The 57,671-nt window shown below is 64.1% G+C and carries 43 protein-coding genes, 1 tRNA gene, 1 other RNA gene and 3 pseudogenes (1 of these 48 cut by a window edge); 36 read left to right on the top strand and 12 right to left on the bottom strand.

Annotated features, from left to right (window positions below):
* Both EFAMC2_RS01015 and EFAMC2_RS01010 read left to right on the top strand, forming a co-directional pair.
* Positions 1–1,725 carry the 3' portion of an ABC transporter ATP-binding protein gene (locus EFAMC2_RS01015; RefSeq protein ID WP_261979962.1) on the top strand. 126 nt of this gene lie to the left of the window's left edge, so the window shows 1,725 of its 1,851 coding nt (coding positions 127–1,851); the start codon falls outside the window, past its left edge; it ends in the stop codon at positions 1,723–1,725.
* Positions 1,718–2,464 carry an energy-coupling factor transporter transmembrane component T family protein gene (locus tag EFAMC2_RS01010; RefSeq protein WP_154026115.1) on the top strand — a complete coding sequence of 249 codons (747 nt, stop codon included), beginning with the start codon at positions 1,718–1,720 and terminating at the stop codon, positions 2,462–2,464. Before EFAMC2_RS01015 ends, EFAMC2_RS01010 begins: the two co-directional genes overlap by 8 nt.
* Positions 2,465–4,390: 1,926 nt before the next feature.
* Here EFAMC2_RS01010 and EFAMC2_RS01005 read toward each other — a convergent pair.
* Complete coding sequence (locus EFAMC2_RS01005) at positions 4,391–5,113, bottom strand: DedA family protein (RefSeq protein ID WP_154026113.1); 723 nt, start codon at positions 5,111–5,113, stop codon at positions 4,391–4,393.
* Between the two features lie 195 nt (positions 5,114–5,308).
* Positions 5,309–5,402: signal recognition particle sRNA small type (gene ffs, locus EFAMC2_RS01000), an RNA gene on the bottom strand.
* Positions 5,403–6,647: 1,245 nt separating this feature from the next.
* On the opposite strand from ffs, the gene EFAMC2_RS00995 reads away from it, so the two are divergent.
* The 14 genes from EFAMC2_RS00995 (at position 6,648) to EFAMC2_RS00930 (ending at position 22,900) form a co-directional block, all read left to right on the top strand.
* Positions 6,648–9,059, top strand: coding sequence for a glycoside hydrolase family 3 C-terminal domain-containing protein (locus tag EFAMC2_RS00995; RefSeq protein WP_261979961.1), 2,412 nt, complete (start codon positions 6,648–6,650; stop codon positions 9,057–9,059).
* Between the two features lie 150 nt (positions 9,060–9,209).
* Complete coding sequence (locus EFAMC2_RS00990; protein WP_154026109.1) at positions 9,210–9,713, top strand: GtrA family protein; 504 nt, start codon at positions 9,210–9,212, stop codon at positions 9,711–9,713.
* A 433-nt stretch (positions 9,714–10,146) separates the two neighbouring features.
* The gene (locus EFAMC2_RS00985) at positions 10,147–13,329 is read left to right on the top strand and encodes a glycoside hydrolase family 3 N-terminal domain-containing protein (protein ID WP_187325065.1); all 3,183 of its coding nucleotides are present in this window, start codon (positions 10,147–10,149) and stop codon (positions 13,327–13,329) included.
* A 230-nt stretch (positions 13,330–13,559) separates the two neighbouring features.
* Positions 13,560–15,965, top strand: a complete 2,406-nt coding sequence (gene dnaX, locus EFAMC2_RS00980) for a DNA polymerase III subunit gamma/tau (RefSeq protein ID WP_154026105.1) — start codon at positions 13,560–13,562, stop codon at positions 15,963–15,965.
* A 237-nt stretch (positions 15,966–16,202) separates the two neighbouring features.
* Complete coding sequence (locus tag EFAMC2_RS00975; protein WP_154026103.1) at positions 16,203–16,526, top strand: YbaB/EbfC family nucleoid-associated protein; 324 nt, start codon at positions 16,203–16,205, stop codon at positions 16,524–16,526.
* 81 nt (positions 16,527–16,607) lie between these two features.
* Positions 16,608–17,186, top strand: a complete 579-nt coding sequence (gene recR / locus EFAMC2_RS00970; protein ID WP_261979968.1) for a recombination mediator RecR — start codon at positions 16,608–16,610, stop codon at positions 17,184–17,186.
* 114 nt (positions 17,187–17,300) lie between these two features.
* Positions 17,301–18,335: a hypothetical protein gene (locus tag EFAMC2_RS00965; protein ID WP_154026099.1), complete on the top strand. Its 1,035-nt coding sequence runs from the start codon at positions 17,301–17,303 to the stop codon at positions 18,333–18,335.
* Between the two features lie 184 nt (positions 18,336–18,519).
* A tRNA-Asp gene (locus EFAMC2_RS00960) sits at positions 18,520–18,596 on the top strand.
* 197 nt (positions 18,597–18,793) lie between these two features.
* Positions 18,794–19,495, top strand: coding sequence for an HAD family hydrolase (locus EFAMC2_RS00955; RefSeq protein WP_187325064.1), 702 nt, complete (start codon positions 18,794–18,796; stop codon positions 19,493–19,495).
* Positions 19,496–19,498: 3 nt separating this feature from the next.
* Entirely contained in the window at positions 19,499–20,047 is a 549-nt protein-coding gene (locus EFAMC2_RS00950) for an RrF2 family transcriptional regulator (RefSeq protein ID WP_154026097.1), read from the top strand.
* Positions 20,031–20,915 carry an adenine glycosylase gene (locus tag EFAMC2_RS00945; RefSeq protein WP_154026095.1) on the top strand — a complete coding sequence of 295 codons (885 nt, stop codon included), beginning with the start codon at positions 20,031–20,033 and terminating at the stop codon, positions 20,913–20,915. Before EFAMC2_RS00950 ends, EFAMC2_RS00945 begins: the two co-directional genes overlap by 17 nt.
* Before the next feature lie 233 nt (positions 20,916–21,148).
* Positions 21,149–21,694, top strand: a complete 546-nt coding sequence (rbr, locus tag EFAMC2_RS00940; RefSeq protein WP_154026093.1) for a rubrerythrin — start codon at positions 21,149–21,151, stop codon at positions 21,692–21,694.
* A 328-nt stretch (positions 21,695–22,022) separates the two neighbouring features.
* A complete protein-coding gene (locus EFAMC2_RS00935) occupies positions 22,023–22,562 on the top strand; it encodes a hypothetical protein (RefSeq protein ID WP_154026091.1) in 540 nt (179 codons plus the stop codon).
* Positions 22,563–22,570: 8 nt separating this feature from the next.
* Positions 22,571–22,900 carry a helix-turn-helix domain-containing protein gene (locus EFAMC2_RS00930; RefSeq protein WP_154026089.1) on the top strand — a complete coding sequence of 110 codons (330 nt, stop codon included), beginning with the start codon at positions 22,571–22,573 and terminating at the stop codon, positions 22,898–22,900.
* A 74-nt stretch (positions 22,901–22,974) separates the two neighbouring features.
* Here EFAMC2_RS00930 and EFAMC2_RS00925 read toward each other — a convergent pair whose 3' ends face one another.
* Both EFAMC2_RS00925 and EFAMC2_RS10490 read right to left on the bottom strand, forming a co-directional pair.
* Complete coding sequence (locus EFAMC2_RS00925; protein ID WP_187325063.1) at positions 22,975–23,799, bottom strand: hypothetical protein; 825 nt, start codon at positions 23,797–23,799, stop codon at positions 22,975–22,977.
* Between the two features lie 565 nt (positions 23,800–24,364).
* Positions 24,365–24,505 (bottom strand): annotated as a pseudogene (locus EFAMC2_RS10490) (hypothetical protein); the annotation flags it as partial.
* Here EFAMC2_RS10490 and istA point away from each other — a divergent pair.
* The 17 genes and pseudogenes from istA to EFAMC2_RS00840 all read left to right on the top strand — a co-directional run.
* Positions 24,504–25,292 (top strand): annotated as a pseudogene (gene istA, locus EFAMC2_RS10485) (IS21 family transposase); the annotation flags it as partial. The pseudogenes EFAMC2_RS10490 and istA overlap by 2 nt on opposite strands.
* A gap of 31 nt (positions 25,293–25,323) precedes the next feature.
* Complete coding sequence (locus EFAMC2_RS00915) at positions 25,324–26,046, top strand: Mu transposase domain-containing protein (RefSeq protein ID WP_154026087.1); 723 nt, start codon at positions 25,324–25,326, stop codon at positions 26,044–26,046.
* The gene (gene istB / locus EFAMC2_RS00910) at positions 26,047–26,787 is read left to right on the top strand and encodes an IS21-like element helper ATPase IstB (protein WP_187325062.1); all 741 of its coding nucleotides are present in this window, start codon (positions 26,047–26,049) and stop codon (positions 26,785–26,787) included.
* A 789-nt stretch (positions 26,788–27,576) separates the two neighbouring features.
* Positions 27,577–28,491 (top strand): ABC transporter ATP-binding protein, encoded by a 915-nt coding sequence (locus EFAMC2_RS00905; protein WP_154026084.1) that lies wholly within the window; start codon positions 27,577–27,579, stop codon positions 28,489–28,491.
* Positions 28,491–29,324 carry a hypothetical protein gene (locus EFAMC2_RS00900; RefSeq protein ID WP_261979960.1) on the top strand — a complete coding sequence of 278 codons (834 nt, stop codon included), beginning with the start codon at positions 28,491–28,493 and terminating at the stop codon, positions 29,322–29,324. The genes EFAMC2_RS00905 and EFAMC2_RS00900 overlap by 1 nt, the downstream gene beginning before the upstream one ends.
* Complete coding sequence (locus tag EFAMC2_RS00895; RefSeq protein WP_154026080.1) at positions 29,324–30,106, top strand: hypothetical protein; 783 nt, start codon at positions 29,324–29,326, stop codon at positions 30,104–30,106. The genes EFAMC2_RS00900 and EFAMC2_RS00895 overlap by 1 nt, the downstream gene beginning before the upstream one ends.
* A 49-nt stretch (positions 30,107–30,155) precedes the next feature.
* Positions 30,156–30,659 carry a hypothetical protein gene (locus EFAMC2_RS00890; RefSeq protein WP_187325060.1) on the top strand — a complete coding sequence of 168 codons (504 nt, stop codon included), beginning with the start codon at positions 30,156–30,158 and terminating at the stop codon, positions 30,657–30,659.
* Positions 30,660–30,764: 105 nt separating this feature from the next.
* Positions 30,765–31,484, top strand: coding sequence for a radical SAM protein (locus tag EFAMC2_RS00885; RefSeq protein WP_154026076.1), 720 nt, complete (start codon positions 30,765–30,767; stop codon positions 31,482–31,484).
* Positions 31,444–33,114, top strand: a complete 1,671-nt coding sequence (locus EFAMC2_RS00880; protein ID WP_154026074.1) for an ATP-binding cassette domain-containing protein — start codon at positions 31,444–31,446, stop codon at positions 33,112–33,114. Before EFAMC2_RS00885 ends, EFAMC2_RS00880 begins: the two co-directional genes overlap by 41 nt.
* 51 nt (positions 33,115–33,165) lie before the next feature.
* Positions 33,166–33,288, top strand: a pseudogene (locus EFAMC2_RS00875) (rubredoxin-like domain-containing protein); the annotation flags it as partial.
* A gap of 342 nt (positions 33,289–33,630) precedes the next feature.
* Positions 33,631–33,945 (top strand): hypothetical protein, encoded by a 315-nt coding sequence (locus EFAMC2_RS00870; RefSeq protein ID WP_154026072.1) that lies wholly within the window; start codon positions 33,631–33,633, stop codon positions 33,943–33,945.
* 510 nt (positions 33,946–34,455) lie between these two features.
* Positions 34,456–36,873, top strand: coding sequence for a 1,4-alpha-glucan branching protein GlgB (glgB, locus tag EFAMC2_RS00865; protein ID WP_154026070.1), 2,418 nt, complete (start codon positions 34,456–34,458; stop codon positions 36,871–36,873).
* A 63-nt stretch (positions 36,874–36,936) separates the two neighbouring features.
* A complete protein-coding gene (locus EFAMC2_RS00860) occupies positions 36,937–39,381 on the top strand; it encodes a glycogen/starch/alpha-glucan phosphorylase (protein ID WP_187325059.1) in 2,445 nt (814 codons plus the stop codon).
* 33 nt (positions 39,382–39,414) lie between these two features.
* Positions 39,415–40,563, top strand: coding sequence for a glucose-1-phosphate adenylyltransferase (locus tag EFAMC2_RS00855; RefSeq protein WP_154026068.1), 1,149 nt, complete (start codon positions 39,415–39,417; stop codon positions 40,561–40,563).
* A 3-nt stretch (positions 40,564–40,566) separates the two neighbouring features.
* On the top strand, positions 40,567–41,667 hold the full coding sequence (glgD, locus tag EFAMC2_RS00850; protein ID WP_154026066.1) for a glucose-1-phosphate adenylyltransferase subunit GlgD: 1,101 nt from the start codon (positions 40,567–40,569) through the stop codon (positions 41,665–41,667).
* The gene (glgA, locus tag EFAMC2_RS00845; RefSeq protein WP_154026064.1) at positions 41,664–43,160 is read left to right on the top strand and encodes a glycogen synthase GlgA; all 1,497 of its coding nucleotides are present in this window, start codon (positions 41,664–41,666) and stop codon (positions 43,158–43,160) included. Before glgD ends, glgA begins: the two co-directional genes overlap by 4 nt.
* Positions 43,161–43,224: 64 nt before the next feature.
* Complete coding sequence (locus EFAMC2_RS00840) at positions 43,225–46,686, top strand: 4-alpha-glucanotransferase (RefSeq protein WP_154026062.1); 3,462 nt, start codon at positions 43,225–43,227, stop codon at positions 46,684–46,686.
* Between the two features lie 206 nt (positions 46,687–46,892).
* On the opposite strand, the gene EFAMC2_RS00835 is transcribed toward EFAMC2_RS00840, so the two are convergent.
* Positions 46,893–47,828 carry an AEC family transporter gene (locus EFAMC2_RS00835; RefSeq protein ID WP_187325058.1) on the bottom strand — a complete coding sequence of 312 codons (936 nt, stop codon included), beginning with the start codon at positions 47,826–47,828 and terminating at the stop codon, positions 46,893–46,895.
* A 402-nt stretch (positions 47,829–48,230) separates the two neighbouring features.
* On the opposite strand from EFAMC2_RS00835, the gene EFAMC2_RS00830 reads away from it, so the two are divergent.
* Positions 48,231–48,983 carry a glutamine amidotransferase-related protein gene (locus EFAMC2_RS00830; RefSeq protein ID WP_261979958.1) on the top strand — a complete coding sequence of 251 codons (753 nt, stop codon included), beginning with the start codon at positions 48,231–48,233 and terminating at the stop codon, positions 48,981–48,983.
* A 190-nt stretch (positions 48,984–49,173) separates the two neighbouring features.
* Here EFAMC2_RS00830 and EFAMC2_RS00825 read toward each other — a convergent pair whose 3' ends face one another.
* Both EFAMC2_RS00825 and EFAMC2_RS00820 read right to left on the bottom strand, forming a co-directional pair.
* Positions 49,174–49,356: an Arc family DNA binding domain-containing protein gene (locus EFAMC2_RS00825; protein ID WP_154026058.1), complete on the bottom strand. Its 183-nt coding sequence runs from the start codon at positions 49,354–49,356 to the stop codon at positions 49,174–49,176.
* 75 nt (positions 49,357–49,431) lie between these two features.
* Complete coding sequence (locus tag EFAMC2_RS00820) at positions 49,432–50,376, bottom strand: SPFH domain-containing protein (protein WP_154026258.1); 945 nt, start codon at positions 50,374–50,376, stop codon at positions 49,432–49,434.
* A 471-nt stretch (positions 50,377–50,847) separates the two neighbouring features.
* Here EFAMC2_RS00820 and EFAMC2_RS00815 point away from each other — a divergent pair, with 471 nt between their 5' ends.
* Positions 50,848–50,955 carry a LysR family transcriptional regulator gene (locus EFAMC2_RS00815; protein ID WP_154026056.1) on the top strand — a complete coding sequence of 36 codons (108 nt, stop codon included), beginning with the start codon at positions 50,848–50,850 and terminating at the stop codon, positions 50,953–50,955.
* A gap of 77 nt (positions 50,956–51,032) precedes the next feature.
* The gene (locus tag EFAMC2_RS00810) at positions 51,033–51,725 is read left to right on the top strand and encodes a phosphatase PAP2 family protein (RefSeq protein ID WP_261979957.1); all 693 of its coding nucleotides are present in this window, start codon (positions 51,033–51,035) and stop codon (positions 51,723–51,725) included.
* Positions 51,726–52,043: 318 nt separating this feature from the next.
* Here the strand turns inward: EFAMC2_RS00810 and EFAMC2_RS00805 are convergent, their stop codons facing one another.
* The 5 genes from EFAMC2_RS00805 to EFAMC2_RS00785 all read right to left on the bottom strand — a co-directional run bounded on the left by EFAMC2_RS00805 (position 52,044) and on the right by EFAMC2_RS00785 (position 57,473).
* Positions 52,044–53,057, bottom strand: coding sequence for a helix-turn-helix domain-containing protein (locus tag EFAMC2_RS00805; protein ID WP_187325056.1), 1,014 nt, complete (start codon positions 53,055–53,057; stop codon positions 52,044–52,046).
* Positions 53,058–53,236: 179 nt separating this feature from the next.
* On the bottom strand, positions 53,237–53,821 hold the full coding sequence (locus EFAMC2_RS00800) for a hypothetical protein (RefSeq protein WP_154026052.1): 585 nt from the start codon (positions 53,819–53,821) through the stop codon (positions 53,237–53,239).
* A gap of 883 nt (positions 53,822–54,704) precedes the next feature.
* Positions 54,705–55,499 (bottom strand): ABC transporter ATP-binding protein, encoded by a 795-nt coding sequence (locus EFAMC2_RS00795; RefSeq protein WP_154026254.1) that lies wholly within the window; start codon positions 55,497–55,499, stop codon positions 54,705–54,707.
* A gap of 8 nt (positions 55,500–55,507) precedes the next feature.
* Positions 55,508–56,422 carry an ABC transporter permease gene (locus EFAMC2_RS00790; RefSeq protein WP_154026049.1) on the bottom strand — a complete coding sequence of 305 codons (915 nt, stop codon included), beginning with the start codon at positions 56,420–56,422 and terminating at the stop codon, positions 55,508–55,510.
* Between the two features lie 73 nt (positions 56,423–56,495).
* On the bottom strand, positions 56,496–57,473 hold the full coding sequence (locus tag EFAMC2_RS00785) for an ABC transporter substrate-binding protein (protein WP_154026047.1): 978 nt from the start codon (positions 57,471–57,473) through the stop codon (positions 56,496–56,498).
* Positions 57,474–57,671 lie beyond the last annotated feature (198 nt).

Below are 57,671 nucleotides of genomic sequence, written 5' to 3'. Positions count from 1 at the left end.
GGGCCGTCGGGCGCGGGCAAGTCCACGCTCGCCGCCGTCATGAGCGGCGCCATCCCGCACCACTTCCAGGGGCAGCTCTTTGGTGCCACGCTCGTGGACGGCAAGGATACCTGCGACGTTACGCTCACGGACATCTCGCGCCTCGTGGGAAGCGTCCTGCAGGACATCGACACGCAGATGGTGGCGTCCGTCGTCGAGGACGAGATGCTCTTTGGCCTCGAGAACTTTGGCGTGCCGCACGACCAGATTGAGGCCCGCATCGCCGAGACGCTCGAGACCGTGGGCATCTCAGACCTGTGCGACCGCGAGATTGCCACGCTCTCCGGCGGCCAGAAGCAGAAGGTGGCCATCGCGGCGATCCTGGCGCTGCAGCCGCACGTTCTGGTGCTCGACGAGCCCACGGCCGCGCTCGACCCGGCCTCGTCGTTCTTGGTGTTCGACACGCTGCGCCATGTGAACGAGGCCGCGGGCGTTACGGTCGTGGTCATCGAGCAGAAGGTGGCGCTGCTATCCAAGTACTGCAACCGCGTGGTGGTGCTGGACCACGGCAGGCTCGCGCTGGAGGGCACGCCGCACGAGGTCTTCTCGCACGGCGCTGAGCTGCGGCGCATTGGCGTCGACAGCCCGCGCGTGGCGCGCATCTCCAACAGCCTTGCCGAGAGGGGCGTCATCGAGCGCGGCCTGCCGTGTCTCAGCGTGTCCGAGGCGGAGGCCCTGGTGGTCGGGCTTGTGGGGAAGGGACGAGCTGGCGAGGCTGCCGGTGCGGCTGGCGGCGCAGGCGCGGCCGGGCATGGCGCCGAAGCACCTGCCGGGGTTGAGGCCGTTGCGGCCGGCGATGCCTGCGCCACGGGCGTCGCGCCCTCCCCGCACGCGCCTGCCCGCCCCAAGGCCGAGGGGGCCGAGCCGGTCGTCTCCTTCCGCGGCGTGAACTTTGCCTACCCCAACGGCGGAGCCTCGGTGTGCAACCTCGAGCTTTCGGTCTATCCCGGCGAGCTCGTGGGCATCGTGGGGCAGAACGGCGCGGGTAAGACGACCCTCACCAAGCTGCTGAACGGCCTGCTCAAGCCCAGCTCGGGCGAAGTGCGCATCGCGGGCCTCAGCACCGCCGAGGTTCCCACCAGCAAGATTGCCGCGCATTGCGCCACGCTGTTCCAGAACCCCGATCGCCAGCTCTGCAAGGACACGGTCCTTGACGAGGTGGCCTTTGGCCTCGAGCTCCAGGGCGTCGACGCCGCCGAGGCGCGCCGCCGGGCCTCGGTCGTGGTCGAGCGCTTTGGCCTGCCGGCCGACGAGTCGCCCTTCTCGCTCTCGCGCGGCCAGCGCCAGATGGTGGCTCTGGCGAGCGTTGTGGTGATCGAGCCCGACGTCATCGTGCTGGACGAGCCCACAAGCGGCCTTGATTACCGCGAGTGTATGACCGTCATGGAGACGGTGTGCGACATGGCCCAGCGTGGCTGCGCCGTCATCATGGTCTGCCACGACATGGAGGTCGTGAGCGACTTTGCCGAGCGCATCGTGGTGATGGCCAACGGCGAGATCCTTGCCCGCGGCGATGCCCGCGGTCTGTTTGCGGACGCCGGCCTCATGCATCGTGCGAGCGTGGCCCCACCGCAGGTCATCGAGCTGTCTGGCAGGCTGGCGCACGACGTGTTTCCGCGCTTTGCCGGCGTGAGCGAGGTTTCCGACATCGTCGACATCACCGAGGAGATGGTCCGTCGTGGTTAACGTCATCGACTACGTGCCGGGAACTACGCTGCTGCACCGGCTTAATCCCGTGACGAAGCTTGCCATTGCGGTGGCCATCATCCTGGCGACGTTCCTCTCGGAAACGTTTCCGCTGCTGCTGGGCTTGCTTGCGCTGACGCTCCTTTTGGGTGTCTATGCGCGTGTGCTGCCGCGCCTGACGGCGCTGCTCAAGCTGCTGGTGCCGCTGGCGCTGATCATGCTGCTGCTCCAGACGGCCATCATGCGCACAGGCGATTCCGTGGTGCTGTGGATGACAACCGACGGCCTCGACACCGGTGGCAAGGCGTGCCTGCGCCTACTGGGCGTGGCCCTGCCGCTGATCTTGATGCTGACGGTCACCAAGCTCAGTGACCTCGCGAACGCGTGCGTCGAGAAGCTGCACATCCCGTATCGCTACGCGTTCACGTTCACGACGGCGCTGCGCTTCGTGCCGGTGTTCTCGCAGGAGATGAACGCGATCATGGAGGCGCAGACCGCGCGCGGCGTGGAGTACGACACCAAGAACCCGTTCAAGAAGATGCAGCTCATGCTGCCACTTTGCGTGCCGCTGCTCGTCTCGAGCGTGGGCAAGACCGATGCGACCGCCCTTGCCGCTGAGCAGCGCGGCTTCTACCTGCGCAATCGCGAGAGCAGCTACAAGCGTTACCCGTTCGCCGCTCGCGACATCGCGGTGTTCGTGCTCTGCGTGGCGCTGATCGCTGCCGGCGTGGTGTTCTAGGAAAAGGCGACATCCCTTAGGGGATGCTCTCAGTTTTGGCTTATTCGATGGCCTCGTGTCCGACGGTTGGGCTCGTGTCCGACGGTTGGGCTCGGGGCCGATGCGTCTTGGGGTGAGGGGATGGCTTGTGGGTGTTTATGACAGGCCGATCTGATCTGACCGCGTCTCGGAGTGCTGGTCGTGTGGTGTCCCAGGGGCTTTATGGCGGTTTGTTGGGCTTGGCGTCCGGTTAGTTGCCTGGGAAATGGACGCTCGTGAGTGCGATTCCGCCTGGATTGGGAAAGAAATGGCCAGATTTGTTGTCTAGATTTGAAGGCCTGAGAACAAAGTAATTAATAATTATATATGTGCAGCTAAACAGGTCGCACGGACCGGCAAATACTATGGGTATCCGGGCGGTTGGGATTTAGACAACAAATCTGGCCATAGTTTTCTGCCGTGCGCGCAAGTCGGCGCCTTTTACTACTGGGAATGTGCCCCTCGGACGGCCCTCCTATAAACTCTGGACATAGGCGGATTGTTGCGGCCGGCGGCCGTGCGCGTGACCGTATTCTCTCCTGTCCGCTAGCTACTTTGCCTTCACGGTCGGAATAATCGCGAGGTTAAAGTATGCGTCCGCCGCGGTCTGCACGAGACTGGCCGCCGCGTCGGCGCTGCCGGCGGATGTCACCTGGTCGCAGGCAATCGTTCCGCCGGTGAGCGCGAGCAGCCAGGCATTCTGCTCGGAGGCGGAGAGGGCGCCGCTGTCCCCGTGTGCGGATTCCCAGATCTGTCCGAGTTCTGAAACGTGTTCGGGCCCCGGGACACGCCCGCGCCTGACGTCTGGGTCATGCGGGATGCCTGGGAAGCTCGGCCAGATGGTCCGGAGAATCCTCCCTGCTTCGCGTCGACGGGGCTGCCACACGCGGGGCGGAACCTTGCGCCCGGTCGAAGTTGATTGCCGCATTTGCTGCAGAACATACCGCCCCAGCCACGAGTTGCCCAACAGTCTCCATGCCGGGCCAGTGTGCCCGAAGAAATCGGTGAGGATAATAAAGCTGGTGGTGGGGGATTACGTCTTGCCGTGCAGCCTCGGTGGAATAAAGCGCGCTGGCGATTGCACTGTCGCGGGGGTGAGGGCGTGGTCCTGAGTCGTGGTGGGGCACGTAATTGAGGTTGGTTCTGCGGGAGGCAAAAGGGGCATAGGCGGCGGGGAGCTGAAGATTGCCGGTGTATGACGGCAGCAGGATGGGGGATTGTCGCGCTTCTCATCGTTGCCGCCTGAAAGCCGAGGGCATATGACGCCGGTGAGGTAGGGGTGTCGCAAACCTACGGGCAAATTTGTTGTCTAGCTCTAAGCCCCTCGAGTACAAAGTAATTAAGTACTATATATCAGCTGGTAGACGGCTTGGAAAAATAAGCGTGTTGGCGGCTGTGTATTGGCGAGCGAAGCTAGACAACAAATATGCACAGAGTTTCCTCCGGGGCTATAATCGCCGGCGCCCAAGGGCCCCAACGGGGACAATTGTCGACCCAAGCGAGCTTGCGCGGGCGGAACCGAGGGTCGTAAACGTGTCGCTGCTGGCGTCCGGGCGGGGCGGCTCGGCGGCGCCAGCGAGCAAGGGAACGTGGGACCCTACGAGGGAACGTGGGGCCCTACAAGGGAGCGCGGGACCCTACACCACATATTGAAGTGCCGCCTGCTGGGCGGCTCGTGTGGGCGGGGCCGGAGCTCTCGCGCTGGGCTCCGGCTTGGGTCGAGCGCACGTCAAATGGGGGTCGAGGGCGTGAGCTGGGGCAGGGCCCCGGCCTATCGAGAGCAAAAACTCGCGGGCTCTGAGGCAAGGCGTCTGCCTGCTTCAGAGCCCGCGGGTCCTACGTTTCAATATCGCCGGTGCTTGTAACCTTACCGCCGCAGTGGCTTTGCTTCCGCCGTGGGTCCCAGAGCTACTCCTTGAAGTGCTTCCCTGTGCGCGAAACCTGCTTCGCGGTGCCGATGACCTCGGAGTTGCCGGCAGCCGTGGCGGCGCGCTTCTTGCCCAGGCGGCTCTTCACGAGACCCACGACCGTGGGGATTACCGAGACGAGCACGATGGCAACAATCAGCAGCTCAAAGTGCTTCTGGACAAAGGGAATACCACCAAAGAAGTAGCCCAGCAGCGTGAAGAGCGTGCTCCACGTGACGCCGCCCAACACGTTGAAGATCACGAAGTCGCGCCAGTGCATGCCGCCCATGCCGGCGATAAACGGCACGAACGTGCGGATGAACGGGAAGAAGCGCCCCAGGAAAATCGCGAGGTGGCCCCACTTCTCCAGGAACTTTTCGCTCTTCTCGATGCGCTCGGGCGTCATGGCCTTCACCTTGCCGGACGCGATGATGCGTTTGCCAAAGAAATGGCCGATCATGAAGTTGCACTGGTCACCGAGGATGGCGGCGCACCAGGCCGTCGCCAGCAGGGCCATGATGTTGAAGCCGCCGCCCTGCGCAAAGAAGCCCGAGGCAAACAGCAGGGAGTCGCCTGGCAGGAACGGGAAGAACACCACACCCGTCTCGATGAAGATGATAAGGAACACGAAGCCGTAAGCCGTGACGGGGCCGGCGGCAATCCAGGCTGCGATGGCGGCGCGCGGGTCGCGCAACAGCTCGATGATGGTGTTGACGAAGCCCATGGTCTTCCGTTCTGCGGTAATCCGCGTCAGGCGGCCCGCGGTGGCGCCGCGCCCACATTCAGTATCGAGCACCTTTCTACCCGACCCTTGCGGTTGCGAATGCCTGCCGCGAGACGTTAAGCAGGCGTTAAGAAAGGTCCTTTCACCAAAACGCCCGAGGCCGGCAAAAGCCGAACCCCGGGGCGTCGAGAGTGCGTTCGATGGGAACGGGTGCCCGCCAGAGGCCCCTTATGGCTGCTGCCTCCCGGCCCTGACCAGGTTCGAGGTGTTGCGTCACCCGAACCCATCCAACGCGCTCGAGGGGCTAGTATAGCGGAGTGTGCCGACATGCGCCCATCTCTGTCAAAACTCCACTCCACTGGTCTAGACCAGTACCACCTCTATATGGCCTTTTACCAGCTCATTCCGACCGTTCGCCGTGCCTGAAAGAAATGCACGGACAATTTGCTTTGAAGTGGTCAATATACGTAGGTGAAGCGCGCGTCCTCCTGAACGCTCGTCTCCCCTCCGGTCGTCGGGTAGTCAGTTTGGGCGCTTTGCACGCAGCACGTCCGACAGTTCGTCAGAGATTCTTCCAACCCCCCCTGTTCTCTGGGAGGACGCGCGCCAACCTAGAAGTGCCCGAGTCACCAGCCCAGCTGGAACAGGCGCCCAAGAGCGGCCAAAGGCTCGGTCAAACGCCCCGACGGCAGTCCACATGCCGCCGGGGCGTTCTTCTGCGGTGATGTTCCTTTGCGACGGCGTCTTCAGCGACGGCGTCTCCATGCGACGACGTTCCCGTGCAGTGATGTTCCTTTGCGGCGGCGTTCTTGTGCGGTGACGTTCCTGCTGTGGGCGTGTTGGTTCGGGAGTGGGACGAAAAAACCATTCATTTTCAAACAGCAAAATAAGATTCAAAACTTGATTATAAGCAATTTGCCTGCAGTTTTTGTTTGAATTGCTGGCGGCGACGAAAGTGCCGCTGCTTGAAAATGAACGGTTTTTGAGGCGCCTCGAGCAAAAACGTCCCCTCTCAACTGCTTCGTGGGGACACCGGCACCTCTCGTTGGCGTCTTCGTGGGGCCACTGGTGCCTCTCACCGGCACCTCGTAGCGCCCGAGAGTTTTTCTTACGCCTAAATGTGCTGGCACGTTGCTTTCGCCTTGCTTTGCCTATGGGTTGGTCTGTCTTGCCTGAGTTCAGCAACGGGGCGCTGGCCTTTCTGCTAGCGTTCGCCATCGCCCGGCGTCCGATCCCCCGCCCCTCCGGCGGCATCTGACCGGCAACCCCACGGGGTCAGTCGAGTCGTGCCGGCAACCTGCCGCGGTGCAACGCGGGCCGTAATGCCCATTGGGATGCTTGCGCCTCTATCTGCACCACCGCCGGGGCGCCCCTTCTGCTTGCCCCGTCAATACCGGTGGGGCGGTGAGGGCGCGCCGGAATCAGCTGGGGTGCCCGTCCCTCTGTCTGCGCCCCAAAATCGCCCGAGTGCGGCAAATTCGCCCATGACGCCGCGGGCGGGCGTACGCTGTTCCCAGAGATGGAAGGAGACCTCGTGGACAGCTACGATGACCTCATCGCGCGCATGACGATCGAGCAGAAGTGCGCGCTACTTTCCGGTGCGGGCGAGTTCACCACGCGCGCCTACCCTGAGCTGGGGATTCCCGAGCTCAGGTTCTCCGACGGCCCCAACGGCCTGCGCAAGCAGGCGGGAGCCTCAGACCATCTGGGCCTCAATCCCTCCGAGCCCGCCACTTGCTTCCCCACGGCCTGCACGATGGCCAACAGCTGGGATCCGGTGCTGGCCCAACGCGAGGGCGCAGCGATGGGGGAGGAGGCCGCCGCCCAGGGCGTGAACGTGCTGCTTGGCCCCGGCCTCAACATCAAGCGCAACCCCCTCTGTGGCCGAAACTTCGAGTACTACTCTGAGGATCCGCTACTCGCGGGCCGAATGGCTGCCGCCTGCGTGCGCGGCATCCAGAGCCGAGGCGTGGCCGCATGCCCCAAGCACTTTGCGGTCAACAGCCAGGAGACGCGCCGCATGGCGAGCGACTCCGTCGTGGACGAGCGCACCATGCGCGAGCTCTACCTCTCCGGCTTCGAGCGCGTTGTGCGCGAGAGCGCCCCCAAGTGTCTCATGAGCAGTTATAACCTCGTGAACGGCACGTATGCCAACGAGAGTCGGCACCTGCTGGGCGAGATCTTGCGGAGGGAGTGGGGCTACCGGGGTGCTGTGGTGACGGACTGGGGTGGCTCCAACGACCATGCCGCCGGCGTGGCGGCCGGCTCCACATTCGAGATGCCCAACCCTGGCAAGGACTCGGTGCGCGAGCTCGTGGCTGCCGTGAGGTCTGGCAGCGTGGGCGGGGAGGCCCTTGATGCACGCGTACGCGAGGCGCTCGCGCTCATCTTCTCGACCGACGCCGCCGTGCGCGCCTCGCGCGGCTGGTTCGACGCCGAAGCCCACCACGCGCTCGCCCGCGAGATCGCCGCTCAGTGCGCGGTCCTGCTCAAGAACGAGGGCGCGTTGCTGCCGCTAGCTCTGGGTACGCGCGTGGCGCTCATTGGCGATTTCGCGGATGCCCCGCGCTACCAGGGTGCGGGCTCGAGTGCCGTCAATGCCACGCAGGTAGATTCGCTGCGGGTGCTCATTGGCGAGAGCGGTCTGGACTGCGTGGGCTACGAGCCTGGTTATCGGCGCGATGGCGGCGACGGCGCGGCGCTGGTGGACAAGGCTGTGGTCCTCGCCAAGCGCGCGGACGTGGCACTCGTGTGCCTCGGCCTCACGGAGATCCAGGAGTCCGAGGGGCTCGACCGCACGGATATGCGCATCAACGAGAACCAGGTGTCGTTGCTCCGCGCGGTCGCGGCAGCGAATCCCCACGTGGTCGTGCTGCTCAGTGCGGGTGCCCCGGTGGAGGTGCCGTGGCTGGGGGACGCTCGGGCTCTGCTCCACCTGGCGCTGGGCGGTCAGGCCGGTGCGGGCGCGGCGCTCGACGTGCTTGCGGGCAAGGTCTGCCCCTCGGGCAAGCTCGCCGAGACCTGGCCGGTTCGCTACGAGGATGTGCCCGGCGCGGCCGCATATCCCAGCACGTCCCACGCGGCGGAGTATCGCGAGGGTCCTTACGTGGGCTATCGCTACTTCAACACGGCCGATGTGCCGGTGGCATTTCCCTTTGGCTATGGCCTGAGCTACACGACGTTCGCCTACTCCGACGTGGCGTTGGGCCCGGCGGGATCGGATGGCGCTCCGAGCGAGATCTCGTTCGTCCTCACCAATACCGGCGAGGTCGCGGGTGCCGAGGTGGCGCAGCTCTACGTGGAGGCGCCGCGTCGGGACGTGTTCGGGCCCGCCCGCGTGCTTGCCGGCTTCGTGAAGGTGGAGCTGCGGCCGGGCGAGAGCCGCCGCGTGGCGCTGCCGCCAGACGCGCACGCGTTCCAGTACTGGAACGTCAGGACGCACGGGTGGGAGCTCGAGGGCGGAACCTACCGGCTCCATGTTGGTGCATCGAGTCGCGACATTCGCTTGAGCTGCGAGGTTGAGCTGGCGGGTACGGATGCCCCGGTGCCCTACGAGGGCCTCGAACTCGCGCCCTACGAGACGGGTGACGTCCGCACGGTCGATGACGCCACGTTCGAGCGCCTGCTTGGCCGGCCCGTTCCCTCTGCGCGCCCGCGCATCGACTGCTCGATGACGCTTGGCGAGCTCGGCCGAGGGCGCAGTCCCCTCGGCTGGATTGCCGGCGCGGTGCTGACGCATCTCTATAGGAAGAGCCTTGCAAGCGGCGAGCCCGACCTCAACGTCACGTTCGTCTACAACATGCCGCTGCGCGCGCTTGCAAAGATGACGGGCGGCGCGGTGAGCATGGGCATGGTCGACGCAATCGTCATGGAGCTCCGCGGCTTCTGGGTCATCGGGCTCCTCCGGTTCCTCGTCGAAGCCCTCCTCAACAAGCTTCGCTCGTGAACTCGCCATTGGGGACAAGCCCCTTTGCAAGTTTTCTGAAAACGAGGGGGCTGGCCGGTCTGCGTCCGCCCGCGCTGCCCTTCCTCCAATAGCCGGAGGTCGATGTGAGCGTCTTTTGGAGGCCGATATGAGCGTCTTTTGGAGGTCGATATGAGCGTATTCAAGTCCTGGCGCGACAGGCACCCGGATCTGTGGGAGTTCATCCTCTTCAACATCCTGTCGAACATCTCCACCGTCACGCGCTTCGTGATGACGTGGGTTGGCGCGGCGGTGTTCGTGTCGGGGCTTGCCCTCACCCGGCCGTTCAGCTTTCTCATCTTCGATTACACGAGCGCCAACTCGGGCGGTTTGGGCGGCTTTCTCACCTTTCTGCTTGCCGAGGTGCTCGCGCAGGTCGTCAACTTCTTCGTCCAGAAAACATGGGTATTCAAGAGCGATGCAAACTTCTCCACGGCTGCCCCGCGCTTTGCCGTGCTTGCCGTGGTGATCGTGGTGGTCAATCTCGTGCTGCCCGGCCACGTCACGAGCCTATGCGTGAGCCTTGGCATGGCGAGCGGCGTGGCCGCAACCGTCGCGAGCGTGGTGAATACCGTGCTCGCGGTGGTGGTGAGCTATCCCATCCTCAAGTTCTGGGTCATGCCGAAGGGGAAGTGAGGGGGTGCCCGGATAGGCGCGGGGCCGGAAGGCGACCGCGCGCGCGAGCTGTGCCGGGCCCGCGTGAATGGATGCGGGGCCGAGGAGGCTTACCGCGTCTGAGTCTTGGCATGCCTCCGCGTTCTCAAGTCGTCGGGTCCTCCTCCGCCATTGCCGAGAGTGCCCTCAGCGGCCCTGCGTCCATATTTGATGTCCGGCAGTGCGACTATAGTTGGCAGCAGATAGTGCTAACGCGCGTTCGGGGGTATGGATGGCTGGTTGGGGCAAGAGGCGCAAGGCCGGGGCTGACAAGGCGCCGGCGAGTGCGGACAAGGGCGTGCACCGGTCAAAGGCGCGGGGCCACGTTATCCGCAGGCGTGCGTTCGTTGCCGGTTCGGCGGCCTTGGTCGGCGCCGCTGCGGTGGGAACGGGCACCGCTGTACGCTACTCCTCCATGCTCAATCGCATTGTCAACCCGTTGTCCGTAGACGTCACGGATGCCCAGCGCGAGGCCACTACCAGGGATAACGAGCAGCTTGCCGAGCGCGTCGAGGCGACGGGTGCCGTGCTGCTGCGCAACGAGCCCGTCAATGTGGTCAGACGTGCGAGTACTGCCGCGGCGGAGGCCGGCGCTGCGATGACCGGGGACACCGAGACCGCGGGCGCCGCTGCTGCGAAATCGGGCCCGACTCCCGACGCCATCAGTGCCACGACTGGCGGTGCCGCAACGGTCGGCATCCCCTCCGTCGGCGCCACGACGGGCTCTTCTTCCACTTCTGTTGGTGCCTCTCCGGACGCCTCCGCCTCCGTACGGCCCACCGAGCTCACCCTGCCCATCCCCGAGTCCGTCACCAGGGTCAACGTCTTTGGCTGGGCCTCGACGGACTGGCTTGGCGGCGGCTCGGGCTCGGGTGGCGTCAAGTCCGTGGACCTGACCTTCCTCGAGGCGCTCGAGGAAGCCGGCATTGAGAACAACCCCGAGCTCACGGCCATGTATGAGGGCTTCCAGGCCGCCCGCGAGTTCACGGCAACCCTCCACAGCTGGCCCGAGCAGTCCTCGCGCCTCTACGAGCCGGATATCGAGGACGAGGACTACTACTCGCAGACCCTCCTCGAGCACGCCCTCGAGTTCTCCCGCGTGGCCATCGTCGTCATAGGCCGGCTGGCGGGGGAGAGCAGTGACCTGCCGGAGGTCCAGTACAGGCGCACCAAGCGCGGCGCCAAGATCGTGTGCGACCTCACGCGCCACACCCTTGCGCTCTCGCGCGAGGAGGAGCGCCTCCTCAGGTATGTGGGCGCTAACTACGAGCGCGTCATCGTGGTCCTCAACTGCGGAAATGTGATGGAGCTGGGCCCCATAGAGACCATTCCCGGCATCGGCGCCTGCCTGCTCGCCGGCTATACGGGTCAGAGGGCGGCAGCCGCGCTGCCGCAGCTGCTGTGGGGCGGCGTCTCACCCACGGGCCGCACCACGGACACCTGGGCCTACAGCCTCAAGACGGCGGCCAGCTACGCACATTCCGGCAAGCAGGGCGTGGGTGCCTATGCGGGCGCCCAGGGCCTGTACCCGGCAGATGGCACAAGCTGCGGAAACCTCGGCGAGGCCTACAACTACGAGCAGGTCAGCTACGTGGACTATGCCGAGGGGCCGTATGTGGGCTACCGCTGGTACGAGACGGCCGACGCCGAGGGCTACTGGGCGGGCGTCTCCAACGAGCATGGGGCCGGCTATGAGGGCGTGGTGCAGTATCCCTTTGGCTACGGGCTCAGCTATACGAGCTTTACCTGGGATGTTGTGGACCGCCCTGCAGAGGGCGAGCGCCTTGATGACCTGGACTCGCTCTCGTTCACCGTGGGTGTCACCAACGAGGGCGAACGCTCCGGCGCGGATGTGGTGCAGCTCTACGCCGAGGTTCCCTACATGCCGGGCCAGATTGAGAAGCCCTCCCTCCAGCTCGTGGCCTATGCGCGCACGAACGTCCTCGCGGCGGGCGAGCGCCAGGAGCTCACGCTCTCCTTTGTGCTCTCAGACCTTGCCTCGTATGACTACTCAGACGCCAATGCCAACGGATTTGCCGGCTACGAGCTCGACCCCGGCGACTACACCTTTACGCTGCGGCGCAATGCCCATACGCCAGATGCTGCGGAGGGCGCGCGGGTCACGTGCCGGCTGCGCCACAACCGCCAGTTCCCCACGGACCCGGTTACGGGCGTCGAGGTGCGCAACCGCTTTACGGGGGCCGACGCACCCGATGGGGCGGGCATCGATGGCGTGGACACAGGCCAGGAGATTGCCTATCTCACGCGAGGAGACTTTGCGGGCACCTTCCCGGGCCACAACGACGAGAACCGTACAATTCCCGACCAGGTGGCCGATCTCAACCTTTTCACGAAGGACGATATCGAGGCGTGGGTTGCCGAGGGTGCGGACCGCGTGCACATGGGCGGACTGGGGGCGCAGCGTGCCGCGTACGAGGGCGAGCTCACGTCGCTTGGCCGCACGCTTGGGGCGAGCTATGACGACGAGGCTTGGGACTCGCTGCTGAATCAGTTGAAGCCCATCGAGGCAGTGCAACTCGTGTGTGACGCCTACTCCGGCACGGCTGAGCTGCGAAGCATTGGCAAGGAGGCAACCAAGGACGCCGACGGCCCCGCCCAGATGGGTGGCTTTACCGGCTTCTCGGTGGGGACGGGCTTTCCCTGCCCCTGGATTCTCGCCCAGACGTGGAATGCGTCGCTGGCGCGCGTGGTTGGCAGGGCCATCGGCAAGCAGGCGGGCCAGCTGGGCTATGGCGGCTGGTACGCGCCGGCCGCCAACCTGCATCGCAGCCCCGTGGGCGGCCGCAACTACGAGTACTGCTCGGAGGACCCGCTCGTCACAGGCGAAGTGGCCGGAAACATGGTGGCCGGCGCCCGAGAGGCTGGGATCTTCACGTACGTGAAGCACCTTATCTGCAACGACGGCGAGGCGCACATCTTCCGCGACGGCTGCTACACCTGGATGACCGAGCAGACGCTGCGCGAGCTCTACCTGCGCCCCTTCCAGCGTCTGGTCGAGACCTATGGCGCCACGGGCATGATGAGCTCGTACAACAGGATCGGCGCCGTGTGGGCCGGCGGCTCGAGAAGCCTGCTCACGGACGTGCTTCGCGGCGAGTGGGGCTTCCGAGGTGCCGTGATCACAGACTACTCCGACCACCCCAAGTACATGAGTGGAGACCACGCTCTCTATGCTGGCGGCGACCTGTGGATGGCCGGCACGCAGCTTGTGGGCGACACCTCGTCCACCATCTATCGGCAGGCGCTGCGCCGGGCGGCCAAGGACGTGCTCTACATGGAGCTCAATGCTCGCGTGGCGAACGAGGCATATGCAGCCAAGGCGGGCGATGACTCGGCGCGCAAGCCCAAGATCACCGGCGCGGTGCCGCTGTGGCCCATCGCCGTGGCAGGCATCGACGTGGTTGCCCTCGGGCTGCTCGCGCTTGCTACGCGCTGTGCCCTGCGCGGCCGCCGCGGGGGCGGCGATGGGAAACGCGCGAAGCCCGGCAAGCTCGGCAAGGGCGGGTTCGCTAAGGGGAGGCTCGACAGACTCGGCAAGGGCAGGCCCGGCGGGGACGGGAAGCGCGACAAGGGCTAGCCAGGTGGTCGCGCGCGGGCTCGCTGCAAAGACCCTCGGGCGACGCCGCGGGTCATAACCTCGAGCTCCGTGGCCGTTCGGACGGGAATGCCAAGGTTATGGCCCCGCCCCGTGAGGCCTCGCGCCTTCTCGGCGCCCCGAGCTCCCCGGCAGCCCGGGCTCCCTGGCGCTCCGATGCCGGGTCCGCCCCCTATACTGGATTGCATTCAACCGAAGCGCCGGAGGGCCCCATGGAATCGCTCTACAGGAAATATCGCCCGCAGACGTTCGAGGACGTCGTGGGCCAGCAGCATGTCGTCTCCACGCTCGAACGGGCCGTCACCGAGGGCCGCACGAGCCATGCCTACCTGTTCTGCGGCCCGCGCGGCACCGGTAAGACCACCATGGCGCGCATCCTTGCCAAGGCGCTCGAGTGCGAGCGGGGCGCGGGGCATCTCCCCGACGGCACCTGCGAGGAGTGCCAGCTCATCGCCACGGGTGACCACCCCGACGTCTACGAGCTCGACGCGGCAAGCCGCACGGGCGTGGACAACGTGCGCGAGGAGATCATTAACCGCGTGGACTACGCGCCGGTGCGGGGCCGCTACAAGGTCTACATCATCGACGAGGTCCACATGCTCACGCCGGCGGCGTTCAACGCGCTGCTCAAGACGCTCGAGGAGCCTCCTGCGCATGTGGTCTTCATCATGTGCACCACGGACCCCCAGAAGGTGCTGCCCACGATTCTCTCGCGCGTGCAGCGCTTCGACTTCCGGCCCATCGGTGCGGCCGAGATGCGCGAGCACCTTGCGGACATCTGCAAGCGTGAGGACTTCTCCTACGAGGACGAGGCCATCGAGCTCGTGGTGCGCCACGCCCGCGGCGGCATGCGCGACGCCATCTCCACGCTCGAGCAGCTTTCGGTGTTTGGCGACGGCGCCATTACGGCCGCCGCCGCTCGAGACCTGCTGGGCGAGGTGAGCAACTCGCGCATCGCCGTGATGTCCATGGCGCTTGCCAAGCGCGATGTGCCTACCATGTTTGCCGAGGTGGCGGGCCTGGTCAACGGCGGCGGGGACCTCCTGCAGTTCACGCGCGAGCTCATGGGCCGCGTGCGCAACGTGTATGTGGTGAGTCTTGCGGGAGCGCAGCCCGGTGTGGTGGACGCCACGCCAGGCGAGGAGGAGCGCCTGGGCGAGGAGGCCGCCGCGTTTGGCGGTGCCGACCGCCTGGCCCGCGTGCTCACGGTGCTCGATGACGCGGCGCTGGAGATGCGCGCGGCGGCCAATCAGCGCCTGACGCTCGAGGTGGCGCTGACGCGCGCCGCCCGTCCGGAAAGCGACCTGACACTCGAGGCCCTGGCCGAGCGCCTTGAGGCGCTAGAGGCGAGGGTTGCCTCGGGCACCGTTGCCGTGGCGGCTGCTGGTGTGGCTGCCACCGCGCCTGTGGCTGCGCCCAGGTCGGCTCCCGCCCCCGCGCCGGCTCCCGCCCCCGCACCGCGGCCAGCTCCCGCGCCTGTATCGGCCCCGGCTCCCGCCCCCGCACCGCGGCCTACGCCTGCGCCGCAACCTACGCCTGCGCCGACTGCCCCCAAGCCCGCACCCGTATCCTCTCCCGTGGCGGACTCCGAGCTGCAACGCACCTGGAAGGGCATGGTCGGCGCCCTGCTCAAGACCAACGCCTCCTGCGCTTCGCTGCTGCTCAACGCCTCGGCCGAGGCGGATGACGGCTCTACGCTCACAATCAGCCTGCCCGCCGGCAGCGCCTTCACGCGTCGCATGCTCGAGCGCGCCGATGTGAGGGCCATCGTCGACAAGGCCGTGGCGGATGCCTTTGGCCCCAGAACGCTGAGCTACGGGGATTCCGGAGCCCCGGCCCGCCCTAGCTCGGCGGCCTCCGTCTCCAGGCCGGAGGCCGCAGCCCCCTTGTCGCAGCCGAAGACGAGCGCTCCCGCGCCTGTTCCCGCCAGCGCCGCTTCTGAGCCGGCGTCCGTCCAGTCTGCCGTGCCGTCGCCTACGCTGGCACCCGTCGCAACGCCTGCGCCGCAGCCTGCCTCGGCGATCCCCGTCGCGCCGGCCGTGCCAGCGCCTGCATCGGCGGCCGCCGCTGCGGTTCCTGCCGAGCCCGCGCCCGCCGAGCCCGCTGCCCCGGCGGCTGCCGCTCCCGCGCCAGAGTCCGCCGACGACGAACCGCCCTACGACGACGCCGACGCCTTCCTCCCGGACGACGAGCCACCTTTCGACGGCGGTCATCCCGTGGCCCCGTCCCGCACGTTTGCAGAGCCGCCCGCCGGCTCCGACGGCGCCGGCAGGGCGCTTGCCTCGACTGCGCCGGTTCCATCTAGGGCGGCCAAGCTCAAGATTCCGGATATCGCTCGAGGTGTCACGCCTGCTCCGAGCACGCCCCCCTCGGCCGTGCCGACTTCCGCGCCGGCCCCCGTGCCCTTCTCGGCGCCCCAGCTTGGACCCACGCCCGCCGTCCTGGCGCCCTCGCCTCAGGTTGCCGTGCCCCAGGCGACCGTTACCGCCGGCCCTGCCGACGCCGCGTCCAGCGAGGTGCCTGCCACCACCGACGAGCTCATCTCGATGTTCTCGGAGGTCTTCGGCAAGACCAAGGCGACGATCGTGGACGAGAGCAACAACCCCATCGGCAGCTAGCCCCTTCGCCTCGTGGCGAGCATTCCGGAGCTTTCTGCCCTGCACGATGACCCTGGCTTCGCAGTCCGTTTTCGCGGGTCAGACTTCCGGCGCGCTTCGCTACGGGCTCGGCATGCCAGCGCTTCGCGGCAAGCTCGGCATGCCATGCGTCTCGCCATGGGCGCAAAGAATCGCTAGAGTTTTGAAAGATGAACAGCAAAGGCGCCGCCAACGGGCGGCAACGAAAAAGGAGCTCACATGCCCCAGATGAACATGCAGCAGATGATGAAGCAGGCCCGCAAGATGCAGGAGCAGCTTGCGGCCGCGCAGGAGAAGCTTAAGGACATCGAGGTCTCCGCCTCCACCGGCGGCGGCATGGTCAAGGTCACTGCCACGGCCGAGATGCAGCTCAAGTCCATCGAGATCTCGCCGGACGCCTGCGACCCCGAGGATGTCGAGCTGCTGCAGGACATGGTCCTCGCCGCCGTCAACGAGGCCCTCTCCTCCGCGCAGGAGGCCGCCGGCGCCCAGATGAGCGCCGCTACGGGTATGGGTGGCATGAACATCCCAGGGCTGTTCTAGGCAATGCCCCACGCGCACTTCGACGCCGATGCCTCCGCGTTTGCGGGGGCATCGACTTCTCCAAATAACGACGGGCGGGCACTGCGCCGCTTGCTGGACGAGCTCGGCCGCCTGCCGGGCATCGGCCCCAAGAGCGCGCAGCGCATCGCCTACCACATCCTGGGGGCAGACGCAGAGGAGGCCCGCCGTCTCGCCAGGGCGATTCTCGACGTCAAGCAGCAGGTTCACTTCTGCCCCGTCTGCTTCAGCTACGCCACGCGCGAGCTCTGTGACGTCTGCGAGGACGAGAGCCGCGACCGTACCTCCATCTGCGTGGTCTCCGAGCCGCGAGATGTCTCGGCCATCGAGCGCACGGGTGCCTATCACGGGCTCTACCACGTGCTTGGCGGCGTGATCTCGCCCATGGACAAGATCGGCCCCGAGCAGTTGCACGTTCGCGAACTGCTCTCCCGCCTTGCAGACGGCGAGGTCAACGAGGTGATTCTCGCCACGAACCCAGACGTGGAGGGCGAGACCACCGCCACCTATCTCTCTCGCACCGTCAAGCCGCTTGGGGTGCACGTCACGCGTCTGGCAAGTGGCCTTCCGGTTGGTGGTGACCTTGAGTATGCGGACGAGGTCACCCTTGGCAGGGCCATCGAGGCTCGCCGCGAGCTGTAGAATCGAAAGCAAGATTGCGCTGCGGCCGGTGTCCGCGGAACGCCACGCCAGTTGGTGCGCGTGTCCGTGCGGCGCCGGCTTCAGTCGCATGCTGCGCAAATGAGGGGGACGTTCATGGCGGCCAAGCGATTCAAGCAGGTAGTCGAGGGCGAGCGGCCCGAGGTGCACCACGCCCCGAACCGGCATATGGCGGCTCCCGCCCGGGACGCCGGGGAGATTCGTCCCCAGGCCGCTCCCCAGCACCAGCCGCGCTTTGCCGAGGCCTCTCGCGCCACGGCGGGCGCCCATCACTTCTCCCAGCTTGGTGGCAACGACAGCTTCAACCTTGCCGAGGGTCAGGTCCCGGTTACCTCTGTTGCTTCGGACGACGGCGTGGGTGTCTCCTTCGCCAATGACGACGCCCCTCGGCCCATTGGCGTTGATCCGGCCGTTACCGGTTCCTTCCACACCATCACGCCGGGCCAGGGTGCTGTGCTCTCCACGCGCGAGACGGCGGCCCATGCCGCGGAAGTGGCTCGTGTGGCCATGCCGGAGGACGACGTGGCCCACCGCACGCCCAAGGGCGACGCCATGGCGGGCGTGGTGATCGGGCGCAGGGCGGCGCGTCGCAAGATTCGTGGCAGGAAGCGGGGTGTCGCGAAGAAGGCTCCGGTGGGAGCCATCGTGGGCATTGTCGTAGCCGGTGTCGTCGTGATTGTGCTCATGCTCGTGCTTGCGGCTGCGCTCATGGGGCCGGCAGACGATGTCGCCGCGGGTGGGGATGCTGCCGCCACGCAGCCCCTCACGCAGGTCGACCCCGGTCAGCAGCTCGAGATGAACGGCGCGTCGTTTGGCGTCTCGCAGACCGATGCCGGCTGGGCCTTCGTGCGCGAGAGCGCCGGCGAGTCGTCCACGGTCTTCACGCTTGCCGGTGTGCCGGTGACGGTGCTTACCTACAACGGTGCCTTCTACATCCCCGAGAACCTGGGGGATGGCACGTGGGACGTCATGAGCTACATGCTGGCGGACGGCGCCGTGCCCGGGCAGGTCTCCGGCTCCGACGGCCAGCCCGTGACCGGCCAGGGCGAGGTTTCTTCCGCCGAGGTCAATGACGGCAACCTTGTGATCTGGGACGTCAACGGCAACGTCACGACGGTTCGCTTGGCGTAGGGCTGCGCTGCCCGTCGGCAACGCGGTGGGCCTCTGGCGCGAGGCAATATCGCCATGGCCTCCCTGGGGCGGGGCTGCGTTGTGGAGTCGTGCCGCAATGTCCGTTTCTGCCCCGGCAAAAAACCTCAAAAATGGGGCTAGACACGTACTTGAGATTTCCTGTACTATAGCTCTCGCACCGAACGGGGTATTAGCTCAGCTGGTTAGAGCGCCGGCCTGTCACGTCGGAGGTCGCGGGTTCGAGCCCCGCATATCCCGCCATTGCAAAGGATGAGGGTCCCGGGAAACCGGGGCCCTTTTTCGTTACGGATGGCCCCTCCTCGCCTCACGACAAATGTGAGCGCGCTTGGTACAATTTCCCACAACGCGCCTCCGCCCACGTCAGTCGGACGCTGGCGCACCCAACTGTTCGCACGCAACGCGGCCCTCAGAGAGACGGCCACGCGAGGGGAGCGCACGTGGCCGAAAGCACGAGAACCGAGGAGGACGGGGGTATCGCCCGTCTTGCCGTCTTTGACTATGACGGCACCATCATCGACGGCCAGTCCGGTTCGCTCTTCTCGCGCTACCTGCTCGCTCGCCATCTCATCTCGCCGCGCACCACGGGCCGTCTGCTCTGGTGGGGCTGCCGTTACAAGCTGCACCTTCCGTACCGCCAGGACGAGGCCCGCGAGCTCATCTTCCGCGATCTTGGCAGCCACGACCTCGAGGACGCGCGTCGCATCATGCGCAGCTTCCACGACGAGGTGCTCGCCCCGCGCTACCGCAAGGACGCCGTGGCGGAGGTGCGCCGTCGCAATGAGGAGGGCTGCGTGACCCTGCTCATCTCGGCCACCTTCCACGAGATCGCCTGCGTTGCCGCCGATGACCTCGGCGTGGACGGCTTCGTGGCCACGCGCATGCAGCTCGACGCCAACGGCCACTTCACGGGTCGCGTGGACGGTGAGGTCGTGGCGGGGGAGGGCAAGTGTCGCGCCGTCTCCCGTTGGGCAGACGAGCACCTTGGCAAGGGTGCCTGGACCATCGCCTACGCCTATGGCGACCACTTCACCGACGAGCCGCTGCTGGCGCAGGCCGAGCACGGCTTTGCCGTCTGCCCCGGCAAGACGCTCAAGTCTCTGGCCAAGCGCCGCGACTGGCCTATCTTGGACTGGAGGTAGGCCGTGGACATCTCGAGGAAGACCGACTACGCCCTCCGCATGCTCACCGACCTCGTGCGCACGCCCTCGGGCGTCATATCCGTCCGTTCCGCGGCGGACGGCAACGGCGTGCCCTACTCCTTCGCGCGCTCCATCCAGCACGACCTCTCCCGTGCCGGCATCATCGAGAGCCTGCGCGGGTCGCGAGGTGGCATGCGCCTGATGGTGGACCCGGCGTCGGTGACGCTGCTGCAGGTGGTGGAGGCAGTTCAGGGGCCGTCCTCGGTCTCAGCCTGCGCAACCTCGGGCCCCGATGGCGGCGTGTGTCCGCGCGCGGCTAGCTGCTGCTACAACCCCATCTGGGCGGGCGCCCAGGAGCTGCTTGGCAGCTATTTGAGCTCCGTGACCCTCGCACAGGTGGTTGCGGGCGAGGCACGTCCTGTCGTGGAGGAGCGCTTCACGCGCCCGGGTGGCTCCGGCTGTGTCTCGAGCGTTGCCCTGCGCGATGCCCGTGCGCAGGGGGCGCCCCTTCCCACGATCGACCTCGAGACAGCCGATGTCGTTCGAGTCTGAGGCCTTCCGCGCGCGCATCTACGCCCTCGGTCGCGGGCTCTACCGCGATCTTCCGTGGCGCCGTACGCGCAACCCCTATGCCATCTGGGTTTCCGAGGCCATGCTCCAGCAGACGCAGGTCTCGCGCGTCGACGGCCGCTGGCAGAGCTGGCTCGAGCGCTTTCCCACGCCCGACGCGCTTGCGGCGGCATCCTCGGCAGACGTGTTGGCCGAGTGGCAGGGCCTTGGCTACAATCGCCGGGCGCTGGCGCTTTGGAAGGCCGCGCAGGTTATTTCAGCCGAGCATGCGGGGATGGTTCCCAGCGACGAGGCCGCGCTGAAGGCGCTGCCGGGCATCGGTCCGGCCACGGCGTCGGGCATTCGTGCGTTCGCCTTCGACCTGCCCGGCGTCTACCTCGAGACCAACGTGCGGGCCGTGTTCCTCCACGAGCTCTTTCCCGATGCCGAGGGGGTGCCAGACTCGGCGCTCGTGCCGCTTGTGCGCGAGGCCTGCCCGCAGGCTCCCGAGGAGATTGCGGGCGCGGACGCTCCCTGCACGCCGCGTACCTGGTACTACGCCTTGCTAGACTACGGTTTTCACCTCAAGAAGACGCTGCCCAACCCCTCGCGCCGCTCGCGTGCGAACGTGCGCCAGTCCAAGTTCGAGGGCTCACACCGGCAGAAGCGCGCCGCCGTGGTGCGTATGCTTCTGGACGCTCGAGCTGTGGGTGCGGCCGGCCTGTCTGTAGAGGAAGTGTGTGCAGGGCTGAGCCGGCAGGAGGTGGCCGCCAGGCGCGAGCCCGTCCAAACGTCGTATGTGGAAGAAATCCTCAACGAGTTGTCTGGCGAGGGATTTTGTCGCGAACTTGACGGTACCTGGTATGCCTAAAGCTTCTGAGGACATCAGAGATAACCACAGTTAACTGTATCTTTCTTCTTAATAGGAACGATTCTTGATAAGAAAATGCCTCAACTAGGGTATGCTGTACTCGCCTCGCGATGGAGCGGGGCAGTGGGGCAATCGGCCCGGGGCCTGCGGAGCGTTTCGCGGGGAGGGCTGGCCTGACAGCGTGGCTGGACCAGCTGCCGATTGCCTGAGAGAGCGCGCACAAGGAGGATGCCATGGCTGTTGATTTCAACGAGTCCCAGACCAAGAAGAACCTCGAGACCGCCTTCGCCGGCGAGTCGCAGGCTTCCATGAAGTACAGCTACTACGCCAAGGCCGCCAAGAAGGAGGGTTACGTCCAGATCTCCGACATCTTCACGGAGACCTCTGGCAACGAGCGCGAGCACGCCAAGCTCTGGTTCAAGTACCTCCACGACGGTGACGTGCCCGACACGCTGACCAACCTCAAGGACGCCGCCGCCGGTGAGCACTACGAGTGGACCGACATGTACAAGGGCTTCGCCGAGACCGCCAAGGCCGAGGGCTTCAAGGAGATCGCCGCCAAGTTCCGCGGCGTCGGTGCCATCGAGAAGGCCCACGAGGAGCGCTACAACAAGCTGGCCGAGCGCGTCGAGAAGGGCGAGGTCTTCGAGCGTCCGGGCGTCAAGGTCTGGAAGTGCCTCAACTGCGGTCACCTGCACGTTGGCGAGAAGGCCCCGAAGATTTGCCCGGTCTGCAAGCACCCGCAGTCCTACTTCGAGGAGCAGGTCGTCAACTACTAGGCGGCCTTCCACGCCGACCGTGATTTCGCTGGCGCACGAGTAATTCTGATGTCGGCGAGCGGCCCCCATTTCCAAGACCGAAACGCAGGCCTTGGACATGGGGGCCTTTTGCTACAAAACTCGAGTTCCTCTCGTGTGGCTACAGGCTTCTTCAAAGAGGGTCCCCGACGTTTGGGAGTATTTCTGCGCAATCCGCGAAGGCCTTATGGAGCTCGGGAAGGCTCTCTAGTATCGGTTATGTGGGGCTATCTTATGCCGGACTGCAATTAAGTAACCAACGATAAGATGGCCAGAAGTTTGGCAATGCCGTCGTTACACGGAGGCCAATATGGCGAATGGCGCTCGACAGATTGAGGATTCACTGAATCGCATGCAGCGACTTGGGAAAAAGCTACGCCTGCTGTTTACCGTTCTATTGGTTTTGATTTGTATCTGTTCAGCGGTGGTCGCAGTAATGGTGCTGGGCAAGATATCGAATGGCTTGATTGCCGATTCCTCTCATACGGTATCCGTTGTTGTTCCGCTTGCCTATCTAATCATTTGTGGCATGGCCGCATTGACCTTGAGGGGGATTAGCGGCGACATGGCCGAGGGAGAGTCACCGTTCACGTTTGCGCATGCCCGTAGAATCGGCGCACTCGGTTGGATGTTTGTGGCCGTTGCAATAATCGAGGTAATAACATCGCCAGGGTTTGTGGCAATTGCCTTGGGTCCGTTCTTTTTCGTCAGCGCGCCCCAAGAAATGATCGAAGGTCTGACAATACCGTTGGACATGGGAGCGATCCTCTGCGCTGTCACGTGTTTCTCGCTTTCAGCGATTTGGCGATATGGAACGCTGCTCCAAGCGCAAGCAGAAGACTTGGTCTAAGGGACATCATGAATTACCTCATTATCGAGCTTGAAAGCCTCCTGCTTCAGCGAGGGAAGACGAGTGCGGACATTATCCGTGCGACTGGGCATACGCCGGCAAATATCTCGAAGATCAGAAACGGCAGGATTAAGGCGATTCGGCTCAAGACCTTGCTGGACATATGCGATGAGTTGGATTGTCAGCCTGGAGACCTTATCAAGCGTGTCTCTGAGCACGAACTTGAGAGCTTGGCGACAGAGAGGGTAAAGCATGCCGTTAACAGGGTGATGAGCGGCAATGGGCAAACGGACTGCCTGCCTACGCGGGTGTGCGTGGTTGACCTGAGTGACGAATAGTCCATCGCGGCGTTAATAGGGCTGCCTATATTAGGGCTGTCTATGAAACTCTGCGGCACAAAGTGCCGCAGAGTTTATTTAAGGTTGATTAGCAAGGTCAGCGAGACGGTTTGGCCCGAATCGGGGTTTCCGCAGCCAGCGCGACGGCGGGAGGGGCGGCGGAGGTCCCTCCCGCCCCCGTTTTCCGAGGTGGAGGGATCGTGGCCCCGGCCCCTGGCTGCCCCCGGAGGCGCGCCCCGCCCGCCCGCCGCGCCCGGCTCCGGAGCCAGCGCGACGGGCCCGCGCGCGGGCCTCGGCTGTGTCCCGGCCCTATGACCCGGGCCTGCCCCCCTCCCACCGGCGCGGCCGACCGCCGCCGGCGACATCAGCAGCTCGCCGTAGGGCACCTCTCGGACCCCGAGCGCGGCGAGGAGCGCCTCGGCGTCCTCCCCGAGCGCGGCCCGGAAGAGCCGTATCGGCAGGGCCCCGCCCAGGGCGGGCCTGGGCTCGGAGTTGAGCATCGACATGGCCTCGGCGAGGCCGGCCGCCGTGAGGCCCTCCATGCTCGCGCCCTTGGGGAGCAGCTTCCTGAGCTCGACGTGGTTGCGCTCGCAGGCGCCCTTCTGGTCGGCCCGGCGCGGGTCGCAGTAGAACAGCCTCGTCTCCCCGGGGCGCTCCCCGAGCAGGGAAGCGATGGCCCCCTCGTCGGAGAACTCGGGGCCGTTGTCGGTGAGGGCGAGCCCGAAGACCCGGCGCGCCCCGGCGGGGCCGCCCAGCGGGGCGGAGAGCCCGCGCAGCGCCGCGAGCACCTCGGAGCGGGTCCCGTCGGCGAGGGGCAGCGCCAGCTGGAACCGGGTCGGCCGGTGGAGCAGGGTGAGGACCCTCGCGGAGTCGCCCCTCGCGCCGAGCACCGAGTCCATCTCCCACGCCCCCCGCGCAGGCCTCCCCGAGCGAGAGGAACGAGGCGTGCGACCTGCGGGCGGAGTGCGAGGTCGAGCGCCCGGGGGCCTCGCCGCGCCTCTTCTTGTAGCCGACCTTGCGGCGCAGGTCGAGGGCCGTCATCCCGGCGTAGCCCGCGTCGACCCACCGGCATGTCGTGGAGGCGCTCGGGACGGCGCCGGGGTTCGCGCCCGCGATCTGCTCCGGGGAGAGCCCGCGCGCCAGGCCGTCCCTGATGACGGCGATTATCGACGCGGCCTCCGCCTCCGTGCAGTCCGGGCCCCGCCTGGAGCCGGACAGGACCGCGTCGGCCTCCCGCTGGGCCATGCGCGCGTCGTAGAAGACCTGCGGCCTCCCGGGGCAGCCGTACCCCCTCCGGCGGGGGCAGCCGTTGCAGCAGCGGGGCCAGGCCCCGAGCCTCGGGCACGCGGCGGCGAGCTCCGCGTCCGCCGGCGCCCCCTCGCCCCGCAGCGCCCGGGGCGCCGTCACGTAGCGGCGCGCCGCCACCTCGTTGGCGACGGTCGACGGGGCCCGGCCGAGGGAGCGGGCGATCTCCCTGCACCCCTGGCAGCGGTCCAGGCCGCGCGCGATCTCGTTGTTTGTATTCAATATGAACTGAGCAGAGTTCGCACTGATTTTTGAGCAGCGCGCGCAACGGGAATCGAGCGGATTCCGCACGACGGCCATGCCCGCAAGGGCGAGGGCATGGCCCACACGAGACAATCCTGTCTGGGCGCCGACTTTGGCGAGACGCGCCCAGGAGGAGGAGAGGATGACCATGCCCCTGCAGACCCAACATGATATACGCGAGATGGACGCCCGGGGCGTCGCTAGGGCCGAGATCGCCCGCGAGCTCGGCGTGAGCCGCAACACCGTGGCCAAGTACGCCGACATGGAGGACATGTCGCCAGCGCCGCCGCTGCTCGCCGAGAGGGCCCGCCCGTCGCTCGCCGGCCACGAGGAGTGGATCGGCTCGGCGCTCGCGGCCGAACTCGGCGCCCCGCGCAAGCAGCGCCACACCGCCAAGAGGATTTACGACAGGCTCGTCGCGGAGCGGGGCTACTCCGGCTCCTACTCGAGCGTCTGCCGCCACGTCGCCGAGTGGAGGGCCGGGCGCGCCGCCGCGGGCGGCGGGTTCCTCGAGCTCGAGTGGGCGCCCGGCACGGCGCAGGTCGACTACGGCAACTTCGCCGCCGTGCTCGCCGGCCGCGAGGTCGCGCCCAAGCTGCTGGTCCTCACGCTGCCGCACCCCGACGCGAGGTTCTGCGCCGCGGGGATGTCCGAGCGCTCCGAGTGCCTCTGCGAGGGCCTCGCGGGCATATTCGCCCAGATGGGCCGCGCGCCGACGGCGCTCGTGCTCGACAACGCCACGGAGGCCGGCAGGCGGATCGCGGGGGTCGTGACCGAGTCGGAGCTCTTCTCCCGCTTCAGGGCGCACTACCGCTGCTCGAGCCGCTACTGCAACCCGTACTCGGGCCACGAGAAAAGGGTCCGTCGAGAACGCCGTGGGCTTCCTGGGGAGGAACCTGCTGGTGCCGGTGCCCGGGGCGGCCTCGCTCGCCGAGCTCAACGCCAGGCTCGCCGAGGGGTGCCGGCGCGTCAACGAGGGCTCCAGGTGCCGCGACGGGCGCCCGACGCCCGAGGCGATGGCCGAGGACCTCGCCGCGATGCCGGCGCTGCCGGGCGCGCCCTTCGACGCGGTGAGGTGGGTCTCGGCGAGGTCCGACAAGCGCGGCTACGTGACCGTCGACGGCAGGCTCTACCTGGCCGGGCCCGCCTGGCACGACAGGCGCCTCACCGTGGGCGTGCGCGCCGGCAGCGTGGAGATCCTGGCGGACCGCGGCAGGCGCGTCGCCGAGCTGCCCAGGGCCTTCGGCGAGGGCGAGCCCGTGAGGAGCCCCCTGTCGCTCATCCCGGCGCTCGTGACCAGGCCCCGCGCCTTCGGCGAGTCGCCCGTGCGCCGCGACATGCCGCCGGCGCTTGTCGACGCGATCGACCGCCTGGACGCGGCGGGGCGCAGGCGGGTGCTCAGGGCCATATCGAGGGCCGCCGGCCCGAGCGGGTTCGATGCGGCGTGCGAGGCGGCGCGCGAGGCGCTCTCGCGCGGCCATGTCCCCGGGGACGCCGAGGTGGACATGGCCGCCAGGAGGATCGCCGCGGGCGGCCCCGCAGGCGGCGGCGCCGACCTGTCCGTCTACGACGCCCTCGCCAAAGGGGAGGTGGCGTAGGTGGCGGCCGGCGAGCTGGCCTCCAGGGTCGTCTCGGCGGGCCGCTCCTGCGGCCTGACGACGTCGGTGCTGCGCGAGTGGTCGACGCTCGGGAGCCCCAAGCAGGTCGAGTACTTGGCCTCCTACCTCGAGGCGGAGCGCGCGAGCCGCGAGGCGTCGAAGAGGGCGTCGCTGCTCAGGCGCTGCGCGCTGCCGGCGCCCAAGACCTTCGACGGCTACGACTGGTCGGCCGTGGCGTGGCCGGACGGCTTCGGGCGGCCCGACCTGCTGTCGCTCTCCTTCCTGGAGCGGCGCGAGGACCTCGTCCTCATGGGCGACGTCGGCTGCGGCAAGACGCACATGGCGAGCGCGCTGTGCGCGCTGGCGTGCCAGGCCAGGGTCGAGGCCCGCTTCTTCACCGCCTCCGCGCTCGTGATGCGCCTGCGCCGCGCGCGCGACGAGGACAGGCTCGACCGCGAGCTCGCCCAGATAGGCAGGGCCGGCATGCTCGTCGTCGACGAGCTGGGGTTCCTGCCGCTCGACGTCGACGGGGCGCGCCTGCTGTTCCAGGTGGTCTCGGAGGCCTACGAGAGGCAGTCGGTGGTGATCACGACCAACCTCGAGTTCTCGCGGTGGGGCCAGGTCTTCGGCGACGACCAGATGGCGGCCGCCGTGATCGACCGCGTGGTGCACCACGGCCGGCTTCTGAGGTTCCGCGGGGAATCGTACCGCGTGCGCAACGCGCTCATGCAGCAGGCCTGACCCGCTCAGTTTTCCATGCTCACATCCGTGACGGAGCTGCTCAAATCCAGATGCGATTTCTGCTCAAATCCTGTTGACAGAACACACTCGTTCCGCTCGTGCCTGGTGAGCCTCGAGTACGCCCTGCCCGGGGGCTTCTTCCTCTTGGCCATGGGGACCTCCGATCCCTCCCGGGGCCGCCCGTCGCGGCCCCCTCAGTGGGATGGATGCCCCGTTCCGCCGGACTCAGCGCGACGCGTCGCGATGAGTTTTGAGAGTGTTCCGCTGGAGATGAAAATCAACGCAGAGTTTTTTAATAACGCGGGCAGATTCTCAAATAAGAATGCTATTATTGATTCTAGATAACATTATCTAGGTAGTTGCTACTTAGAGGAGGAGGTGGAAGACTTGGATTAATGAGCCCAGCGGCAGCGCTGCTCCAGCTTGTGTGCATTGTTTTTTTATGCGCACGACGGCTGTCCGGCGAAGTGTCCTAGCAAGGTGTGCCCATTTCGTTATTAGCTTTGCTTTCAAGGCGGACAAGCGTATTTTGTTGAGGAGGGAATGAAATGCAGTGGGTCAATGAGCCGATGGCAGATGTCGGTCCGAGTTGCAATAACTGTTTCATCTATGCCCATGGCGGTTGTCCCGGCAAGTGCCCGTATCAGGCGTGCTCCGTTCGCTTTTAGAGGATTAACGCGGCGCGCTGTAGCAGGTGTGCGAGTCTAGTGGACTAATGGGGGACGATGCTCGTGCTCCGCGGACTGCGAGCATCGCTCCTCTTCTGGTCGTTAAGAGGAGGTGCTCGGCGTGGGTAACTCCATTGTGAGCCTGCGTGATATCTCGAAGCGCTTCGGCAGGTTCGTGGCTATCGACTCGGTGGACATGAATATTGAACAGGGCGAGATCTATGGACTGATAGGAGAGAACGGTGCGGGCAAAAGCACCCTAATTCGAATCATTAACGGGCTTACGATTCCCTCCTCAGGACATTTGACCATTTTTGGACACTCAGATCCGAAGTCCATCCGTTACTCGCGTTCTCGAATTGGTTACATGCCGGATGCCAACGCGTTCTACCCCAATCTTGATGCGGAGGACAATCTGCTTGTCCGCTGCATGGAATGGGGCGTGTCGCAAGCAAATGTCGAAGGCATCTTGAGGCTTGTTGGGCTTGAGGGGGCGGGAAAGAGGCGAGCAGCCGGCTTCTCGATGGGCATGAAGAGGCGTTTGGACCTTGCTATCGCCCTGTTGGGCGATCCCGATTTCCTAATACTTGATGAGCCGACGAACGGACTAGACCCAATGGGCATCAAGGGCATTAGAAACTTGCTTTCGGACCTTAACGAGCGTCTCGGTAAAACAATACTCGTCTCCAGCCACAACCTCGAAGAGCTACACAAGATCGCATCTCGTTACGAGTTCATCAGCCATGGCCGCATTTTGCGCAGCATTACTGCTGAAGAGCTGGACGCAAATTGCAAGCGACGCCTTATTCTGAGCGTTTGCGATCAGGAACAGGCCCTTATGGAGCTGAGGCGCCGCGGAACTCATGGAGCTTACATCGATGGCGACAAGCTCGTCTTGGACGATTTCCGAGGGGATTCTGGCGCGGTCGTCAAGATTCTCTTGGGCGCTGGATTCAGCGTCCAAGAGGCCTATTCAAAGCAGCAGAGCCTTGAGGAGTACTATGCCGACCTGATTGCGTGTGAGGGTGATGGATGATGCGCCCGAATATGCTTGCCTTAATTAACAGCGAGGTTTGGCGCCTATCGAGAAGCCGGCAGGCGCAGGCTTTTGTTTTAGCAGCTTTTGCCTTGATGCTTGTGACGGTCTGCTCTTCTTCAGATGAGCAAGATGCTCTTCTGTTCATGGTTGCGGGTGACAATCCAAATAGGGTTGGCGGCGCGATTGGCTTTATCGGAAACCTAATTGACGGTAATGACGTTGCAGGTTCGGCAGCGCGCACCTCAATGGTCTTCACAATACTGTGGATACCTTTGGTCATTGTCTATGCCGTTGCCGTGACCTCGCACGACTATGTATCAGCAAGCTATGACGTTGCAAAGGCAAGGGGCATTTCTGACATTAGTCTGGCAATAGCTAAATGCGCAACACATGGCGCACTCATCTGTCTTTGCTTTGTTGTGTTTAGTGGAATTTCGTTCATCTGCAAATTGATTCAGTATGCCGGCGTGGTCTCCTGGGAGGGCATGAGTCGCTTTGCTGTACCGGCAGCTCTTGGCGCAATTCTGCTTGCGGTGCTGTTTGTGGAGACATTCTCGTTGTTCCATCTAACGAGAAGCGCAATTGCAGCCAGCGTGGTGTCCATCGTTCTTTCCCTCCTCGTTTTGGCGTTATTTCCCAGCGCATACGGCGATGGGACGGGCCCCTGGAGTCCGCTTCTTTACCTATCTGCTGTCTTCTATCTAATGAATGTATGTGCGTTGTGCTTCAGGTCGGTAGGAGCGAGCGAAGCGTTGTCCTACAGCGCCATAGCCGCCTTTGCAGCGATGCTCGTTTCTGTTGGGGCGCTCAAGGTGAGGGAGGCGCTCTGATGATGGCTACAAGTGTCATTCGATCAGAGTTCTTCCGCGGAGGCCGAATACACCTCGGAATTATGCTGTCGCTGTTTTACGTGGGAATGGGGCTCCTCTACGTCATGGCCGGTGCGGGGGCTTGGGTGTCGGCGGGGACTGGGGATTGGTTTATTGGGTTTTCTGCGGACGTCTCCTATTTTGAGCTGAATAATATCGGTGACTCAATTACTGAGCACGTCGTTGCTGCTTCCCTTGCCCACGCGCTGCTCTTTCCCGCTGTTGCCGTTGTTGTGGTCGGCTCGCTATTCGCCTCCTCTAAGGAGAGTGCCTGCATGTCCGTATCGCGTGCGAGGGGCGTAACGGAGGCTTCTCTATATTTGGCTAGGGCGCTCGTGGCTTCCACGTGGCTCGTACTTGGCTTTGCGGTCTTCACCTTAATTTGTTTCGCTGCGTATACTGCAGCCGGACGAGCTGGCAGCGTCGTTCTTTTGATTCACAGGCTTTTCCTCTGCACCTTTCTTAACGTTAGCTACGTGGTGTTGTGCGTTACCGCGTTTGCCCTCCTGCGTGTCAAAGCACTGGTTTCAGGAGGGCTTATTGTGGCGACGTATGCCGGGCTCATTGCCGCCATGGCTTCTCCGGGTGATGCCATGCCTATGCACATGTTCTATTGGATGCGAGTGTGTGGCGTAGGTGCCCTTCATTCAGGGCTGGAGGTTATCGTCTTCTCTTTTGCGAGCGTGATTGCTTGCATATTGGCTCTCTGTGTCTCGAAGGTGCTTCGATATAGAAGGGGCTAACCAAGCACATATTTGTTGATTGAATAAACATCTTTAACCGAAAAGAGCTATGCCGGAAGGAATCGGAGGACGTCGCATGATGAGAGCGTCAAGATTTAATGTCACGTATGGTGATGGTGATACAACGCTCATCATGAATGCCCGCGGAGGAGGGATGCTCTGTCTTAACCGGGAGTACACGGAGAAGTACCGCCGAGTTCTTCAGGGCAAATTCGAGGACGCGGATGACCTGGTTCGTGAACTCATGCGCGGCGGAATGCTTGTGGACGATGAACGCGACGAGTATATGGAGTTAAGACTACAGAGTCGCGCAGCTCGTTATTCAAATATGAATCTAAATCTAACGATAGCGCCCACAATGGCATGTAACTTTTGTTGTCCATACTGCTATGAAAAAGGTCAAAAGTACACGTCAATGAATGATGAAGTGGTTAATCAGCTTCCTTTGTTTGTCCGTGAGAATTATCCGAATATTACTAACCTTACTGTCGGTTGGTATGGGGGCGAGCCTTTACTTGGCCTCATAAAAATCGAGCGCATCACGGAGCTATGAAAGGCTGCCGTTGGTTCTGCGTGTTCATATGGGGCCTCAATCGTTACGAATGGTTATTTGCTAACCTCCGATATCGCAAGAAGGCTTGTGGCATGTGACGTCAAGATGGCACAAGTAACCATCGATGGCGCAAAGGCGGACCACGATTCTCGTAGGGTGCTCCACGGGGGAGGACCAACCTATGAGCGAATACTGCAAAATGTAAAAGAATGTGCAGACATCCTTGATATTACGATTCGCAGCAACGTTGACAAGACGAATATTAGTTCTTCGTTTGAACTGCTTGAATACTTAGAAAAGAATGGACTCAAGAACAAGGTTCATTTCTATCTTGCTCCAGTTGATAATATTAATAACGTTTGCACGAATGATAACCAGTGCTTCACGATTAAGCAGTTTTCCCAAGAAGAGACCGAGTTCTATCGGCAGGCAATTCAAAGAGGGTTCAAAGTACAGCCCTTTGGTGGCACGAATCTTGGCATTTGCTGCGCGGTTGGAATCAATTCCTATGTTGTTGATCCTTTGGGCAATCTATACAAATGTTGGGATGACATCGGAAGAATCAAATGCAAAGTCGGTTCCATTTTTGAGCAGCCAGTATTGAATGCCAACATGATTCGATGGATGTCTTATGAGCCTGAAGACCAAGAATGTCGCGACTGCTTTGCTTTTCCTATGTGCATGGGTGGATGTCCCAATCACGCCTTAAATGGCAATGAAAAGCACTGTGTCTCTTTTCGCTATGATGCTGAGCAGAAGATGCTGCTGTCGAAAATGATGAGTGATGCGCGCCAGGCATCCGAAACAGGCGGAGTTCATGCTTAGGCTTTGCTGGAAGTACCTATCGAATGTTAAATTTTGGGCATATCTAATTGCAAGTGTTTTCGTGGGGATTATATCGCTTGCGACTCCATTTTTTACAGGCATGGTTATCAACCAGCTTATTTCTGGTGATGACATGCAGGTAAAGCGGGTTGGGTTTCTTTGCCTTTTGCTCATCCTCATGCAGGTGGGGCAAGCGGCTTTGACCTACCTTTCGGAAATGCTCTATGTGAATTTGCAGTCACATGCGGGATATAGGCTCAATCTGGATACACTGGAGCACGTCAAGCGACTCCCGCAATCCTTTTTCAAACGATTCGATGCAGCATACTATACGCAGCAAATAAACCATGATGCGAACGACCTTGTGATTTTTGTATTAGGGTCGATAGTTCAGCTTACAAGCAATGTGGCTGTACTGATTGCGGTCTTCATTATTCTGTTGACAATCAATGTGAGAGTCGGCTTTGTGTGTGTGCTCTTAGCGGCAGTGGCAGGAAGCCTATATCGTGTTTTTCGGCGGGGCTTGTTTAATAAGTGCTTTGATATGCAGGAGCACTCAGCTCTCTTTTTCTCGAAGTTGCAAGATCAGTTAGATAAAGCTGCATTTCTGCGTCGACACATTCTTTTTGACCGGTTTAAGGACGGTCTAACCGGTGCTTTTGATGGGTTGTATCCTTCTATCCGTTCTAACCAAGAGGTAAATTCACGCTTCGCGCTAAGCAACGCCATCGCTAGGTCTGCCGCGCAAGGTCTTCTTCTGGTCGCTGGGGCCATCGAGGTCGCTAGTGGGAGGTTGCTGCCTGGCTATCTTGTGACAGCGGCGGGGTACTACGAGAGCCTCAGTGCAGTCATACAGTATTTTCTTACATGGGGGAAGGACTATCAGGCTAGTCGGGTGAGCTATGAGCGGCTCCGTCGAATATGGGATATCCAAGAGGAGCGGAACGGTGAGGTCCGGCTTAGCTGCGTAAGCAGAATTGATTGCAAAGGCATTGGTCTTTCCTATCCTGGATTTGAAAAGAAGGCCCTTGAGGTCCAGGACTTCCGCTTCCAGAGGGGGAAGCTATATGGAATTGCCGGGTCGAATGGGGCGGGAAAGAGCACGCTTCTCGATATCCTCCTGGGCGTGTATCCGGATGACATGAGTGGCGCGGTTTTATATGACGGCATTAGTCAAAGCGAAATTGATCGCTATGCGCTGCGTTCCGAGTGTATTGGCGTCACCGAGCAAGAGCCGACAGTTCTTGAGGACACCATTGAGGCAAACCTAACGCTTCTTTCTTCTGATTGGGATGCTAGCAACCTTGATGGATATATCAATGAGTTTGGCCTATGCGAGATGGTGTCCGCGGCCCCCAATGGTCTTGGAACCATTCTTAACGAGAAGGGTCTGAGCATCTCCGGAGGAGAGAAGCAAAAGATTGCGATTATTAGGCTGCTTCTTAAAGATCCAAGTGTCATGCTTTTCGACGAGCCAACATCAGCCCTCGATTCGAGTAGTCGCAATAGCCTTATTCGGATACTCCAAAAGAAGAAAGGAGACCATATCGTGATTGTCGTTACGCATGATGAGGAGTTGCTATCGGCGTGCGATGAAGTTTACTGGCTGGAAAGTGACCGGGATAACTGAATTCAACTCAAATGAATGAGCGGAATTATGGGCGGAATGGGGCGGTTCCCGGGCGTCAAGGTCTGGAAGTGCCTCAACTGCGGTCACCTGCACGTTGGCGAGAAGGCCCCGAAGATTTGCCCGGTCTGCAAGCACCCGCAGTCCTACTTCGAGGAGCAGGTCGTCAACTACTAGCAGGCGGCTGGCGCTGCGGCACTGTGCCACGGCTGTTCTCGAGCCTTGGGCCCGTCTCCATGTGGAGGCGGGCCTTTTTTGTGCGGTTCGATGCCCGGCTGCGGGCCTTTCGGGGCCGATTGCTGCTCCTCGAGAGGCTCTGGAGTGACTCGTGAGCGCTTCGAGAGCGACTCGTGCGAGATTATTGCAGTTTGGCCCCTTCACCTCGAGTAGCTTGGAATTGGGCATTCGGCTGACCTGCAGTTTTGTGGCCCACGGGCGGCCCGGTAGGGGCGTTTACTCTGGCACAACGCCAAAAACTGCAATAATCGCGCACGACTCTGCGCGGGCAGGTTCGGCGACATGGACCGCTTCCTGGAGCGGGACTTCTTTGACGAGAACGACACGGCCTCGCTCGTGCTGCCCGACCGCGCGCTGAGCCTTGAGGCCGTTGCGGTGTGCCGGGCGGACGCCTGCGACACCGACATGTACGACACGCCGTTTGACCCCGAGGACATGGACCGCTTGGTCGCCCGCGCACACGAAACCGCCGTCTTCGAGCGCGCGGGCGCATATGACGAGGGAGACCAGCTGATTGGCCTCTCTACCTGCTACTCAACGGGCGCCGACGTCCGCACCATGCTCATCTGCAAGGTCACGGGGGAGTCCGTCGGCTAGGGTGTGAGCCGGGCTTCTGCGCCGTGGCAGCCTGCGGTGTGCGAAGGCCCCGCGGGTCGGGTGCCCTGCCGTTTGCCGATGGACGCTTGCATTTATTAGAGCGGGCGCATCAGACGTCAAGAAAACCGCAGGTGAGACAAAAGGCCACACAGGGTTGGTGTCGAAAACAGCAGGTAGCACCCAATTGAATGCAAGCCGATAGGCTAATTTACTCGCAATATAAGTGCTGCTTAACGCCTTGTCCTTATGCTCCCTTCATACAAACGACCATCAAAGAAGAGCCCAATCGACGGCGAAACACTCCGTTTACCGACTCCTAATAAAAGGCCGGGTCCGTTTGGTCTCTATGGGGATAAAGTGGAGATGTCTTTCGGCCCCGACCGGAGCCCATATAGCCCCAGCTCCCCACCAGGAGCTGGATGCCCGCCGGCTTGAGGCCGCGTCGTGCCCGCCCAATGGCGGCGCTCGCGATGCCCGTCGGGGGAGATGTGGGCAAGGAAGGGGTGCTTGATGAGTCAGGCAAAGGCAGCAGGTACGAGCACGAGTTCGTCGAGGGCGGCAACAGCCAGGAAGCCGGGTGCCGAGAAGCTCGCTGGCGAGAGGCCCACCACGAAGGCGGCTGCGCCCGCGAAGGCTGCCGAGGCCGCGAAGGCCGTCAAGCCCGCGCCGGCCGCCAAGCCCGCAGCCAAGCCTGCAAAGCCCGCGCCGGCCGTCAAGCCCGCGCCGGCCGCCTCCCTCGCCATCACCCCGGACGACCTCTACCTCATGGCTGCCGGCACGTGGTACCGCAGCTACGACAAGATGGGTGCCCATCCCACCGCCGAGGGCGGCCAGGATGGCTACCGCTTCGCCGTCTGGGCCCCGGAGGTCCGCTCGGTCCACGTCGTGGGCGAGTTCAACGGCTGGGACACCAAGGCCAACCCGCTCACGCTCACGCCCACCGGTGGCGTCTGGTACGGCTTCGTCCCCGGCGTCCGCCCCGGCGAGCTCTACAAGTACCTGATCGAGACCCGCGACGGCAAGCTGCTCTACAAGGCCGACCCCTACGCCTTCTCCGCCGAGATGATCCCCGGCACCGCCTCGCGTACCACGGCCGAGCCCGCCTACGCCTGGGGCGACGACGTCTGGCTCAAGCACCGCCGCGAGACCGACCACATGCACCAGCCCCTCAACATCTACGAGGTGCACCTCGGCTCCTGGCGCCGCCACGGCGACGAGCCGCAGGGCGACCCGCGCCCGGACGGCACCTACCCCGGCCCCGGCGACCCCTTCCCCGCGCAGCGCGGCAGCTTCTACACCTATGACGACCTGGCCGCCGAGCTCGTGCCCTATGTCAAGAAGATGGGCTACACCCACATCGAGGTGCTGCCCGTCATGGAGCACCCCTTTGACGGCTCGTGGGGCTACCAGGTCACCGGTTACTACGCGCCCACCAGCCGCTATGGCACGCCCGAGGGCCTCATGCGCCTCGTCGACGCCTGCCACCAGGCCGGCATCGGCGTGATCCTCGACTGGGTGCCCGGCGGCTTCTGCGCTGACGAGCAGGGCCTCGCCACGTTCAACGGCAAGATGCTCTACGAGCGCGAGATCCACCCCAACTGGGGCACGCACAAGTTCGACTTCGCGCGCGGCGAGGTGCGCTCGTTCCTCGTCTCCAACGCCCTGTACTGGCTCGAGCGCTTCCACGCCGACGGCATCCGCATGGACGGCGTGTCCAGCATGCTCTACCTCAACTTCGGCGTGGACAACCCGGCTGACAAGAAGTTCAACGAGAAGGGCACGGAGGAGGACCTCGACGCGTCGGCGTTCATCCGCCAGGCCAACTCCGCGGTGGAGAAGTACTTCCCCGACGTCATGATGATGGCCGAGGAGTCCACCGCGTGGCCGCTCGTGACCTACCCGCCCGCGGACGGCGGTCTGGGCTTCCACTACAAGTGGGACATGGGCTGGATGAACGACACCCTGCACTACATGCAGACCGACTTCCCCTGGCGTCCGGGCAACCACGGCATGATCACGTTCTCGCTCATGTACGCGTTCAACGAGAACTTCATCCTGCCGCTCTCGCACGACGAGGTGGTCAACGGCAAGTGCTCGCTCATCACGCGCATGCCGGGCGACCAGTGGCGCCAGTTCGCGGGCCTGCGCACGCTTGCGCTCTACCAGCTCACGCACCCGGGCGGAAAGCTCAACTTCATGGGCAACGAGCTGGGGCAGTATATCGAGTGGCGCTACTACGAGTCGCTCCAGTGGTTCCTCACCGAGCAGTATGAGCCGCACCGCAACCACCAGCGCTTCATCGAGGCGCTCAACAACTTCTACCTGGAGCACAAGGCGCTCTGGGAGGAGAGCTACGAGTGGGGTGGCTTCGAGTGGCTCGACGCGGACGACTCCGAGCACTCGATCATCACGTTCGTGCGCCGCGGCAAGAATCCGGAAGACGAGCTCATGGTGCTCATCAACTTCGACGTGAACTACCGCGCGAGCTATCGCGTGCCCGTTCCGCGCGAGGGTGACTGGCGGGAGATCTTCAACTCTGATGCCGTCGAGTTCGGTGGCTCCGGCAAGCTCAACGAGGGCGTGCTCTCGAGCCGCCCGGAGGACTGCCACGGCTTCGATAACTCCGTGCTGCTGAACGTGCCGCCGCTGGCCGGCGCCATCTACAAGCGCGTGGGGCCGTCGAGCTACGTGCCGCCCAAGCCGCCCGAGGAGAAAATCGCCAAGCCTGCGCCGCGCCGTCGTGCCGCCGCCAGCCCTGCCGCGAAGTCTCGCAAGAAGGTCGCCGGCACAGCCGCCAAGCCCGCCTCGGTGACGGCCTCCGCTGCCGGGGCAACCCACGCTTCCAAGAAACAAGCCGCTGGTAAATCCTCTGTAAAGAAGTCCTCTGCGGCAGGAAAGACCAGCGGGGCCTCGAGCCTCAAGGCGTAGTTTGGAGCCGGGTCCAATCCGAGCCCAAACACTCGCCAGAGACCACCACAGCAAAGGAGACATATGTCTATCAACAAGCTATTTGCCACGCCTGAGGACTTCGCCGGGGAGTTTCGCGCCAAGCTCCGCGCCGAGGCCGGCAAGGACCTCAAGGACTGCAACAACAGCCAGCGCTACCGCGCCCTCGCCAAGCTTATCGCCGAGAAGGCCAACGAGCAGTTCGCCCGCTCCGACTCGCAGAACAAGAAGAGCAAGCAGAAGAAGGTCTACTACTTCTCCCTCGAGTTCCTGCTTGGTCCGCTGCTCGACAACTACCTGCTGAACTTTGGCATCCGCGACGAGGTTGAGGAGGGCCTTGCCGCCATGGGCATCGACCTCGACGACATTATCGCCGAGGAGCAGGACCCGGGCCTTGGCAATGGTGGCCTGGGCCGCCTTGCCGCGTGCTTCCTGGACTCCATGGCCGCGGAGGGCATCCTGGGCTTCGGTAACGGCATGCGCTACCACTATGGCCTCTTCAGGCAGGAGATCAAGGACGGTTGCCAGGTCGAGGTCACGGACAACTGGCTGGACAAGGGCTTCCCCTGGGAGACCAAGCATCCCGAGAGCGCCGTGCTCGTGCGCTTTGGCGGCGAGGTAGTGCGTCACGAGGGCGAGGACGGCAAGTTCTGGTTCACCCAGGAGGGCGGCGAGCTCGTTAAGGCCGTGCCGTACGACGTGCCCATCGTGGGCTACGAGGGCAAGACCATCAACCGCCTGCGCCTTTGGAGCGCCTACCCCGCGCACGAGGACTTTGACCTGGACGCCTTCAACGCGGGCGACTACGCCAAGGCCTCCAAGTACCGCACGGACGTCGAGGCTATCTCGCAGATTCTCTACCCCAATGACGCCGGCGAGCATGGTCGCATCCTGCGCCTGAAGCAGGAGTACCTGTTTGTTTCCGCAGGCATCTCCTCGATTATCCGGAACTTCAAGTACGACCACACCGACGCGGACTGGAAGACCTTCCCGGACCTCGTGGCCATTCACACCAACGACACGCATCCCGCCATGTGCGGTGCCGAGCTCATGCGCGTGCTTGTTGACGAGGAGGGTCTGGACTGGGATACCGCGTGGGACATCACCACGCGCACCGTCTCCTACACCAACCACACGGTGCTGCCCGAGGCCCTCGAGAAGTGGCCGATCGACACCTTCCGTCGCCTGCTGCCGCGCCTGTACATGTACATCGAGGAGATCAACCGCCGCTACATGGACTCCTTCCCGCGTGACAAGGAGAACTGGCACGAGGCGCTTCGCAACACCGCCATCCTGTGGGACGGTCAGGTGCGCATGGCCAACCTCTCCGTCATCTGCAGCCATAGCGTGAACGGCGTCGCCGCCATCCACACCGAGATTCTCGAGCGCGAGACCCTGCATGACTTCTACGAGCTCACGCCCGAGAAGTTCAACAACAAGACCAACGGCATCTCGCCGCGCCGCTTCCTCGGCAACTCCAACCCGAGCCTCTCCAAGCTCATCACCGAGAAGATCGGCGACGGCTGGCTGAAGGATGCCGACGAGCTCAAGAAGCTCGGGGCCTACTACGACGATGACGAGTTCCTGGACGAGCTGGCCAAGAGCAAGCGCGTCAACAAGGACCGCCTGGCCGACTACATCAAGAAGACGGTGGGCATCGAGGTCGACCCCGACTCGATCTTCGACGTGCAGGTCAAGCGCTTCCACGCCTACAAGCGCCAGCTGCTCAACGCCTTCAAGGTCATGTACATCTACAATCGCATGCTTGATGACCCGAGCTACAAGCCGCACAAGACGACCTTCATCTTCTCCGGCAAGGCGGCGAGTGCCTACACCTTCGCCAAGGAGGTTATCCGCCTCATCAACTCCATCGCAGACGTCGTCAACAACGACGAGCGCGTGAACGACTACATCAAGGTCGTCTTCATCCCCAACTTCGCCGTGAGCAATGCCGAGCTCATCTATCCCGCCGCGGACATCTCCGAGCAGATCTCCACAGCCGGCAAGGAGGCCTCGGGCACCTCGAACATGAAGCTCATGATGAATGGTGCCCTCACCCTTGGCACGCTCGATGGCGCCAACGTGGAGATCGCCGAGCTCGCGGGCATGGAGAACGAGAAGATCTTCGGCCTCAAGGAGAACGAGGTCGAGGAGCTCAAGGCCAGCGGCAAGTACTTCGCGTGGGACGTCGTCAACGGCGACCCGCAGGGTGTTGGCCGTTGCGTCAAGCAGCTCACCGACGGCACCTTCGCGCGCCTCTCGGGCAACTTCCAGCAGATTCACGACGAGCTCATGGGCAACAACGACTACGACCTCGTCCTCGCGGACTTCAAGAGCTACGTCAAGGCCTGGGAACAGCTTACCGGCGAGTACGACGACCAGCGCTCCTGGCAGCGCAGGGCGCTTCACAACATCGCCAACTCCGGTCACTTTTCGAGCGACCGAACCATCGGGGAATACGCCTCAGACATCTGGGGTCTCCAAGAGTAACCATTAGCTAGAAAGGCTAGAAGGGGGAAGGACATGAGCAGCAAAGAGTGCATCGCGATGCTCCTGGCCGGTGGTCAGGGAAGCAGGCTTTTGGCGCTGACGCGCAACATCGCGAAGCCGGCCGTCTCGTTCGGAGGGAAGTACCGCATCATCGACTTCGCGCTGTCCAACTGCGCGAACTCGGGCATCGATACGGTGGGCGTGCTTACCCAGTACCGTCCGTATCTGCTGCATTCCTACATTGGAACGGGTGCGGCGTGGAACCTTGACGCGCGAGACGGTGGTGTCTCCATCCTTCCCCCGTACTCCACGGAGACCGGCGGCAACTGGTATGCCGGCACCGCAGACGCCATCTTCCAGAACATCGGCTACATCGAGAGCTACAACCCCAAGTACGTTGTGATCCTCTCTGGTGACCACCTGTATCGCATGGACTACAGCAAGATGGTCGAGAGCCACGTCAAGAACAACGCGGACCTTACCATCTCGGTCATGCCGGTTGAGTGGGCCGAGGCCAGCCGCTTTGGCATCATCACCAAGAACGACGATGACTCCGTCCAGAAGTTCACCGAGAAGCCCAAGCAGCCGGACTCCAACCTCGCGTCCATGGGCATCTACGTCTTCTCCACCGACGTGCTGCTCAAGTCCCTCAAGGAGGACGCGCTCGACCCCACGAGCGAGCACGACTTTGGCAAGAACATCATTCCGAAGCTTCTCGAGGAGCAGAAGCGCATCTTCTGCTACGAGTTCCGCGGCTTCTGGCGCGACGTCGGCACCATCGCGAGCTACCACGAGACCTCGATGGGCCTGCTCGGTCCTACCCCCGAGCTTGACCTCTTTGACAAGGACTTCCCGTTCATGACCAACGCCCCGGTGCGCCCGCCACACTACGTTGGCCCCGAGGCCCACATCGACGACTGCATCATTGCCAACGGCTGCAAAATCTGGGGCACGGCACGTCACTCGATTATCTCCACCGACGCGCAGATCGGCCCGCGCGCCATCGTCGAGGACTCCGTGCTGTTCCCGGGCGCCGTCGTGAAGGAAGGGGCGCACGTGGTACGCGCCATCCTGGGCGAGAACTCCGTCGTGGAGGCCGGCGTCGAACTCGGTAGCGTTGATGTGACCAAGGACACTGCAGTCATCGGCGACGAGGTCGTCGTGGGGAAGGGGGAGGAGTAGGCCATGGAGACCGCGGTCGGACTCATCACCACCAACTATTCCGTCAAGCACCCGGGCGCGCTCACCAAGGCGCGCCCGGCGGCGGCCGTCCCGTTCATGGGTCGTTACCGCCTCGTAGACTTTCCGCTGTCCAACCTGGTGAACTCTGGGATTCGCACGGTGGGCATCATCATGCCGTTCAACTATCGCTCGGTGGTAGACCACCTCTACACCGGTAAGGATTGGGGCCTGGACCGCAAGCAGGGCGGCATCTTTCTGATGCCGGGCTCTGCCTTCGGCACCTCGCGCAAGGGCCCGCGTTTCCTTCTTCGCGACATGCTCTCCAACAAGGTGTTCCTCGAGCGTGACAAGGCCACCAACGTGGTCGTCACTGCGGCGAACATCATCTACAACTACGACTACAAGGACCTTATCAAGGCCCACGTAGAGAGTGGCGCAGACATCACCCTGCTCACCAAGACGTTTGGCTGCGAGGCGGGGGACATCTCCAGCGTCTACACCGAGGACGGCCGCGTGCGCGGCTTCACCTACGGCACGCGCTTTGGTGACGAGGCCTTCCTGGACTGCTTCGTGGTACGCCGCGAGAAGCTCCTCGAGCTGCTCGACCGCTACGCCAACGTGGACTACCTGGACCTTTTCGAGGCCATGGAGGGTGACCTGGGCCAGATTGACATCCGTGCCCACAAGGTCGAGATGTACACGGGCTCCGTCTTTGACGCGCGCATGTACTACAAGCGCAGCCAGGAGATGCTCGAGGCCAAGGTCGTCGACGAGCTCTTCCCCGCGGAGCGCCCGATCATGACCAAGGCGCACGACAACCCGCCCACCAAGTACGAGGCCGGCTCTCGTGCCACGAACAGTATTGTCTCCGCCGGCTGCCACATCATGGGCAGCGTCGCCGACAGCATCCTCTCGCGCAACGTCGTCGTTGAGCCGGGTGCTTCCGTGCGCGGCTGCGTCATCATGACAGGCTGCACCATCTGCCGTGGCGCCCGCGTGGAGAACGCGATCATCGACCGCGACAACGTGATCAGCGCCGGCACCGAACTGCGCGGCACGCCTGATGCGGTCCTTGTCAAGGCGAAGGGCGGGCTGGGCGAATGAGTGGACGCACCCGCAGGAAGCTCAAGATTCTGTTCGCCGCCTCCGAGGCTGCCCCGTTCGTGAAGACGGGCGGCCTGGGCGACGTCGCCGGATCGCTTCCGCACGAGCTGCGCCGTTGCGGCGCCAAGGTGAGCGTTATCCTGCCAAAGTACCGTCGCATCCCGGCCGAGTTCCGCGACCGTATGCGTCACGTGACCGACTTCTACCTCAACCTGGGATGGAGGAACGTCTGGTGCGGTGTCGACTACCTCAAGTGGCACAACATCGACTACTACTTCATCGACAATGAGGACTACTTCGGCCGCGACACCATCTACGGCGACTTTGACGACGGCGAGCGCTTCGCCTTCTTCTCCAAGGCCATCACCGAGTGCATCGGCCGCGTCAAAGACCTGCACGACACGGACGTGCTGCACTGCAACGACTGGCAGACGGCCCTGTCCTGCGTGTTCCTGCGCGAGTTCAACAAGGGGCTGCCGTACTACGACAACGTGAAGACGGTCTTCTCGATCCACAACGTCAAGTTCCAGGGTCAGTATGGCGACGACGTGATGGTCGACATCTGCGGCCTGGCGGATACCCCCGCCGCGGCGCAGATGTACGTGGGTCCCAAGACCATCAACTTCATGAAGGGCGCCCTGCTCTACGCCGACACCATCACCACGGTGAGCCCCACGTATGCCGAGGAGCTTAAGCTGCCGTTCTATGGCGAGGGGCTGGAGGACATCTTCCAGGAGCGCGCGTGGAAGCTGCACGGCATCCTCAACGGCATCGACACCGAGGAGTTCAACCCGCGCACCGACGCACAGATCGTGGCCAACTACTCCGAGGACGACCTTGCCGGCAAGGCTGCCTGCAAGGAGGCGCTGCAACGCGAGTTGGGGCTCGACCCCGACCCCACGCGCCCGCTGTGCGTCATGGTGAGCCGCCTCACCAAGCAGAAGGGCTGCGACCTGGTGCAGTACGCGCTCGGCCAGCTGCTCGACCGCTCGGTGCAGGTGGCCGTGCTCGGTACCGGCGACCATCAGTACGAGGACTCCCTGCGCTACTTCGACTGGAAGTACAAGGGACACATGGTGGCGCGCATCGACTTTGACCTGGCGCTCTCGCACCGCATGTACGCGGGTGCGGACATCTTCCTGATGCCCAGCCAGTTCGAGCCGTGCGGCCTCTCACAGATGATCGCTATGCGCTACGGCGCGCTCCCTGTGGTGCGCGAGACCGGTGGCCTCAAGGACTCCGTCGTTCCGTACAACAAGTTCACGGGTGAGGGCACGGGCTTTAGTTTCGCGAACTTTAACGGCGACGAGTTTGCCGCCAAGGTTCTCGAGGCCTGTGAGGTATTCTGGACAGACAGGGATGCGTGGAGCGGCCTTGTGCGCAACGCCATGGAGGCGGACTTTGGATGGCGCAGATCGGCCAATCAGTACCTGGATGTTTATCACCAGCTGCATCCTGAGGTCATTCCCTATAACAAGAAGCGGAGTCGCTGACATGCCCGGCCCTCGGGGTTGGGATAAGGCCGACTCCGGGGGCTTGAAGGCAGGTGTCCTTGACATGTGGGCATATCACGACAGCCGCGATGCGCTTTACAGAAATCCGTTCGGTGCCGCCCCTGTGGGCGGCACCGTCGTGTTGCGTCTTGACGTTGGTGGCGTGAGCGACGCCACCGTTACGCTGCGTACCTGGATCGATGGCGAGGGCGAGGGCTTCGTCCCCATGACGGCCGAGCGCCTCTCGGACCGCGTTCGCTACACGTGCGAGTACGAGTGCGGCCAGGCGGCGCTCGTGTGGTACACGTTTGTGATCGAGCGCGCCGACGGCAAGGTTGTGCGCTATGGCGCCAAGGAGGGCCATACGGGCGGCGAGGGTGCGCTCTGCGACTGGCAGCCGCCCTCATTCCAGCTCACGGTCTATAAGCCGCGTGAGGTTAAGCCGGACTGGTTCACCCATGGCATCGTCTACCAGATCTTCCCCGACCGCTATCGCCGCGGCCCGGGCTGGCACGAGCTCGCCCGCAACGCCATGGACTACCACACCGGAGACTCCGATGACGGCATCCCGGGGCCGATGCGCCACGTGGTGCATCGTTGGGATGTGGAGCCGCACTACGAGCGCACCAAGGACGGGCGCATCGCCTCCTGGGACTTCTATGGCGGCACCCTCTCCGGCATTCGCGAGAAGCTTCCGCACCTGGCCGACATGGGCGTCACGGTGCTCTATCTCAACCCCATCTTCGAGGCGCGCAGCAACCACCGCTACGACACGGCAGACTTCCTGGTCGTTGACCACATGCTGGGCGACAACGAGGAGTTCAAGCACCTGTGCGAGCGTGCCGCCGAGTACGGTATCTCTGTGGTGCTGGACGGCGTGTTCAATCACGTGGGCTCGGACTCCCGCGCCTTCAACCGCTACAACACCTATGACGAGCCGGGTGCCTGGCAGGCGCACAAGGTCGGCGTGAAGGCTGCCGAGGAGGCGGGCTCAGAGGACCCGATGGCAGACGCCGCCGCAGGCGCCACGGGCCCTGCCGCCGACGCCGCCCATGCGGCCGAGCTGGCCTGCTCGCCCCATGCGAGCTGGTTCAACTTCAAACCCGACGGAACCTATGACTGTTGGTGGGGCGTGGACGACCTGCCGGCCGTGAACGAGACCGACCCCACTTACCAGGACTTTATTGCCGGCAGGGACGGCGTGGTGCGCCACTGGCTGCGTCTGGGCGCCCGCGGCTGGCGCCTTGACGTGGCCGACGAGCTGCCGGACGAGTTCATCAAGGACATCAAGTCCGCCGCACTTGCCGAGCGCGACGACGCGCTCGTGTTGGGCGAGGTGTGGGAGGATGCCTCCAACAAGGTGAGCTATGGCAAGCTCCGCACCTACCTTCTGGGAGACGAGCTCGACTCCGCCATGAACTACCCGTTTCGCACGGCGGTGCTGGACTTCTTGCTTGGCAAGATTACCTCGGCAGACGCCGCGGAGCGCCTCATGAGCATCGCGGAGAACTACCCGCCCGAGGCCATGCACGCGGCACTCAACCTGCTCTCCAGCCACGACCGTCCGCGCCTGCTGAGCGTGCTGGGCGGCGCGCTGGAACGCCCCGAGGGCCAGCCCTGGCCGGACGATTTCCCCGGCCGACTCAACGACGGCGAGCGCATGATGGCCAAGGCCCGCTTCTGGCTGGCCACCCTCATGCAGATGACCTTCGAGGGCGTGCCGAGCATCTACTACGGCGACGAGGTTGGCATGGAGGGTCTCTCGGACCCGTACAACCGTGGGCCGTTCCCGTGGGGCTCCGGCGACGCGGACTGTCGCACGATGTATCGCAACGTGATTCAGCTGCGCCAGGCCCTGCCGGTGCTCACGGAGGGTATCGTGCGCCCGGTGAGCTGCGGCGACGACGTCCTTGGCTGGTGGAGGCTGCCGGCGGGCGCCGAGCTTGCCGATGGTGCGGTGGGCGCCGAGACGCCGGGTGCTTCCGGCAAGTTCGCGGTGCCCGGCCCGAGCGTCTGCGTGCTCGTGAACCGCAACCTCCGCGAGAGCAGAAACGTCACCATCTCCAACCGCGGCGCGCAGGCAAGCGAGGTCATCGGTGACCAGCCGCTGCGCCGCGATGGTGACTCCGTGTCGCTCACGCTGGGCCCCTGCGGCAGCGCCGTGGTGCTCTTTGACGAGGCACAGCGCCTCTCCAAGCCCATGGAACCGGGCGCGGGCATCGTCTGCCACATCACGAGCGTACCCAACCTGGGCCGCCCCGGCACCCTCGGCAAGCCGTGCCGCGACTTCGTGGACTACCTCGCCCGCACGGGCCAGCACTACTGGCAGATTCTGCCGGTGAACCCCACGGACAGCTTTGGCTCCCCATATGCGGGCTCCTCGGTCTTTGCCGGCAACGAGCGCCTGCTCGAGTATTCGCGCGAGGAGCTTCTGGAGAAGTTCCGCCACTTCAAGCCCACTACGGCCTATCGCGCGTTCTGCGAGAAGAACGCCGACTGGCTCGACCCGTACGCCGCCTACGTGACCATCTGCGAGGACAGGCCGCAGGAGAGCTGGCAGGAGTGGCCGCCCGACATCCACCACTACGACGTGAGCCTGTTGGGAGACCCGCACTACTCCATGGGCATCGCCTTCCACAAGTTTTGCCAGTGGGAGTTCCAGTGCGAGTGGGACGAGCTGCACGCCTACGCCAACAAGAACGGCGTGAAGATCATCGGCGACATCCCTATGTACCCGGCCTGCGCCTCGGCGGACGTATGGGCCAACCCCGGCCAGTTCAGCGTTGACCGCTATGGCCGCGTTGAGATGCAGGCGGGCACGCCGCCCGACTCCTTTGCGGCCGACGGCCAGCTCTGGGGCAACCCCACGTATCGCTGGGACCGCATGAAGGAAGACGGCTACGCCTGGTGGCTGCGCCGCATGGAGCGCACGTTTGAGCTTTACGACGTGGTGCGCCTGGACCACTTCCTGGGCTTCCAGAACTACTACTCCGTGCCGCGTGGCGGCGTGGCGGCAGACGGCTCGTGGCACATCGGTCCGGGCATCGACCTGTTCCGCGCCGCGTACAAGAAGTTTGGCCCGCTGCCGCTCTTGGCGGAGGACCTGGGCTCCATCACGCCTGCCACGCGCGCGCTGCTGGCGCAGGTGGGCTGCCCCGGCATGGACGTGCTCCTGTTTGCCGACGGCGATGTGCGTAACGGCTGGGTGCCCAAGCCGGGCCGCGTGGCCTATACGTCCACGCACGACACCTCGACTCTGGTGGGCTGGTGCGCCACGCGCTACGGCTTCGCGCGCGATGACGCGCAGGACCTGGCGCGCAAGCTCATGGAACAGGCCTATGACAGCGACGCCGGCGTGGTGATGTGCACGCTGCAGGACGCGATGCTCCTGGGCGACGAGGCCCGCATGAACGTGCCGGGTGTGGCCGGCGGCAACTGGCGCTGGCACGCGGACGGCGATGAGCTTGCCGCGAGCGAGGCCTGCCTGCTCGGGCTGACCGAGCAGAGTGGCCGTATGGCCAAGTAGCCGGTTGATTGGCCGGAGTGGCCGGCCCGCACGGCCTCAGTTCCTCGAGAAAAGCGCCCGATGACCGAGAGGCTGTCGGGCGCTTTGCTGTGCTGATTCGGAGCTATGCCGGAACTCTGGGTGGCGGCGCTGAGCGGCGCGAGGCTCGCGGGATGGCGCCAAAGAGCGGTTCGAGGCCTACGGCTTCGCTGGTTTGTGCGCTCGCGCTACAGCGTCCCGACGATGGCGACGACGGTCGGGATGAGCACGAAGGAGAGCAGCGTGCTCACTACCGTGTTGCGGGCGCCAAGCTCGCTGTCGGCGCCGCACATGTCGGCGAAGGTGGGCACGATGGCGCCCGTGGGTAGGGCAAACATGATTGCGAAGAGGTCTGCGAGTATGGGCTCGGGCGAGATGGCGCGCACCAGGAGAAAGAGCACGACGGCCATCACGAGCTGACGGATGATGGCAAACGGATAGGCGCGCCATTCGGTGAAGACGCTCTTGAGGTCTGCCTGGGCTACGAGTGCGCCCACCACGAGCATGGCGAGCGGCGAGGTAATCTCGCCGATGCTCGCGAGCACGCTCTGGGCTCCCGCAGGCAGCTGCCAACCGGTGAAGAACATCGCGATGGCGATGAGGCAGGCGTAGACCACGGGCGCCTTGAGTATGTCGAGCGGGGACTTCTTCTGGCCGTCCTTTCCGCTGGCAGACAGGATGGCGAAGCCAATCGTGAAGTTGAACACTGTGGTGACCATGTCAAAGATGCTCGCCCCCACGGCGCTGCGCTGACCCAGGATGGCGAGCGCGATGGGGATGCCGAGGAACGACGTGTTGGTGCAGGTGCCGGCAAAGAGGTAGAGGCCGTGCTGCTCCCTGGGCGTGCGCAGGAGGTGGTTGCAGAGCCAGCAGGTTCCGAGCAGCGCAAACCACAGCACCGTGGCGAGGGCGAAGCTCCAGGGCACCTCGGTAGAGGCGGCGGAGGGGTCGAGCTCCGTTGCGGAGGAAACCACGAGGCAGGGCATGGCGATGTCGATGACGAGGTTGGAGACGTGCTTGATGGTGTGGCCGTCGAGGTAGTCGAGCTTGCCGGCAACGTAGCCCACGGCCACGATCACGAGCATGCCAACCATCTGCCCCATGGCCTCAAGGGGAGATACCATCCGCCGCAGCCTCCTTTGCGAGCCGTTGCTGGGCGACCCCTGCGCATTGCCAAACTCGGGCATTGTAGCGCGCGGAAGGGGCGAGATGGTTGAACGCCGGTAAAGAAAAGGGGTCCTGAGCTGGGTGTATCGGTTTCAGGGATTGCGGGTGTGGACAAGGGCTCCGGCCCGTCGTTCCAACGAGAACGAGAGAAGCGTCCGCGTCGTGTATCAATTGGGCGAACGCATGGTCGGTAGCACGGGATCCGGGATGGCCGCAGGCCCCAGATTGCCGGCAGTGGGTGCCGGGCTGCCGGCTGTGCGGCTCCACAAGGGCCGGACGCTCGGCACTCCGCTGGCCGTCGGCCGGCGTGCGTGTACGGAGCGTTTCCATTTTGTTTGGCGGCCTCGCACGGGGTTACCATGACAAAAACCATGACGAGGGGGTTGGCTGTGGGCGGTATGCGCGTGCACTTTGTGATTCACGAGTCGTTTGAGGCGCCGGGTGCGTACGAGGAGTGGGCCCGGGCGCGCGGCCATGAGGTCACGTATACGCGCCTGTATGCGGGGGACGTGCTGCCGGCGAGCCCCGAGGGCATCGACCAGCTCATTGTGATGGGCGGACCTCAGTCTCCAGCCACCACTAAGGCCGAGTGCCCATACTTTGACGCCGCGGCCGAGGAGCGGCTCATCCGTGTCTGCGCCGATGCGGGCACGCGCGTGGTGGGCGTGTGCTTGGGCTCTCAGCTCATGGGTGATGCGTTTGGCGGCTCTTTTGACCATAGCCCGGAGCGCGAGATTGGCTTGTTTCCCGTCGAGCTCACGGCCGAAGGTCTTGCAGACCCGCTGCTCGCGAGCCTGGGTGAGGGCCTGCCGGTGGGTCACTGGCATGGCGACATGCCGGGGCTTGCGCCTGGTGCCGAGGTGCTGGCGACAAGCGCAAGCTGTCCGCGGCAGTTAGTGCGCTATGCCGAGGGTGTCTACGGATTCCAATGTCATCTCGAGTTCACAAGCGAGTCCATCAAGGGTATCGTTGCGGCTTCGACTGACGAGCTTGCACGCTATGCCGATTGTCCCTACGTGGAGTCTGCGGAAGCCCTGCTCGCCCATGACTATCGTCCCATGAACGAAGCCCTGTTTGGCTTCCTCGACCGCCTGGCGGCAACGGCTCGCTGACTTGATGCGACCGGCAACAGCCGCCCGTTAACCCGGCACGACCGAGATGGCAACGGGGAAATCCGGGCGGGCGTAAGGTGGCGGCAACGGTTTGCTTGCCTGGCGCAGCTGAGATGGTGGCTCGCGGTCTGCCTGCGACCTGCAACAAAACGCGCCGGGCGGCCATGAGGCCGTCCGGCGCGTTAGAGCCTTATGCGTCGGCATCGCGTGAGGGCTTCTTGTCTTTATCGGGCAACCGACCGGCCCTGCGCAGGGCATCCCGCAGCATCCACTCCACCTGGCCGTTGGCGCTGCGCATCTCGTCGGCCGCCCACTGCTGAACGGCCTCCCAGATCTTGGGGTCTATGCGGAGGGGATATTGCTTGCGCGCCATGGTGCCACCGTTCGTGAGTGCGCCGGCGCCGGCCCGTGCCGCGAGGCGGGGCCGGCTCCGGTCGAGTATTCCTGCCTAGTACAGCGATCCGGTGTTGACCACGGGCTGCGCCTCGGACTCGCCGCAGAGCACCACCATGAGGTTGGACGCCATGGCCGCCTTGCGCTCGTCGTCCAGGTCGAGCACGCCGTCCTCGGAGAGCTTGGTCACCGCCATGTCCACCATGGAGACGGCGCCCTCGACGATCTTCTTGCGAGCGGCGATGACGGCCTCGGCCTGTTGGCGGCGGAGCATCGCCGGCGCGATCTCCGGCGCGTAGGCGAGGTGGGTGAGGCGCGCGTCGTCCACGGCTACGCCCGCTGGGGCAAGACGGCGGCCGAGCTCGGCCTTGAGGGTTTCGGAGACCTCCTCGATGTCGGAGCGCAGCGTGATTGACTGGTTGGAGGCGTCGTCGTCCTCCATGTGGTCGTAGGCGTAGACGCTTGCCACGTGGCGCAACGCCGTCTCGGCCTGCATGGACACGTAACTGGGGTAATGGTCCACGTCAAAGAGGGCGCGAGCAGTGTCGGCCACGTGCCAGACCACGACGCTCGCGATTTCGATGGGGTTGCCCATGCGGTCGTTGACCTTGAGCTTGTCGCCGTTGAGCGTGCGGGCGCGCACGGACACGGTGGTGGAGAGGCCCTTGCAGGCCTTGGCATTGCTCGTGAGCTGGATGGCGAGCGGGGCATCGGCGCTCGAGAGCGAGCGGCTGTAGAAGGGGTTTGCCCAGAAGAAACCGCTCTTGCGCACCGTGCCCTTGTAGGTGCCGAACAGGATGCAGACGCGCGCCTGGCCGGGCTGTACGGTGAAGAAGCCGGCAACGGGGATGCACCAGAGGCAGAGTAGGACAATGGAGACGGCGAGTGCGGCGCCGGCGCTGACGGGGACGGAGTCCTCGGGGTAGGAGGCGGCGTTTATGCCGGTGATGACGACTGCCGCCACGAAGATAACGAGCAGGACTGCCATAGCGAACAGCATGCCCCAACCACTCTTGGCCTCAAGGGGCTTTTCGGAACTGTGTGGCGTTGGGTCCGTCTGAGGTGTGCGAGCACTCATGAGAGTTCCTTTCTACCATGCCGGCGCGCTGGCGCCTGCATGCGCCCAGTTGGAGGCGGGGAGGGTCGGGCCCCGAGCCGTCGCTGCCACGACGCTGAGGCCATTGTGATAACACATTGAGACCACGTCAAGAGCTCCTCTGTTAGGTGTTTGGGTTGATTGCAGGGAGTTGAGCAGAGGTGAGGGAAAGATGCGGGCAAATTTGTTGTCTAGCTCGATCCCTATCGAGTAAGGGGGTATTGAGGTGAAGTGGGCGGCCTTTCTACCGGCTGATATATATATTCCAATTAGTTTGTTCTTGAGGTCTGGAAGCAAGACAACAAATTTGCGGCAAAGTTTAAGGCGCCCGCTGGCTGAGAGTTGCCAGCGGGCGCCTTATCGACAGAAATCCGCGTGCTTGAGTACTTCCTGCCCCTCGCGCGCGAGGGCAGTGTCTCTGGCGCGGCCGAGGCACTGCTTGACCGCATGCGCAAGACGTACGAGGGCGGCGCGGGGGAGTAGTTCACCTCGCGGTAATTGCTGTGGCGGTCTGACCGGGGCATACTGGGCGTCAGGCGTTTCCGACTGTGGAGGTGGCGATGGCTGAGGAGAGCAAGCGGGTTGACTGGGCGTCCGTGCCGGGGCGCCTGTGGGGGCTCATGCGAGGTAGCCTGCGCCTCGTGGTTGTTGCCGTGTGCGGCGTGGTGTTTCTGGCACTGCTCGAGGATGTGCTCAACGGCGAGCTCATGAAGCTCGACCGCGGCGCCTATTGGCTCGTAGTGGAGCACATGCGCGCGGATTGGCTCACGCCCATCATGGAGAGCTTCTCTGCGTTGGCGACGCCCGTGACCTTGCTCGTGCTGCTGCTGGCGGCTGCCGCCTTTGCACCGGGACGTCGGCCGGGCTGGTGCTGCGCGGTGAACCTGGGGTTGGTGGTGTTGCTCAACCAGCTGCTCAAGTTCATCATCCGGCGCCCGCGTCCCGACGGCTTTCGCCTGGCCTCGGTGAGTGGCTTCAGCTTCCCCTCGGGACATTCGATGGTGGCCATGGCGTTCTTTGGCCTGCTGGCGTGGCTTGTGTGGCACTACGAGCGCGACCGCAGGATGCGCAACGTGTTTGTGGCGGCGTTTGCGCTTGTTATCGTGATGGTGGGTCTCAGTCGCGTCTACCTGGGTGTTCATTATGCGTCGGATGTGCTGGCGGGCTTCTGCGTCTCGGCCATGTGGCTTGCGCTGTACACGCGCATCGCGGTGCCGCTCTTCCTGGAGGACGAGGAGCGCCCGCTGGGGTAGGGCGTTGCAGGCTTGTGGCACGCGCGGCATTGGCGTGCGGGTCCGTGGGATGCGGCATTGGCGTGCGGGCAAGAGCCGGGCGGTGTGGCCAAACCGGCCGGTTGGGATGGTTTGGGGCGAGCCGGACGGAGCGGATGGTTTGGGCGGCTAAGAACGAGCCGAGCGAAGCAGGCGGGCCGACCGGTTTGGCTGGTTTGGGGCGAGCCGGACGGAGCGGACAGAGTGGCATTTCAAAACGAATGCAGCATAAAAGGGCGCCCGGAACGCACGTCGTGTTCCGGGTGCCTCCTTGTTTCGGCTGCTATCTGGGTGCCGCTGCTACTTGGCGGAAATCTCCGCGACCGCCTTGGCGGAAATCTGCCAGGAGCGACCCTTCTTGAAGGCGGGGAGCTTACCAGACTCGATGAGCTTGTAGACCGTGGGGCGGCTCACCTTGAGGACGGCGATGGCCTGGTCCACGGTGAGGACCTCCTCGCCTGGCTCGGGGGCCTTGGCGGCAACGGGCGCGGCCTTTGCCCTGGTCTTCTTGGCTGGCTTGGCGGGCTTGTCATCGGCCGCCCCATCGCCCGCGTGCCCGGGCTTGTCCTCGGGGCTCGCGCTGCTTGTTACCTTGGGCTCATGCGCAGGCTCAGTCTGCGTCTCGGGCGCGGTCGGGGACTCGGCCTGTGCGGTGGCCTCGGGCGCGGGAGCTGCCTGGGCGTTGGGCGCAGGGGCGCTTGCGTCCGCAGGGGTCCCGCCGGCCAAAGCCGCGCTCTCGGCGGCGGGGGCTTCCTGCTCCCGCGCGGCGGCCTCTGCGCCCTCGTCTGCGGAAGACTCACCCTTGGGGGCGGACTTCTTGGATGCGCGACGCTTCTCGGCGCGCTCGGGTGCGGCCTCGTCACCGTTCTCGCCACGGCGACGCTCCGCGTGAGCCTTGCGCCCGCGACGGCGCGGCTCCTTGCGCTCCTGCTCCTCGGCCTGAGAGTCCTCGCCATGGCCCTCCCAGACTTCCGGATCCTCGCGGGCGGGCTCGGGCTCCGGCTCGGGTTCCGGCTCCGGCTCGCGGTGGGAGCGGGCGAAGGCGCGCTCGAGGCGGGCCTGCGTGTCCTCGTCAACCTCGGCACGTGCGTCTGCGGGGTCCATGGACTCGAAGATGGCGGCGAGGATGGCGTCGGTCTGCTCGTCGATGGCATCGCACGAAAGCGCGAGCTCGTTCAGCAGCTCGCAGGCCTTGAGCGGGTTGGCGACGATGCGCTGCTCGATGTCGTTGGGCAGCACTGAGCCCGTTGACTCGATTAGGGTGACGAAGGTGGAGACGAGGCGGGAGAACGCCTCGGCGGTTTCGGTTCTCATGGGCTTGCGCCCTCCTGTTCCAAGTGATTGGGTCCGCATTGCAGGCCGCGGGGGCCGCGCGCGGGATTGGTGCAACAGCCAAAGAATACCATGTGGTGCCGCTGCCTTGCTTTTAGCTGGCGACCTATGAGGCTCGACCGCGCAGGCCTGCTGAATCTTGGGCTTTCGAGGCCATCGCGCTACGGGTTCTCGACTTCCTTGCCAAAGGCTATGAGCTGCGACGCGGTCTCGATGAGGGGCTGCCTCGAGGCGGCTGCCAGGTGGGTGGCAAGCTGCTCGGCGCCGCCCGGGCCAAGCTTGTCGCTCAGCTGGACGATGCGGCTGTCCGTGACGATATGCCCGTCAAATGGGAGGAGCACGAGCCTGGCAAGCGAGGGAGTCGCCGAAGGGGTGGCAGGCCTGCCAAGGACGGGCCGCACGGCAAAGAGGCGGTCTCTCCCAAGGTAGACGGCGTATTCTGCATGGACGTCAACGCAGGCGAACAGGTCGCGGACGGCGTGACACCATGGCAGGGCGCAGGCAAGTCGGTCTGCGGGAAGGCAAAGCGGATTCTCGCGCACAAACGTGCCGATGAGCTCGCGGTGCACCCAGAGCGCGTCCAGCACGCGCGACCCCTCTTCGAGCACGCGCCTGTCTCGGCAGCGCATGGTGATGCGGTCGAGCTCGCTCAGTCCCAGGATTCGGTTTACGTAGGTGAGCAACGCGTCGAGGGTTTCGTAGAACAGGTCGGGCCTGGTCGGTTCTGCGGATTCGGTTGCTTCCATCTCGCGCCGTGGCCCGGCTATCGTCGTCCTGCAGTGTGGTCTGGCCGTCCCCGTCATGCGATGCAGTTCAAGCGCCGACGTACGATGCCGCTCAGCCTCCATTTTCGCGAGTCGTGGCTTGGTCACCGGTACCGGGATTTGCCCGCCGGCGCTTTGCTGCTCACCCATGGTGCCTCCCTTCTTTGCGATGGGGTAGGAGGCGGGCCCATTCTTGGGGCCGCCGTCCGGGGGAAGCCCTCACTGGCTTGCCGCTTGTCCCGTGGCGGTCGCTCGTTGCCGCTCGGGTGTTCTGCCGTGTGGGCATTCTGCGAGCGACCTGGCCCGTGAGGGTGATTTCAGGCTATCAGGCGCAAGCTGGATGCGGCCTAACGGGGGTCTGACAGAGATCTGACACCCAAGGTCAGGTGCGGTGTAGCGGCGTGAGGGGCTTCGACGAGTGGTGTGCCTGCGTCGGCCGCCGGCATCAAGGTCGCAATCTTGTAGAAATTGACTGGTTCGTCAAACAAACAAGCAGATTCATCCGCGAGGGTACGGTGCCCAAATCAAATAATCGCTCCCGCAAGGGATAGGGGGTGATGTGCCGATGCGTCGCAGCCACGAGGGGCGCCAAGAGACGGTGGGGCGGGGATTGCGCCCATAAGGAACATCTCCCATAAGGGGATGCGCCCATAAGAAACTTCGCTCATAAGTAGCTGCGCCTACAAGGAACTTCGCCCATAAAAACGGCCCCGTCCGTGAGGACGAGGCCGTTGGCGGAAGCGCATTCGGTTCTGGTGGGCAAGCCCGGCCCGTCCGTGAGGACGAGGCCGTTGGGGCAGCCTATGAATGGGCCCAGGCGCTGCGATCGCGCATGCCCTGGGCGGCGTTGCAATGCGCCGCCGCGTTAGCTCAGCAGCATGCGGTCGTTCGCGAGCTCGCCGCCGGAGACCTGCTCGAACTTCTGCAGCAGGTCGGGTACGGTGAGGGACTTCTTCTCCTCGCCCGCCACGTCAAAGATCACGTGGCCCTCGTGCATCATGATCAGGCGGTTGCCCAGGCGAATGGCGTCGTTCATGTTGTGCGTCACCATGAGGGTGGTGAGCTTGCGCTCGTCCACGATCTTCTCGGTGAGGTCGAGTACCTTCTTGGCCGTCTTGGGGTCCAGGGCGGCCGTGTGCTCGTCGAGCAGCAGCAGCTTGGGGTTGGTGAGCGTGGCCATGAGCAGGGTCAGCGCCTGGCGCTGGCCACCGGAGAGCAGGCCCACCTTGGCGCTCATGCGCGTGTCGAGTCCCAGGTCGAGGGTCTTTAGCAGTGCGGGGTACTGCTCCTTCTCCTCCTTGGTGATGCCCCAGGCCAGCGTACGCTTCTTGCCGCGGCGCTTGGCCAGGGCGAGGTTCTCGTCAATTTGCATGTCGGCCGCGGTGCCGCGCATCGGGTCCTGAAAGACGCGGCCCAGCCACGTGGCGCGCGCGGGCTCGGAGAGGCGCGAGACGTCCGTGCCGTCGAGTTCGATGACGCCCGAGTCCAGCGGGTACACGCCGGCGATCATGTTGAGCAGCGTGGACTTGCCGGCGCCGTTGCCGCCGATGACGGTGACAAAGTCACCCTCCTCCAGCTCGAGGTCAACGCCCGTGAGGGCGCGCTTCTCGGTGACGGTGCTCTTGTTGAACGTTTTCTTGACGTGGGAGAGCTTGAGCATGGTGGCCATTACTCCTCGCCTCCCTTCGAATACGAGGCGCGACGCTGCGCGCGCTCCAGAACCACGGGCACGCACAGGGCCAGTGCCACGATGATGGCGGAGAGCAGCTTCATGTCGTTGGGGTCCATGCCCAGCTGCAGCACGATGGCGCGGATGAGGAAGTACACGATGGAACCCACCACGGCGGAGACCAGGCGGCTGGAGAAGCTCGTGAGCTTGCCCGGGGTGAGGCGGCCCAGCACCTCGCCGATGACGATGGCCGCAAGGCCGATCACGATGGCGCCCGTGCCCATGTTGATGTCCGCGTACTTCTGCTGCTCGCAGATGAGGCCGCCGGAGAGGCCTACAAGCGCGTTGGAGAGCGTGAGGGCAATCATCTTGGTGGTGTTGGTGTTGACGCCGAGGGCGCGGATCATGTCCTCGTTGTCGCCGGTGGCGCGCAGGGCGGAGCCGATCTCGGTGCCAAAGAACCAGTAGAGCAGGGCCACCACGACGATGGCCACGATGATGCCCACGATGATGGCGACGACGTTGTTGGAGAGCCCCGTCATATCGCCGAGCCTGCTGAACACGGTGTCGCTCTTGAGCAGCGGGGTGTTGGACTTGTCCATGATGCGCAGGTTGATGGACCACAGGCTGATCTGCGTGAGGATGCCCGAGAGGATTGCGGGAATCTCGAAGACCGTGGTGAGGAAGCCCGTGACGGCGCCGCAGACGGCGCCGGCTGCCGTTGCCGCCAGGATGGCGAGCGCCGGGTCAACGCCGGCAACAACCAGGACGGCCGCCACCGCGCCACCCGTGGCGAAGCTGCCGTCTACCGTGAGGTCGGGGATGTCGAGCAGCTTGAAGGTGATGAAGACGCCAAGCACCATGAGGCCCCAGAGGATGCCTTGTGAGACGGCGCCGAGCATAGCTGTTGCCATGTCGTTCCTTTCACTGAAACGTGCCCCGGCGAGACGATCCGCCGGGGCACGCAACGAACGTATGAAGCCGAGTTTACGCGTCGAGCACCGAGAGGTCGATGCCCAGGGCGCTGGCCATGTCCTCGTTCTTGATGACCTTGAGCTTGTCGGAGGACTCGGTCGCGATGGCCATGTCGGCAGGCTTGTCCTCGCCCTTCAGAATCTTGACGGCCATCTCGCCGGCCATGTGGCCCAGCTCGGTGTAGTCGATGGAGAGGGTGCAGACGCCCATGCCCATGCACATGTTCTCCTCGCCAACCACGAACGGCAGCTTGCCCTCCTTGGCAATCTGGCCGATCTGCTCGGCGGCGGCGGCGATGGTGTTGTCGGTGGGGGAGTAGCCGGCGTCCACCTTGCCCACCATGGACTCAACCACGGACTGGACCTCGTTGGAGCTGGAGACCGTGAAGCGCTCGTGGGTGAGGCCTGCCTTGTCGCAGGCGGCCTCGGCCATCTCGACCTGGAGCTGCGAGTTGGACTCGTTGGAGGCGTAGAGCATGCCAACGTGCTTGGCGTTGGGCAGCACCTTCTGGAGCATGGCAATCTGCTCGTCCACCGGGTTCATGTCGGAGGTGCCGGTGAGGTTGCCGCCGGGCTTCTCGTTGTCCGCCACGAGGCCGGAGGCGGCGTAGTCGGTGATGGCGCAGCCCACGACGGGAATCTCGTCGGTGGCGGCGAGGACGGCCTGGGCGGCCGGCGTGGCGATGGCGTAGATGAGGTCGACGCCATCGCCCACGAACTTGGAGGCAACGGTGGCCAGGGTGCTCTGGTCGTTGTTGGCGTTCTGCTGGTCTGCCTCGTACTTCAGGCCAGACTCGTCGAGCGCCTTGATGAAGCCGTCGTTGGCGGCGTCGAGGGCGGCGTGCTGGGTGAGCTGGAGAACGCCGATCTTGTAGGTCTTGCCGGAGCCGCCCGAGCCGCCGTTGCCGGAGTTGCCGCACGCGCCGAGCGCGAAGAGCGCTGCGGTGCCGGCGCCGGCGGCGATGAAGGTGCGCCTGGAAATGGACTTCATGCTGTCCCCCTCCTTCATGTGGAGCCGGGGCCAGCGGGGCCGGTCTCTGCGCCACATATGTACAAGTGACTGAATTCTAGCTACTAGCGCTGCAAATCGAGGCCCTAAGGGGTCCGAGGGGCGGCATGTGCCATCAACTTGTAACCTTACGCGGGGTTGGAGGGCCTGCGCGTGGGGTGCCGCACCTCGTGAGTCAGC

It is taken from the genome of Olsenella uli (assembly GCF_901212655.1).
GTDB classification, from domain to species: domain Bacteria; phylum Actinomycetota; class Coriobacteriia; order Coriobacteriales; family Atopobiaceae; genus Parolsenella; species Parolsenella uli_A.
The sequence above is the reverse complement of the archived record's forward strand: the minus strand, read 5'-3'. Positions and strand labels throughout refer to the sequence as shown.

What these genes read in the sequence shown, in the direction of transcription:
- EFAMC2_RS00945 (WP_154026095.1), top strand. Translation starts at nt 20,031, where the DNA reads ATGTCGTTCGAGTCTGAGGCCTTCCGCGCGCGCATCTACGCCCTCGGT.
- EFAMC2_RS00935 (WP_154026091.1), top strand. Translation starts at nt 22,023, where the DNA reads ATGGCGAATGGCGCTCGACAGATTGAGGATTCACTGAATCGCATGCAG.
- glgA (WP_154026064.1), top strand. Translation starts at nt 41,664, where the DNA reads ATGAGTGGACGCACCCGCAGGAAGCTCAAGATTCTGTTCGCCGCCTCC.
- glgD (WP_154026066.1), top strand. Translation starts at nt 40,567, where the DNA reads ATGGAGACCGCGGTCGGACTCATCACCACCAACTATTCCGTCAAGCAC.
- EFAMC2_RS00790 (WP_154026049.1), bottom strand. Translation starts at nt 56,422, where the DNA reads ATGGCAACAGCTATGCTCGGCGCCGTCTCACAAGGCATCCTCTGGGGC.
- EFAMC2_RS00965 (WP_154026099.1), top strand. Translation starts at nt 17,301, where the DNA reads ATGGCGGCCAAGCGATTCAAGCAGGTAGTCGAGGGCGAGCGGCCCGAG.
- EFAMC2_RS00830 (WP_261979958.1), top strand. Translation starts at nt 48,231, where the DNA reads ATGACAAAAACCATGACGAGGGGGTTGGCTGTGGGCGGTATGCGCGTG.
- EFAMC2_RS00820 (WP_154026258.1), bottom strand. Translation starts at nt 50,376, where the DNA reads ATGCTGTTCGCTATGGCAGTCCTGCTCGTTATCTTCGTGGCGGCAGTC.
- EFAMC2_RS00975 (WP_154026103.1), top strand. Translation starts at nt 16,203, where the DNA reads ATGCCCCAGATGAACATGCAGCAGATGATGAAGCAGGCCCGCAAGATG.
- EFAMC2_RS00825 (WP_154026058.1), bottom strand. Translation starts at nt 49,356, where the DNA reads ATGGCGCGCAAGCAATATCCCCTCCGCATAGACCCCAAGATCTGGGAG.
- EFAMC2_RS00860 (WP_187325059.1), top strand. Translation starts at nt 36,937, where the DNA reads ATGTCTATCAACAAGCTATTTGCCACGCCTGAGGACTTCGCCGGGGAG.
- EFAMC2_RS00925 (WP_187325063.1), bottom strand. Translation starts at nt 23,799, where the DNA reads ATGGACTCGGTGCTCGGCGCGAGGGGCGACTCCGCGAGGGTCCTCACC.
- EFAMC2_RS00800 (WP_154026052.1), bottom strand. Translation starts at nt 53,821, where the DNA reads ATGGAAGCAACCGAATCCGCAGAACCGACCAGGCCCGACCTGTTCTAC.
- EFAMC2_RS00785 (WP_154026047.1), bottom strand. Translation starts at nt 57,473, where the DNA reads ATGAAGTCCATTTCCAGGCGCACCTTCATCGCCGCCGGCGCCGGCACC.
- glgB (WP_154026070.1), top strand. Translation starts at nt 34,456, where the DNA reads ATGAGTCAGGCAAAGGCAGCAGGTACGAGCACGAGTTCGTCGAGGGCG.
- EFAMC2_RS00930 (WP_154026089.1), top strand. Translation starts at nt 22,571, where the DNA reads ATGAATTACCTCATTATCGAGCTTGAAAGCCTCCTGCTTCAGCGAGGG.
- EFAMC2_RS00985 (WP_187325065.1), top strand. Translation starts at nt 10,147, where the DNA reads ATGCTCAATCGCATTGTCAACCCGTTGTCCGTAGACGTCACGGATGCC.
- EFAMC2_RS00900 (WP_261979960.1), top strand. Translation starts at nt 28,491, where the DNA reads ATGCGCCCGAATATGCTTGCCTTAATTAACAGCGAGGTTTGGCGCCTA.
- rbr (WP_154026093.1), top strand. Translation starts at nt 21,149, where the DNA reads ATGGCTGTTGATTTCAACGAGTCCCAGACCAAGAAGAACCTCGAGACC.
- EFAMC2_RS00890 (WP_187325060.1), top strand. Translation starts at nt 30,156, where the DNA reads ATGCCGGAAGGAATCGGAGGACGTCGCATGATGAGAGCGTCAAGATTT.
- EFAMC2_RS00840 (WP_154026062.1), top strand. Translation starts at nt 43,225, where the DNA reads ATGTGGGCATATCACGACAGCCGCGATGCGCTTTACAGAAATCCGTTC.
- EFAMC2_RS00805 (WP_187325056.1), bottom strand. Translation starts at nt 53,057, where the DNA reads ATGAGAACCGAAACCGCCGAGGCGTTCTCCCGCCTCGTCTCCACCTTC.
- EFAMC2_RS01005 (WP_154026113.1), bottom strand. Translation starts at nt 5,113, where the DNA reads ATGGGCTTCGTCAACACCATCATCGAGCTGTTGCGCGACCCGCGCGCC.
- EFAMC2_RS00835 (WP_187325058.1), bottom strand. Translation starts at nt 47,828, where the DNA reads ATGGTATCTCCCCTTGAGGCCATGGGGCAGATGGTTGGCATGCTCGTG.
- EFAMC2_RS00990 (WP_154026109.1), top strand. Translation starts at nt 9,210, where the DNA reads ATGAGCGTATTCAAGTCCTGGCGCGACAGGCACCCGGATCTGTGGGAG.
- EFAMC2_RS00810 (WP_261979957.1), top strand. Translation starts at nt 51,033, where the DNA reads ATGGCTGAGGAGAGCAAGCGGGTTGACTGGGCGTCCGTGCCGGGGCGC.
- dnaX (WP_154026105.1), top strand. Translation starts at nt 13,560, where the DNA reads ATGGAATCGCTCTACAGGAAATATCGCCCGCAGACGTTCGAGGACGTC.
- EFAMC2_RS00895 (WP_154026080.1), top strand. Translation starts at nt 29,324, where the DNA reads ATGATGGCTACAAGTGTCATTCGATCAGAGTTCTTCCGCGGAGGCCGA.
- EFAMC2_RS00795 (WP_154026254.1), bottom strand. Translation starts at nt 55,499, where the DNA reads ATGCTCAAGCTCTCCCACGTCAAGAAAACGTTCAACAAGAGCACCGTC.
- EFAMC2_RS00870 (WP_154026072.1), top strand. Translation starts at nt 33,631, where the DNA reads ATGGACCGCTTCCTGGAGCGGGACTTCTTTGACGAGAACGACACGGCC.
- EFAMC2_RS00880 (WP_154026074.1), top strand. Translation starts at nt 31,444, where the DNA reads ATGCGCGCCAGGCATCCGAAACAGGCGGAGTTCATGCTTAGGCTTTGC.
- EFAMC2_RS00885 (WP_154026076.1), top strand. Translation starts at nt 30,765, where the DNA reads ATGGCACAAGTAACCATCGATGGCGCAAAGGCGGACCACGATTCTCGT.
- EFAMC2_RS00855 (WP_154026068.1), top strand. Translation starts at nt 39,415, where the DNA reads ATGAGCAGCAAAGAGTGCATCGCGATGCTCCTGGCCGGTGGTCAGGGA.